The 55,779-nt window shown below is 65.7% G+C and carries 59 protein-coding genes, 1 tRNA gene, 1 rRNA gene and 1 pseudogene (1 of these 62 only partly in view); 43 read left to right on the top strand and 19 right to left on the bottom strand.

What is annotated here, in order from left to right; all coding sequences use genetic code 11:
• Both rrf and ACWEO2_RS32560 read left to right on the top strand, forming a co-directional pair.
• Positions 1-88: ribosomal RNA gene (gene rrf, locus ACWEO2_RS32555) — 5S ribosomal RNA — on the top strand; the annotation flags it as partial.
• Positions 89-254: 166 nt separating this feature from the next.
• Positions 255-782 carry a hypothetical protein gene (locus ACWEO2_RS32560; RefSeq protein WP_452408846.1) on the top strand — a complete coding sequence of 176 codons (528 nt, stop codon included), beginning with the start codon at positions 255-257 and terminating at the stop codon, positions 780-782.
• Here ACWEO2_RS32560 and ACWEO2_RS32565 read toward each other — a convergent pair.
• Positions 779-1,309, bottom strand: a complete 531-nt coding sequence (locus ACWEO2_RS32565) for a nuclear transport factor 2 family protein (RefSeq protein WP_452408847.1) — start codon at positions 1,307-1,309, stop codon at positions 779-781. The two genes, ACWEO2_RS32560 and ACWEO2_RS32565, sit on opposite strands and share 4 nt — an antisense overlap.
• Before the next feature lie 99 nt (positions 1,310-1,408).
• Between ACWEO2_RS32565 and ACWEO2_RS32570 the strand changes: the two genes are divergently transcribed.
• The 6 genes from ACWEO2_RS32570 to hisI all read left to right on the top strand — a co-directional run bounded on the left by ACWEO2_RS32570 (position 1,409) and on the right by hisI (position 5,506).
• A complete protein-coding gene (locus ACWEO2_RS32570; RefSeq protein WP_355189620.1) occupies positions 1,409-1,861 on the top strand; it encodes a MarR family winged helix-turn-helix transcriptional regulator in 453 nt (150 codons plus the stop codon).
• 62 nt (positions 1,862-1,923) lie between these two features.
• Positions 1,924-2,655: a bifunctional 1-(5-phosphoribosyl)-5-((5-phosphoribosylamino)methylideneamino)imidazole-4-carboxamide isomerase/phosphoribosylanthranilate isomerase PriA gene (gene priA, locus ACWEO2_RS32575; RefSeq protein ID WP_452408848.1), complete on the top strand. Its 732-nt coding sequence runs from the start codon at positions 1,924-1,926 to the stop codon at positions 2,653-2,655.
• An 8-nt stretch (positions 2,656-2,663) separates the two neighbouring features.
• A complete protein-coding gene (locus ACWEO2_RS32580) occupies positions 2,664-3,479 on the top strand; it encodes an inositol monophosphatase family protein (protein WP_354961459.1) in 816 nt (271 codons plus the stop codon).
• Between the two features lie 45 nt (positions 3,480-3,524).
• The gene (gene hisF, locus ACWEO2_RS32585) at positions 3,525-4,298 is read left to right on the top strand and encodes an imidazole glycerol phosphate synthase subunit HisF (protein ID WP_452408849.1); all 774 of its coding nucleotides are present in this window, start codon (positions 3,525-3,527) and stop codon (positions 4,296-4,298) included.
• Positions 4,299-4,402: 104 nt separating this feature from the next.
• Positions 4,403-4,564 (top strand): hypothetical protein, encoded by a 162-nt coding sequence (locus ACWEO2_RS32590; RefSeq protein ID WP_452408850.1) that lies wholly within the window; start codon positions 4,403-4,405, stop codon positions 4,562-4,564.
• 579 nt (positions 4,565-5,143) lie between these two features.
• Positions 5,144-5,506, top strand: coding sequence for a phosphoribosyl-AMP cyclohydrolase (hisI, locus tag ACWEO2_RS32595; RefSeq protein WP_355189625.1), 363 nt, complete (start codon positions 5,144-5,146; stop codon positions 5,504-5,506).
• 139 nt (positions 5,507-5,645) lie between these two features.
• Here hisI and ACWEO2_RS32600 read toward each other — a convergent pair whose 3' ends face one another.
• From ACWEO2_RS32600 to ACWEO2_RS32615, 4 genes are all read right to left on the bottom strand, one after another.
• Positions 5,646-6,095, bottom strand: coding sequence for a MarR family winged helix-turn-helix transcriptional regulator (locus ACWEO2_RS32600; protein WP_452408851.1), 450 nt, complete (start codon positions 6,093-6,095; stop codon positions 5,646-5,648).
• Positions 6,096-6,321: 226 nt separating this feature from the next.
• Positions 6,322-6,897: a permease gene (locus ACWEO2_RS32605; protein WP_452408852.1), complete on the bottom strand. Its 576-nt coding sequence runs from the start codon at positions 6,895-6,897 to the stop codon at positions 6,322-6,324.
• An 87-nt stretch (positions 6,898-6,984) separates the two neighbouring features.
• A complete protein-coding gene (locus ACWEO2_RS32610) occupies positions 6,985-7,449 on the bottom strand; it encodes a peroxiredoxin (RefSeq protein ID WP_452408853.1) in 465 nt (154 codons plus the stop codon).
• 91 nt (positions 7,450-7,540) lie between these two features.
• Positions 7,541-7,846: a hypothetical protein gene (locus tag ACWEO2_RS32615; protein WP_452408854.1), complete on the bottom strand. Its 306-nt coding sequence runs from the start codon at positions 7,844-7,846 to the stop codon at positions 7,541-7,543.
• A gap of 158 nt (positions 7,847-8,004) precedes the next feature.
• On the opposite strand from ACWEO2_RS32615, the gene ACWEO2_RS32620 reads away from it, so the two are divergent.
• From ACWEO2_RS32620 to ACWEO2_RS32670, 11 genes are all read left to right on the top strand, one after another.
• Positions 8,005-9,561, top strand: a complete 1,557-nt coding sequence (locus ACWEO2_RS32620; RefSeq protein ID WP_452408855.1) for an anthranilate synthase component I — start codon at positions 8,005-8,007, stop codon at positions 9,559-9,561.
• Positions 9,558-10,313 carry a TIGR02234 family membrane protein gene (locus ACWEO2_RS32625; protein ID WP_452408856.1) on the top strand — a complete coding sequence of 252 codons (756 nt, stop codon included), beginning with the start codon at positions 9,558-9,560 and terminating at the stop codon, positions 10,311-10,313. The genes ACWEO2_RS32620 and ACWEO2_RS32625 overlap by 4 nt, the downstream gene beginning before the upstream one ends.
• A 129-nt stretch (positions 10,314-10,442) precedes the next feature.
• On the top strand, positions 10,443-11,261 hold the full coding sequence (trpC, locus tag ACWEO2_RS32630) for an indole-3-glycerol phosphate synthase TrpC (protein WP_452408857.1): 819 nt from the start codon (positions 10,443-10,445) through the stop codon (positions 11,259-11,261).
• Positions 11,258-12,532 (top strand): tryptophan synthase subunit beta, encoded by a 1,275-nt coding sequence (gene trpB, locus ACWEO2_RS32635; RefSeq protein ID WP_452408858.1) that lies wholly within the window; start codon positions 11,258-11,260, stop codon positions 12,530-12,532. The genes trpC and trpB overlap by 4 nt, the downstream gene beginning before the upstream one ends.
• Before the next feature lie 64 nt (positions 12,533-12,596).
• A complete protein-coding gene (trpA, locus tag ACWEO2_RS32640) occupies positions 12,597-13,397 on the top strand; it encodes a tryptophan synthase subunit alpha (RefSeq protein WP_452408859.1) in 801 nt (266 codons plus the stop codon).
• 74 nt (positions 13,398-13,471) lie between these two features.
• Positions 13,472-14,755, top strand: a complete 1,284-nt coding sequence (lgt, locus tag ACWEO2_RS32645; protein WP_452408860.1) for a prolipoprotein diacylglyceryl transferase — start codon at positions 13,472-13,474, stop codon at positions 14,753-14,755.
• Positions 14,756-14,905: 150 nt separating this feature from the next.
• Entirely contained in the window at positions 14,906-15,451 is a 546-nt protein-coding gene (locus ACWEO2_RS32650; RefSeq protein WP_452408861.1) for a TM2 domain-containing protein, read from the top strand.
• Positions 15,452-15,611: 160 nt separating this feature from the next.
• Positions 15,612-16,409, top strand: coding sequence for an amino acid ABC transporter substrate-binding protein (locus ACWEO2_RS32655; RefSeq protein WP_452408862.1), 798 nt, complete (start codon positions 15,612-15,614; stop codon positions 16,407-16,409).
• 5 nt (positions 16,410-16,414) lie between these two features.
• Positions 16,415-17,083 carry an amino acid ABC transporter permease gene (locus ACWEO2_RS32660; protein WP_354961880.1) on the top strand — a complete coding sequence of 223 codons (669 nt, stop codon included), beginning with the start codon at positions 16,415-16,417 and terminating at the stop codon, positions 17,081-17,083.
• A 105-nt stretch (positions 17,084-17,188) separates the two neighbouring features.
• Positions 17,189-18,607: a pyruvate kinase gene (pyk, locus tag ACWEO2_RS32665; protein ID WP_355189637.1), complete on the top strand. Its 1,419-nt coding sequence runs from the start codon at positions 17,189-17,191 to the stop codon at positions 18,605-18,607.
• Positions 18,608-19,516: an acyl-CoA thioesterase gene (locus ACWEO2_RS32670; protein WP_452408863.1), complete on the top strand. Its 909-nt coding sequence runs from the start codon at positions 18,608-18,610 to the stop codon at positions 19,514-19,516. It abuts the gene before it with no gap.
• A gap of 140 nt (positions 19,517-19,656) precedes the next feature.
• Here the strand turns inward: ACWEO2_RS32670 and ACWEO2_RS32675 are convergent, their stop codons facing one another.
• From ACWEO2_RS32675 to ACWEO2_RS32690, 4 genes are all read right to left on the bottom strand, one after another.
• On the bottom strand, positions 19,657-20,082 hold the full coding sequence (locus tag ACWEO2_RS32675) for a hypothetical protein (RefSeq protein WP_355189639.1): 426 nt from the start codon (positions 20,080-20,082) through the stop codon (positions 19,657-19,659).
• Between the two features lie 118 nt (positions 20,083-20,200).
• The gene (locus ACWEO2_RS32680) at positions 20,201-20,821 is read right to left on the bottom strand and encodes an arsenate reductase/protein-tyrosine-phosphatase family protein (protein ID WP_452408864.1); all 621 of its coding nucleotides are present in this window, start codon (positions 20,819-20,821) and stop codon (positions 20,201-20,203) included.
• Positions 20,822-21,074: 253 nt separating this feature from the next.
• Positions 21,075-21,587, bottom strand: a complete 513-nt coding sequence (locus ACWEO2_RS32685) for a monooxygenase family protein (protein ID WP_452408865.1) — start codon at positions 21,585-21,587, stop codon at positions 21,075-21,077.
• Positions 21,588-21,743: 156 nt separating this feature from the next.
• Positions 21,744-21,830: transfer RNA gene (locus tag ACWEO2_RS32690), tRNA-Leu, on the bottom strand.
• 218 nt (positions 21,831-22,048) lie between these two features.
• On the opposite strand from ACWEO2_RS32690, the gene ACWEO2_RS32695 reads away from it, so the two are divergent.
• The 8 genes and pseudogenes from ACWEO2_RS32695 (at position 22,049) to ACWEO2_RS32730 (ending at position 31,294) form a co-directional block, all read left to right on the top strand.
• Positions 22,049-22,666 (top strand): ANTAR domain-containing response regulator, encoded by a 618-nt coding sequence (locus ACWEO2_RS32695; RefSeq protein ID WP_354957663.1) that lies wholly within the window; start codon positions 22,049-22,051, stop codon positions 22,664-22,666.
• A gap of 231 nt (positions 22,667-22,897) precedes the next feature.
• On the top strand, positions 22,898-24,112 hold the full coding sequence (locus ACWEO2_RS32700) for a branched-chain amino acid ABC transporter substrate-binding protein (RefSeq protein ID WP_354957664.1): 1,215 nt from the start codon (positions 22,898-22,900) through the stop codon (positions 24,110-24,112).
• A 93-nt stretch (positions 24,113-24,205) separates the two neighbouring features.
• A complete protein-coding gene (locus ACWEO2_RS32705) occupies positions 24,206-25,243 on the top strand; it encodes a branched-chain amino acid ABC transporter permease (RefSeq protein ID WP_452408940.1) in 1,038 nt (345 codons plus the stop codon).
• Positions 25,240-26,688 carry a branched-chain amino acid ABC transporter permease gene (locus ACWEO2_RS32710; protein WP_452408866.1) on the top strand — a complete coding sequence of 483 codons (1,449 nt, stop codon included), beginning with the start codon at positions 25,240-25,242 and terminating at the stop codon, positions 26,686-26,688. The genes ACWEO2_RS32705 and ACWEO2_RS32710 overlap by 4 nt, the downstream gene beginning before the upstream one ends.
• Positions 26,685-27,635: pseudogene (locus ACWEO2_RS32715) on the top strand (ABC transporter ATP-binding protein); the annotation flags it as partial. The gene ACWEO2_RS32710 and the pseudogene ACWEO2_RS32715, both read left to right, overlap by 4 nt.
• Before the next feature lie 135 nt (positions 27,636-27,770).
• A complete protein-coding gene (locus ACWEO2_RS32720) occupies positions 27,771-28,466 on the top strand; it encodes an ABC transporter ATP-binding protein (RefSeq protein ID WP_452408941.1) in 696 nt (231 codons plus the stop codon).
• Positions 28,467-28,520: 54 nt separating this feature from the next.
• On the top strand, positions 28,521-30,197 hold the full coding sequence (locus ACWEO2_RS32725; protein ID WP_452408867.1) for a DUF885 domain-containing protein: 1,677 nt from the start codon (positions 28,521-28,523) through the stop codon (positions 30,195-30,197).
• Between the two features lie 83 nt (positions 30,198-30,280).
• Positions 30,281-31,294 carry a neutral zinc metallopeptidase gene (locus ACWEO2_RS32730; protein WP_452408868.1) on the top strand — a complete coding sequence of 338 codons (1,014 nt, stop codon included), beginning with the start codon at positions 30,281-30,283 and terminating at the stop codon, positions 31,292-31,294.
• Positions 31,295-31,319: 25 nt separating this feature from the next.
• Here ACWEO2_RS32730 and ACWEO2_RS32735 read toward each other — a convergent pair whose 3' ends face one another.
• The gene (locus ACWEO2_RS32735; protein ID WP_354957668.1) at positions 31,320-31,745 is read right to left on the bottom strand and encodes a nuclear transport factor 2 family protein; all 426 of its coding nucleotides are present in this window, start codon (positions 31,743-31,745) and stop codon (positions 31,320-31,322) included.
• Between the two features lie 121 nt (positions 31,746-31,866).
• Here ACWEO2_RS32735 and polA point away from each other — a divergent pair, with 121 nt between their 5' ends.
• Complete coding sequence (gene polA, locus ACWEO2_RS32740; RefSeq protein WP_452408869.1) at positions 31,867-34,614, top strand: DNA polymerase I; 2,748 nt, start codon at positions 31,867-31,869, stop codon at positions 34,612-34,614.
• Between the two features lie 60 nt (positions 34,615-34,674).
• On the opposite strand, the gene ACWEO2_RS32745 is transcribed toward polA, so the two are convergent.
• Positions 34,675-34,986, bottom strand: a complete 312-nt coding sequence (locus tag ACWEO2_RS32745) for a DUF6191 domain-containing protein (protein WP_452408870.1) — start codon at positions 34,984-34,986, stop codon at positions 34,675-34,677.
• 375 nt (positions 34,987-35,361) lie between these two features.
• Between ACWEO2_RS32745 and ACWEO2_RS32750 the strand changes: the two genes are divergently transcribed.
• Positions 35,362-35,790: a 2-keto-3-deoxygluconate kinase gene (locus tag ACWEO2_RS32750; RefSeq protein ID WP_452408871.1), complete on the top strand. Its 429-nt coding sequence runs from the start codon at positions 35,362-35,364 to the stop codon at positions 35,788-35,790.
• A gap of 87 nt (positions 35,791-35,877) precedes the next feature.
• Here the strand turns inward: ACWEO2_RS32750 and trxA are convergent, their stop codons facing one another.
• Both trxA and ACWEO2_RS32760 read right to left on the bottom strand, forming a co-directional pair.
• Positions 35,878-36,246, bottom strand: a complete 369-nt coding sequence (gene trxA, locus ACWEO2_RS32755) for a thioredoxin (RefSeq protein WP_355188119.1) — start codon at positions 36,244-36,246, stop codon at positions 35,878-35,880.
• A gap of 49 nt (positions 36,247-36,295) precedes the next feature.
• Positions 36,296-36,817, bottom strand: a complete 522-nt coding sequence (locus ACWEO2_RS32760; protein WP_354957709.1) for a 2'-5' RNA ligase family protein — start codon at positions 36,815-36,817, stop codon at positions 36,296-36,298.
• A gap of 83 nt (positions 36,818-36,900) precedes the next feature.
• Here ACWEO2_RS32760 and ACWEO2_RS32765 point away from each other — a divergent pair, with 83 nt between their 5' ends.
• Positions 36,901-38,013, top strand: a complete 1,113-nt coding sequence (locus ACWEO2_RS32765) for an isocitrate/isopropylmalate dehydrogenase family protein (RefSeq protein WP_452408872.1) — start codon at positions 36,901-36,903, stop codon at positions 38,011-38,013.
• 206 nt (positions 38,014-38,219) lie between these two features.
• Here ACWEO2_RS32765 and ACWEO2_RS32770 read toward each other — a convergent pair whose 3' ends face one another.
• On the bottom strand, positions 38,220-38,822 hold the full coding sequence (locus ACWEO2_RS32770; RefSeq protein ID WP_452408873.1) for a TetR/AcrR family transcriptional regulator: 603 nt from the start codon (positions 38,820-38,822) through the stop codon (positions 38,220-38,222).
• Positions 38,823-38,893: 71 nt separating this feature from the next.
• Between ACWEO2_RS32770 and ACWEO2_RS32775 the strand changes: the two genes are divergently transcribed.
• Positions 38,894-39,721 carry a class I SAM-dependent methyltransferase gene (locus ACWEO2_RS32775; protein ID WP_452408874.1) on the top strand — a complete coding sequence of 276 codons (828 nt, stop codon included), beginning with the start codon at positions 38,894-38,896 and terminating at the stop codon, positions 39,719-39,721.
• Positions 39,722-39,932: 211 nt separating this feature from the next.
• Positions 39,933-40,097: a Tn3 family transposase gene (locus tag ACWEO2_RS32780; RefSeq protein WP_452408875.1), complete on the top strand. Its 165-nt coding sequence runs from the start codon at positions 39,933-39,935 to the stop codon at positions 40,095-40,097.
• Between the two features lie 208 nt (positions 40,098-40,305).
• On the opposite strand, the gene ACWEO2_RS32785 is transcribed toward ACWEO2_RS32780, so the two are convergent.
• Together ACWEO2_RS32785 and ACWEO2_RS32790 are read right to left on the bottom strand one after the other, a co-directional pair.
• Positions 40,306-41,040 (bottom strand): alpha/beta hydrolase, encoded by a 735-nt coding sequence (locus ACWEO2_RS32785; RefSeq protein ID WP_452408876.1) that lies wholly within the window; start codon positions 41,038-41,040, stop codon positions 40,306-40,308.
• A gap of 294 nt (positions 41,041-41,334) precedes the next feature.
• Positions 41,335-41,898 carry a MepB family protein gene (locus ACWEO2_RS32790; RefSeq protein WP_452408877.1) on the bottom strand — a complete coding sequence of 188 codons (564 nt, stop codon included), beginning with the start codon at positions 41,896-41,898 and terminating at the stop codon, positions 41,335-41,337.
• A 558-nt stretch (positions 41,899-42,456) separates the two neighbouring features.
• Here ACWEO2_RS32790 and ACWEO2_RS32795 point away from each other — a divergent pair.
• The 3 genes from ACWEO2_RS32795 to ACWEO2_RS32805 are packed head-to-tail and all read left to right on the top strand — an operon-like array spanning position 42,457 to position 45,071.
• Positions 42,457-43,320: an ABC transporter substrate-binding protein gene (locus ACWEO2_RS32795; RefSeq protein ID WP_452408942.1), complete on the top strand. Its 864-nt coding sequence runs from the start codon at positions 42,457-42,459 to the stop codon at positions 43,318-43,320.
• 3 nt (positions 43,321-43,323) lie between these two features.
• Entirely contained in the window at positions 43,324-44,286 is a 963-nt protein-coding gene (locus ACWEO2_RS32800) for an amino acid ABC transporter permease (RefSeq protein WP_452408878.1), read from the top strand.
• A gap of 32 nt (positions 44,287-44,318) precedes the next feature.
• Positions 44,319-45,071 (top strand): amino acid ABC transporter ATP-binding protein, encoded by a 753-nt coding sequence (locus tag ACWEO2_RS32805; RefSeq protein ID WP_452408943.1) that lies wholly within the window; start codon positions 44,319-44,321, stop codon positions 45,069-45,071.
• A 1-nt stretch (position 45,072) separates the two neighbouring features.
• Here the strand turns inward: ACWEO2_RS32805 and ACWEO2_RS32810 are convergent, their stop codons facing one another.
• Positions 45,073-45,978, bottom strand: a complete 906-nt coding sequence (locus ACWEO2_RS32810; protein WP_452408879.1) for a LysR family transcriptional regulator — start codon at positions 45,976-45,978, stop codon at positions 45,073-45,075.
• Positions 45,979-46,049: 71 nt separating this feature from the next.
• Here ACWEO2_RS32810 and ACWEO2_RS32815 point away from each other — a divergent pair, with 71 nt between their 5' ends.
• From ACWEO2_RS32815 to ACWEO2_RS32825, 3 genes are all read left to right on the top strand, one after another.
• Entirely contained in the window at positions 46,050-47,423 is a 1,374-nt protein-coding gene (locus tag ACWEO2_RS32815; protein ID WP_452408880.1) for an FAD-binding oxidoreductase, read from the top strand.
• A 155-nt stretch (positions 47,424-47,578) separates the two neighbouring features.
• The gene (locus tag ACWEO2_RS32820; RefSeq protein ID WP_452408881.1) at positions 47,579-48,463 is read left to right on the top strand and encodes an SPFH domain-containing protein; all 885 of its coding nucleotides are present in this window, start codon (positions 47,579-47,581) and stop codon (positions 48,461-48,463) included.
• A 7-nt stretch (positions 48,464-48,470) separates the two neighbouring features.
• A complete protein-coding gene (locus tag ACWEO2_RS32825; RefSeq protein ID WP_354957685.1) occupies positions 48,471-48,641 on the top strand; it encodes a toxin-antitoxin system HicB family antitoxin in 171 nt (56 codons plus the stop codon).
• 86 nt (positions 48,642-48,727) lie between these two features.
• Here the strand turns inward: ACWEO2_RS32825 and ACWEO2_RS32830 are convergent, their stop codons facing one another.
• A complete protein-coding gene (locus ACWEO2_RS32830) occupies positions 48,728-49,624 on the bottom strand; it encodes an SDR family NAD(P)-dependent oxidoreductase (protein WP_452408882.1) in 897 nt (298 codons plus the stop codon).
• Between the two features lie 43 nt (positions 49,625-49,667).
• Between ACWEO2_RS32830 and ACWEO2_RS32835 the strand changes: the two genes are divergently transcribed.
• Both ACWEO2_RS32835 and ACWEO2_RS32840 read left to right on the top strand, forming a co-directional pair.
• The gene (locus ACWEO2_RS32835; protein WP_452408883.1) at positions 49,668-50,255 is read left to right on the top strand and encodes a TetR family transcriptional regulator; all 588 of its coding nucleotides are present in this window, start codon (positions 49,668-49,670) and stop codon (positions 50,253-50,255) included.
• 181 nt (positions 50,256-50,436) lie between these two features.
• Positions 50,437-51,024, top strand: coding sequence for a hypothetical protein (locus tag ACWEO2_RS32840; protein WP_452408884.1), 588 nt, complete (start codon positions 50,437-50,439; stop codon positions 51,022-51,024).
• 3 nt (positions 51,025-51,027) lie between these two features.
• Here the strand turns inward: ACWEO2_RS32840 and ACWEO2_RS32845 are convergent, their stop codons facing one another.
• Entirely contained in the window at positions 51,028-51,882 is an 855-nt protein-coding gene (locus ACWEO2_RS32845; protein ID WP_452408885.1) for a class I SAM-dependent methyltransferase, read from the bottom strand.
• A 289-nt stretch (positions 51,883-52,171) separates the two neighbouring features.
• On the opposite strand from ACWEO2_RS32845, the gene rpsA reads away from it, so the two are divergent.
• The 3 genes from rpsA to ACWEO2_RS32860 all read left to right on the top strand — a co-directional run.
• Entirely contained in the window at positions 52,172-53,641 is a 1,470-nt protein-coding gene (gene rpsA, locus ACWEO2_RS32850; RefSeq protein ID WP_354957690.1) for a 30S ribosomal protein S1, read from the top strand.
• A 173-nt stretch (positions 53,642-53,814) separates the two neighbouring features.
• Positions 53,815-55,254, top strand: coding sequence for an SPFH domain-containing protein (locus ACWEO2_RS32855; RefSeq protein ID WP_452408886.1), 1,440 nt, complete (start codon positions 53,815-53,817; stop codon positions 55,252-55,254).
• Positions 55,255-55,505: 251 nt separating this feature from the next.
• Positions 55,506-55,779: the 5' end (the start) of a phospholipase C gene (locus ACWEO2_RS32860; protein ID WP_452408887.1), read on the top strand. 1,271 nt of this gene lie beyond the right edge of the window; the window shows 274 of its 1,545 coding nt (coding positions 1-274); the start codon lies at positions 55,506-55,508; its stop codon lies off the right edge, out of view.

A 55,779-nucleotide genomic window follows, 5' to 3' on the forward strand; every position in this document is an offset into this window, starting at 1 on the left:
CGGTCCCATTCCGAACCCGGAAGCTAAGGCCACCAGCGCCGATGGTACTGCACTCGACAGGGTGTGGGAGAGTAGGACACCGCCGGAACATCCTTGCGAAAGGCCCCCAACACAGTTGGGGGCCTTTTTGCGTTGCCCTGCAGATGGTGACGATCCTCCGGGTAGACCCTGATCCCGGGTGCCGTGTATATGGGGGCTGCTTCCGGATCCGCAACGCCGAGGCCCGGGCCTACGGTCGTGGCGAGGAGGTTGTTATGAGGTCCGTCACGGTTGCGCTGACCGTCACTGGGGTCTACGCCACGGTCGCGAGTTTCGCGTTCGCGGCCGCCCTCACCGAGACGATCATGCTGTACCCCAATATCTTTCGCGATGTACCCGATTCGCTGGCACAGACCCAGCAGTTCATGAGCGAGGTCGCGGTCGGCGATGTCATGCGTCCGCTCGGCGGGGTGTTGACGGTATGCGCACTGATCGCCTGTGTGGTGGCGGTTCGGTACCGCCTCGCCCGGGGATGGGTCGTCGCATCAATGATTTCGCTCATCAGCGGGCAATTCCTGCTGTCGATTCTCTATCTGTGGCCGCGCGCGACGATCCTGTTCGACGAACGTTCCCGGCACAGTCTCGCCGAAATCGAGAGAGCGGCAACCGAATTCCAGGTAGGCGAGTGGGTTCGGATAGCGACGGCCCTGGCGACCGCGGTATTCGCGGTCGCGGCCACGCTGAGTTGTTATCGCACACGGATTCTCGCCAAGGCCGACGAGCGGTTCGAGCATTTGGCCTAGGGCCGGGTGCCGGTGGACCACACGGGCGTCGTCTCCACTCGGGACAGGCGCCAGCCCGCGGCGGTGCGGACGGCGTCGAAGCGGTAGACCTCGCCGAGGGTGAACTGCGGTTCCGGAGCGGTCCGCGGTTCGGCGGTCGCGGTGGGGCTGAAGGTGGCGATGAGATTCGCCCGCACGTCGGCGGTATCGCCGTGCAGATCGATGATCACATTGCTGATGAAGTGCTGAACGCGCTTGTCATCGGTGTGATTCCGGCTGGCCTGCGCGATCAGTGCATCGATGCCATCGGCCCGGCCACCGGGGGTTTTGGCGGTCGCATCGGCGGTGTAGATCGCATGGAAGTCGTCGAAGCGTCCCTCGTCCAAGGTGCTGCCCAACCGGTCGACCAATGCGGTGATCTCATTGCGGTCCACCAGCTCTCGGAGTTGGCGCTGGGTTGGGTCGTCCTTGGCGGTGGCGGTCGCGCAGGCGGCGAGCAGTGCCAGCGGCAGGGCGGCGAGGGGGAGGATGCGGCGGATCTTGTTCATCGGTCGAACCTTTCATATCAAATGTTGGTCACTCCAATGTTGGTGGAGCCAACGTAACAGATTGTGGGTGTCACCAACAAGTGTTGCTACATTTGGCGCATGGAGATCGCGCACGAGGACACCTCGGGCAGGCTGCGCGCCCTGCCCACCCGACTGGTGAATCAGGTGGCAATCCTGGCCAACCGGGCGACCGAGCGCGCCTTCGACGCGACCGGATCACGCCGCTATCACTACGCCCTGCTCACCACGCTCGACGAATTCGGGCCCGCCAGCCAGGCGGATCTGGGCCGACGCACCCGCATTGATCGCAGCGATATCGTCGCGGCTCTGAATGATCTGGCCGAGCGGGGTCTCATCGAACGCAGTCCGGACCCGGGCGACCGCCGCCGCAATATCGTTACCATCACCAAGGCTGGCACTCGCCACCTGGCCGAACTGGATCACCGCATCGAAGGCGCCCAGGACGAGTTGCTGGCCGCCCTCTCGGCCGCCGAGCGCCGCGAACTCGTCCGGTTGCTCACCCGCATCCTCGATGATCATGCCCGCGACTGACGGCACCGGTATTTCCGCAGGCCGGGGATAGGGCGTGCGGAGCGAGCAACTAAACTGCATCCGTGAGTCTTGTGCTGCTACCTGCTGTCGATGTCGCCAATGGAGAGGCCGTGCGCCTGGTTCAGGGGGAGGCGGGCAGCGAAACCAACTACGGCTCCCCGCGCGACGCGGCGCTCGCCTGGCAGGAGGCCGGTGCGGAGTGGGTGCATCTGGTTGATCTCGACGCGGCATTCGGGCGCGGCTCCAACCGGGAACTGTTGGCCGACGTTGTCGGCGAACTCGATGTGCGGGTGGAGCTGTCCGGTGGCATTCGCGATGACGAATCCCTGGAGGCCGCGCTGGCCACCGGCTGTGCCCGGGTCAACCTCGGCACCGCCGCGCTGGAGGATCCGCAGTGGTGCGCACGCGCCATCGCCAAGCACGGTGAGCGCATCGCCGTCGGCCTCGACGTGCGGATCATCGACGGTGAGCACCGGCTGCGCGGTCGCGGCTGGGTCAGTGACGGCGGCGATCTGTGGGAGGTACTCGAGCGCCTCGAACGCGACGGCTGCTCGCGCTATGTGGTCACCGATGTGACCAAGGACGGCACCCTCACCGGCCCCAACCTGGACCTGCTGCGCGAAGTGTGCGCCGCGACCGATGCGCCGGTCGTCGCCTCCGGCGGCGTCTCCACCATCGAGGATCTGATCGCCATTGCCGAACTGGTCCCCGAGGGTGTCGAGGGTTCGATCGTCGGCAAGGCGCTGTACGCGGGCCGCTTCACGCTGCCCGAGGCGCTGGCTGCGGTGCGCTGACCGATTCGATGACCGCAAACCGCCTCGACACCGAACTACCGGCGCTGCTCGACGTCGCGAGCGATATTCTCGATGCGGCCAGTCCTCGTTTCGTCGAGGGGATCGGCGCGCCGAGTGCGGTCGCCAAGGGCCGCAACGACTTTGCGACCGAACTCGATCTCGAGCTGGAGCGCACCATTTCGGCCCAGCTCGAACAGCGCACCGGAATCGAGGTGCACGGTGAGGAATTCGGTGGACCGCAGCTCACCTCCGGCACCGCGTGGGTGCTGGATCCGATCGACGGCACCTTCAATTACTCATCGGGGCACCCGCTCTCCGGCATGCTGCTTGCGCTGGTGCACGACGGGGAGCCGCTGCTCGGGCTGACCTGGCTGCCCTTGCTCGGCCAGCGCTATGCGGCGGCCGCTACCGGCCCGGTGCTACTCAACGGCGAACCGCTGCCGCGGCTGCCGCGCAGCAAGCTGGGCGAGGCGATGATCGGCTTCGGCGCGTTCAATGTGGATTCCGCGGGGCGCATTCCCGGCCGGTTCCGTTTCGACCTGCTCGGTCCGCTGAGTCGGTTGTCCTCGCGGGTGCGCATGCACGGTTCCACCGGTATCGACCTCGCGTTCACCGCATCGGGTGTGCTCGGCGGCGCGATCGTCTTCGGACATCATCCGTGGGACAACGCCGCGGGCGTGGCGCTGGTGCGTGCGGCGGGTGGTGTGGTCACCGATCTGGCGGGTGCGCCATGGACCATTACCTCGGGGTCGGTGCTGGCCGCCGCGCCCGGGGTACACGAGGAACTGCTGGAAATGATTTGCACGGTCGCCGACGATGCGTGAGGCTGCGCGCGTCGGGACAGGCATGATTCGAGGAAGGGTGAGCCGATGACATTGGCGGTACGCGTGATTCCGTGCCTGGATGTCGATGCGGGCCGAGTGGTCAAGGGCATCAACTTCGAAAACCTGCGCGATGCGGGCGATCCCGTCGAACTCGCCGCCGCCTATGACCTGCAGGGTGCCGATGAGCTGACCTTCCTCGACGTCACCGCCTCCACCGGCGACCGCGGCACCATGATCGATGTCGTGACCCGAACGGCCGAACAGATTTTCATCCCGCTCACCGTCGGCGGCGGTGTGCGCACGGTGGATGATGTGGACCGGCTGCTGCGCGCGGGTGCGGACAAGGTGTCGGTGAACACCGCGGCCATCGCGCGTCCCGAGGTACTGCGCGAAATGTCCGAGCGCTTCGGTTCGCAGTGCATCGTGCTGTCTGTGGACGCGCGCACCGTGCCCGAGGGCCAGGCCGACACCCCCTCCGGCTGGGAAGTCACCACGCACGGCGGCAAGCGCGGCACCGGTATCGACGCCGTCGAATGGGCGATACGCGGTGCCGAACTCGGCGTCGGTGAGATCCTGCTCAACTCGATGGATGCGGATGGCACCAAGGCCGGTTTCGATCTGCCGATGATCAAGGCCGTGCGCGAGGCGGTGTCGGTACCGGTGATCGCCAGCGGTGGCGCGGGTGCGATCGAACACTTCGCGCCCGCCGTGCACGCCGGAGCGGATGCGGTCCTGGCCGCCAGCGTCTTTCACTTCGGCGACCTGACCATCCCCCAGGTCAAGGCTGCCATGCGCGCCGAACACATTGTGGTGCGTTAACATTTCGGCCGCCACGCCGCAGCGGTGATTGCTATCTGCTCGATACTTCCCCAGGCTTGGCGTCCATGTCCGCCATGTGTCCCTCATGCTCTTGGCCCTCGCCGATGCTGGTGTCGACGCATGGATCAGTTCGCTATCTGCGCTGTGTCTGCGGCAAATGGCTGGTCGCCCACCGCGGCGGGGTCAACCTGCTGACCGGCCGGAACACCTGCACCAAAAAGGCTGTGGCCGAACATCTCGAACTGATTCCGCTGCCCGAGGAATGATCCCGGGGCCAGCTGCGATCTTGGCGGATGTCGCGGATCTTCGGTTGTCGAGTCGGCGTGCAGTAGGACGAGCTGGTCGAGCTGGAGCGGAACCCGCTTCTGCGCAACCTGATTCGCGCCGCTCTCAGTCGGGCGGCGGCTGGTCTCGTTCTAGGTGAGCCGAATCCAGTTTGCGCAGTGCATCTTTGGCGGATCGGGCGCTGATCGTGGTAGGCGTTGTACACGGGTGCGTGCCTGGAGTCCGGAGTCTTGCGGTCTCGGTGCGATGGCCAGGTCCGGTGGGCAGCGGGGTGACTGTTGGGCTAAAGAACTGCTCGTGTGGGGGCTAGATCAATAGCCTGCGTGTTCGTGTCGGGGCCCCGGCGCCGGAGTCTGGGCCAGAGCAGCAACCCGGTTGGCCTGAACGACGGCAGGGGTCGACCAGGTGCCGAGTAGGGGAGTGGTACTACCGCGCCGTGTGGTATCTCAGCGACGCGCTGACGATAGCGGGCGGGGTACGGGCAGCCATCAGTATTGCCCGAATTCGCAGTGCGCCGGGTGCGTGTGGCGCAGCAGCCGCGGGCCTGTATAACAGGTCATATGACTCTCGACCCCGCCATCGCCGCCCGGCTAAAGCGCAATGACGCCGGACTCGTCGCCGCGGTCGCGCAGGAGCGCGGCACCGGCGATGTGCTGATGGTTGCCTGGATGGACGACGAGGCGCTGGCCCGTACGCTGGAAACCCGTAAGGCGACTTACTATTCGCGGTCTCGCCAACAGTACTGGGTCAAGGGTGAGACCTCCGGCCACACCCAGTACGTGCACGAGGTCCGCCTCGACTGCGACGGCGACACCATCCTGCTGGTCGTCGACCAGGAGGGCGCGGCCTGCCACACCGGCACCCACACCTGCTTCGATTCCGATCTGCTGCTCGCCGACAACCTGCTGCTCGCCGACGACTGAGTTCGAGTTCCCGAGCCGCCGGCAGACGACCGACCCCGCAGTGTTGAACTCGCGCACCGCGATTCGGTGGGCACCGCCACGGCCATCGCCGTCGTATTCTCGTGCCTGGTCCGCAAACTGCCCGAATCTCGTGCGGCTGCTAAGGATTCGGCTGATCGGGCTCCTCGACTGCCGTCGACGGTCCGCTGGACTGGTTCAGGGTGTCGGAGAGTTGGGTGGCAAGTAGTTCGCTGAGGTCGGCGAGTTGCGCAGTTTGTCCGGCTTCGAGACCGTCGAATACGAACTGGCGCACCGCATCCAGATAACCGGGTGCCGCCTCGACGACCTTCGAGTAGCCGTCGTCGGTGAGCACCGCGTGCACACCGCGGCGGCCGGTGGTTGCTGACCGTTGCGCCCAGCCCAATCGCTCCAGCTTCGAAATCACATGAGAGAGTCGCGATAGCGATGCATTTGCTTTGTGGGCCAGCTCACTCATCTGCAGCCGATGGCCCGGCTCTTCCGATAACAGGGTGAGCACCCAGTATTCGAAATGCGTCAACCCGGATTCGCGCTGCAGTTGGGTATCCAAAGCGCCTGGTAGACGTGTCATCAGCGCAACGATCGCGCGCCAAGCTCGTTGTTCGTCCGGGTCGAGCCACTTCGTCACTGGGTGCCTTCTTTCGAGCCAAGTGACGTGTTCTTATTAGTGAGCCTAGCGATTAATGAAAAGCATGTTCACAGCCACTCGCGTAAATGAGTTTGCCACGACTTCGCTCGACCGTCATGAACTTGGTGTTCGACGTGAGGTCACTCACAAAATTGGATTGGCAAGTCGGCTAGGTGTCCTGGGCGACTGGCGGCGTCTGCGGGGCGGCGGCGGGTGACACCGCCTGCTTGCCGGGGTGCTTGCGCCGCCACCGACGCCAGCAGATCAGGGACACCGAGGCGAGGAAGATGACCGCCGCCACGATCGCGCCGACCAGCGACGCGCCGCGGAAGGCGGGGGCGTCGACATCGAGGATCCGCTGACCGGCGTGTGCGGCGTTGTTGTTGCCGAGCACGATCGATAGGGTCATCAGATTCGGAATCGCGAGGATCACCGCGAGCAATGCGGCGGCGCCCGCAATGAACTTCCCGGCCCGGCGCTTCCAGATCATGGCGGCGAGCAGCATGAGGAACAACGGCAGCGCGGTGCAGAGCAGGCCGTAGACCAGACCCCAGCCGATGCCCTTGCTGAAGCTGCCGCTCACCAGATCGGCAACGCGCTGCGCCCACCAGCGTGGAATGAACGCCGCCAGAATGAAGTAGGTGCCGATCAGAACGGCGCCGACCACCACTGCGGCGATGATCCGAGTGCGCCACGTGGCCAGCGTGGATTTCTGACCGTCCGGCCGAACCTCGCTCGAAGTCATGAATCCAGCGTATGCCCGGCAATCGCGAGATCGATGGCGATGGACCTGGCGTTTTCGCGGCGGCAGCCGCGAAGCGTGGATTACCGGCTACTGCAGAGCGCGCTCACGCAGGAACTTCAGTGCCTCGTCTGCGTGCACATTGGCACGCAACTCGCCGGTGATCACCGTGGCGATCTTGCGATCTCGGTCGATCACGAACGTCTGCCGCTTGACCGGAGCGAGTTTGCCGAGCAATCCGCGCTTCACACCGAAGGCCGCGGCGACCTTGCCGTTGGCATCGGAAAGCAGGGGATATCCGAGGTTCTGCTTAGCGGCGAATCCGGCCTGGGTGTCGATACCGTCGGTGCTGATGCCGACACACGACGCGCCGAGTGCCGCGAATTCGGCGGACAGATCACGGAAATGGCACGCCTCCGCCGTGCAGACCGGCGTATTGGCGGCGGGGTAGAAGAACAGCACGAGCGGACCGTTCGCGAGCAGGGCATCGAGCGAACGCGGTGTGCCGGATTGATCGGGAAGCTCGAACTCGGGGGCGAGCTGACCTTTCTGCATACTGGGGACAGTACCGGGCGCGAGGTCTGTTTGCCGCCTTGGCGTCATGTCCCCGTCAAGCCGTTGGCCGGGATGACGGGGACGTTTTCAGCTAGCTGCCGATGATTGCGGCGACTTCCGGATTCTTGATCTCCATGACATCGAGAATTCCGTGCGCGCGCAGGAACGGCTCGAGTTGCTTGATCCGGTCGCTGTGGATGGCGTATTCGTCCGGAAAGTGGTTCCTGTCCAGGGCTTCCATCGCTTTCACGTAGGTGACGAAGGATGCTAGGGCGTTCTGGGGGGAGCTCGGTGATCCGCCCGTCGAATTCAGGCCGACCATTCGCGTGGGCTGACCGGGCAGGCCTGGTACGGCGGCGTGCCGACCCTCGGGCGCACCTGGTTGCGAGGGGTACATCTTGTCTCCTCTCGGAATGGAAACCGCATGTGGAATCGAACGGGGCGAGTGTAGTGACGCCGGTCACCGGCCCCTACAGTGCGTGTGAACCGGACAGTCGCTCAGCAAGGTTGGGACGCGCCGACAAGAGTGTCGGACCCGCCTGGGATGATGGACCCATGCCTGCCGCGTCCACTCCCACCACCACGACCCGCGAACAGTTCCACCTACTGGCCGCGGAGCACCGAGTGGTTCCGGTGACCCGAAAGGTGCTGGCAGACTCGGAAACTCCGCTGTCGGCCTACCGAAAATTGGCCGCGGACCGGGCCGGCACCTTCCTGTTCGAGTCGGCGGAGACCGGGCGGTCCTGGTCGCGCTGGTCGTTCATCGGCGCTGGCAGTCCGTCCGCGCTCACCGTCGTGGACGGCGAAGCGGCCTGGCTCGGCAACACCCCGGTGGACGCACCCTCCGGCGGCGATCCGCTGGTCGCGCTGCGCGAAACCCTGGAGCTGCTGCGGACCGAGCGGCTGCCCGGCCTGCCCCCGCTGACCGGCGGCATGGTCGGCTACCTCGGCTACGACGCGGTGCGCCGAATGGAACGGCTGCCCGCCCTCGCCGTCGACGATCTGCAGCTGCCGGAAATGGTGCTGCTGCTGGCCACCGATCTCGCGGCCTTCGACCACCATGAGGGCGCGATCACGCTCATCGCCAACGCGGTCAACTGGAACGGCACCGCCGAACGTGTCGACGAGGCGTATGACGACGCGGTGGCCCGGCTGGACCGGATGACCGCCGCGCTGGCGGCCCCCTCGGAGTCCACCGTATCGGTCTTCGATCAGCCCGACCCGGAGTACATCCGCCGCCGCACCACCGATGAATTTGGTGCCGGGGTGCGCCGCCTGGTCAAGGAGATCGAGGCGGGCGAGGCATTTCAGGTGGTGCTCTCCCAACGCTTCGAAATGGACTACGACGGCGCGCCTGTGGACCTCTACCGGATGCTGCGCGCGTCCAACCCGAGCCCGTACATGTACCTGATCCACATCCCCGACGGCGACGGCCGCACCGCCTTCTCCATCGTCGGCTCCAGCCCGGAATCACTGGTGACCGTGAAAGAGGGGGTGGCAACGACACATCCGATCGCGGGTACCAGGTGGCGCGGTGCCACCGAGGAGGACGATCTGCTGCTGGAGAAGGGGCTGCTGGCCGACGAGAAGGAGAACGCCGAGCATTTGATGCTCGTCGATCTCGGCCGCAACGATCTGGGGCGGGTCTGCCAGCCGGGCACGGTGCGGGTCACCGAATACCGGCATATCGAGCGCTACAGCCACGTCATGCATCTGGTCTCGACGGTCTCGGGCCGCCTTGCGCCGGGCAAGATCGCGCTGGACGCGGTCCGCGCCTGCTTCCCAGCGGGCACACTCTCGGGCGCGCCGAAGGTGCGCGCGATGGAGCTCATCGAGGAACTCGAGCCGACTCGCCGCGGTGTCTACGGCGGCGTCGTCGGCTACCTCGACTTTGCGGGCGATGCGGATACCGCGATCGCCATTCGCACCGCACTGCTGAAGGACGGCACGGCCTACGTGCAGGCGGGTGCGGGCATCGTCGCGGATTCGGATCCGGACTATGAGGACGTCGAATCGCGCAATAAGGCGATGGCGGTGCTGCGCGCGGTGGCGGCCGCGAAAACCGTTCGGGCCTACGGTGCGCCGACCCCCGCGGACGGTAGCGCGCTATGACCGGCTCGGAATCCGGCGATACCGATCCGGCGGCCTCGGCAGGTGTCGAATCCCCGAAGCGCAAGTATCCGGTCGGTGCGATCGTCCTGCTCGCCATCGCGGCGGCGGCGCTATGGGGCTCGTCCCGGATGACCTGGGTAACCGTCTCGTCCACCGATGGCCTCACCGAACCGCGCACCGACAGACTCAACGGCGGCGTCTGGTTCGGTGCGCTGACGCCACTGGCCCTGGTACTGCTCGCCGCCATTGCCGCGGTGCTGGCCACGCGCGGCTGGCTGCGGCGCATGGTCGGCGTTCTGATCGGTTTGGTCGCGGCGGTGACCGCCGTGCCCGCCTTCGCCCTCTTGACCAGATCCGGTGCGACTGCGGCGCGTGCGGCCACCCTGGCGGAGCTGCCTGGCCGCGCGACCGTCACTCAGGTGGTCACCTCGCAGTTCCCCGCCGTGCTTTCGCTGGTGGGCGCGCTGGCGGCCTTTACGGCCGGAGTCCTGCTCGCCCGCATGCCGCAGGACACCGCCCGGCTATCCGGCAAGTACGACAATCCGGTGTTCCGTCGCGCGGCTGCCACCGAACAGGTGACGCGCCAGCGCACCGATGACGCAGACGCGACACCGGGACAGCTCTCCGAGCGGGTGCTCTGGGACGCATTGGACGCGGGCACCGACCCGACCGAGGAATCGTCCGGGCGCACTCCGGCTCCCGCCGACACGCCCGATCATGATCAGGGTAAATCCGGGGGTCGCGGTGTCTGAGCAGGTGACTACAAACCCCGGCGCAGTTGCGCCACACGAAGCCATTTATTCTTTGTCAGCATCGGTGAGACAGCGCCTGGGGGGATTCTCAGGCAGCAAGTCCGTCTCCCCAGAAAGGATTCGAGCCAGATGACGGTACTCGACTCGATTCTCGACGGGGTCCGCGCGGATGTGGCCGCTCGGGAAGCCCTCTTGGACTTCCAGGCGATCAAGGCGGCCGCGTCCGCAGCGCCCGCGCCGCTGGACGCCCGCGCCGCGCTCCTCGAAGACGGCATCGGCGTCATCGCCGAGGTCAAGCGGGCCAGCCCGTCCAAGGGGGAACTCGCGGACATCCCGGACCCGGCGAGTCTGGCCAAGGCTTATGAGGACGGCGGCGCGCGCATCATCAGCGTGCTGACCGAGGGCCGCCGCTTCCACGGATCGCTCGACGACCTGGACGCGGTCCGCGCCTGCGTGAGCATCCCGATCCTGCGCAAGGATTTCGTCGTCGGTCCCTACCAGATCCACGAGGCCCGCGCACACGGCGCCGACGTCATCCTGCTCATCGTGGCCGCCCTGGAACAGGACGTGCTGAGCGCGCTGATCGATCGGACCGAATCGCTCGGCATGACCGCGCTGGTCGAGGTGCACACCGAGGAGGAGGCAGATCGCGCGCTCGAGGCGGGTGCCTCCGTGATCGGCGTGAATGCGCGCAACCTCAAGACCCTCGAGGTCGACCGCGACGTGTTCGCGCGCATCGCGCCTGGCCTGCCCACCGAGGTCATTCGCATCGCTGAATCCGGCATTCGCGGCACTGCCGATCTGCTGGCCTACGCCGGTGCGGGCGCCGACGCCGTACTCGTCGGCGAGGGCCTGGTCACCAGTGGTGACCCGCGCGCCGCCGTCTCCGAGCTGGTGACGGCGGGCACCCATCCGTCCTGCCCGAAGCCCGCGCGGCGGGGCCGGTGACGCGGGTGACGACACTTCCCAAGGCTTCGGACGGCGTCCACGAGCGCAGCGGCCATGAGCCGGACGCGGGCGGCCACTTCGGTGTCTACGGCGGCAGGCATGTTCCCGAGGCGCTGATGGCGGTGATCGAGGAGGTCACCGCCGAATACGAGAAGTGTCGCCTCGATCCGGCATTCCTCGACGAACTGGACCGGCTGCAGCGCGACTACACCGGCCGCCCGTCGCCGATCTTCGAATGCCGACGCCTCGCCGAGCACGCCGGTGGCGCGCGCATCATCCTCAAGCGCGAGGACCTGAACCACACCGGTTCGCACAAGATCAATAACGTGCTCGGCCAGGCACTGCTCGCCAAGCGCATGGGCAAGACCCGGGTGATCGCGGAGACCGGCGCCGGTCAGCACGGCGTCGCCACCGCGACCGCGTGCGCACTGCTCGGTCTCGACTGTGTCGTCTACATGGGCGCGGTCGACACCGCCCGCCAGGCGTTGAACGTGGCCCGCATGCGGCTGCTCGGCGCCGAGGTGATCTCGGTGACCACCGGTTCGCAGACCCTCAAGGACGCGATCAACGAGGCGCTGCGCGACTGGGTCACCAATGCCGAGGTCACCTACTACTGCTTCGGCACCGCGGCCGGGCCGCACCCGTTCCCGCTGATGGTGCGCGACCTCCAGCGCGTCGTCGGCCTGGAGGCCCGCGCCCAGGTGCAGGCGCTCACCGGTCGGCTGCCCGACGCGGTCACCGCCTGCGTCGGCGGCGGCTCCAATGCCATCGGCATCTTCCACCCCTTCCTCGACGATGCGGGTGTGCGGCTGATCGGCTACGAGGCGGCCGGTGACGGCGTCGAAACCGGAAGGCACGCGGCCACTTTCACCGGTGGCACGCCCGGTGCATTCCAGGGCGCCTACTCCTATCTGCTGCAGGACGAGGACGGCCAGACCATCGAATCGCATTCGATCTCGGCCGGTCTGGACTATCCGGGCGTCGGGCCCGAACACGCCTACCTCAAGGACATCGGCCGCGCCGAATACCACCCGATCACCGATACCGAGGCGATGGACGCGCTGCTGCTGCTGAGCCGCGCCGAGGGCATCATCCCCGCGATCGAGTCCGCGCATGCGGTGGCCGGTGCGCTGAAGCTCGGTAGGGAATTGGGCAAGGGCGCGATCATCTTGGTGAACCTGTCCGGGCGCGGCGATAAGGATATGGACACGGCGGCGCGATGGTTCGGGCTGTTCGATGACCACGCCGCTGATAAGGAGACCGCGCAGTGAGCGAGCGAACGAGCAGCACAGCGTCCATGACGACGACGAAGCCGAGCATCAGCGAGGCGCAGTCGTGAGTCAGCAGTCCCGCCTCGCCGATACCTTCGCCGCCTGTCGCGCGGAGGAACGGGCCGCGCTGATCGGCTACCTGCCCGCAGGCTATCCGGATCTGGCCGGTTCGATCGAGGTGTGTCGCACCATGGTCGAATCCGGCTGCGACATTATCGAAGTCGGTGTCGCCTACTCAGATCCGGTCATGGACGGACCGACCATCCAGGCCGCCGCCGAGCAGGCGCTGCGCGGGGGCGTCCGGGTGCACGATGTGTTCTCGGTGGTCGAGGCGATCACCGGAGCGGGCGGCCAGGCCGTCGTGATGAGTTACTGGAATCCGGTGCTGCAGTATGGCGTCGACCGGTTCGCGCGGGATCTGGCCGCCGCGGGCGGGTCCGGCATCATCACCCCGAACCTGATTCCGGAGGAGGCCGACGACTGGTTCGTCGCCTCGGCCGCGCATGATCTGGACCGTATCTTCCTGGTCGCGCCGTCCTCCACCGAGGAGCGTCTGGTCAAGACCATCGAGGCCAGCCGCGGCTTCGTCTACGCGGCCTCGACCATGGGCGTCACCGGCGCCCGCGATGTGGTTTCCTCCGCCGCGCCCGCGCTGTGCGCGCGCATCCGCGCCCACTCCGATATCCCGATCGGCGTCGGACTCGGCGTGCGCTCGGGGGCACAGGCAGCCGAAATCGCTTCCTACGCAGACGGGGTCATCGTGGGCTCGGCACTGGTGACCGCCGCCGCGCACGGACTCGATGCGGTCCGCACGCTGACGGCCGAACTGGCCGAGGGCGTCCGCTCCGCGACCGTCGCCTCCTAGCCGCATCCGCTCGCCGACCGGGCGCACCGACCGCGAATCTCGGTGTGCGGCTGTGCTCCGCTACGGTTGGGGCCGTGACCTTACGAGTCCTCGCAGACAGCGTCCTGAGCAACGGTGCCGTCACCGCTGATGTGTTGGCCTACATTCCCAGCCCGGCTCAGGGCGTCTGGCATATCGGCCCATTCCCGCTACGGGCCTATGCCCTGTGCATCATCCTCGGCATCATCGTCGCCATCTGGTGGGGTGAGCGGCGCTGGCAGCAGCGCGGCGGGCAGCAGGGCGCGGTCCTCGATGTCGCCATGTTCGCGGTGCCGTTCGGTCTGGTCGGTGGGCGGCTCTATCACGTGGCCACCGACTGGCAGAAGTACTTCGGCGCCGACGGCCACCCGATCGACGCGCTGAAGATCTATCAGGGCGGCCTCGGCATCTGGGGCGCGGTCTTCCTCGGCGGTGTCGGTGCCTGGATCGGCTGCCGGGTCTACCGAATCCCGTTGCCCGCGTTGGGCGATGCGATCGCACCGCCGATTCTGCTGGCCCAGGCCATCGGCCGCCTCGGCAACTACTTCAACCAGGAACTCTACGGCCGCAAGACCGATGTGCCGTGGGGTCTGGAGATCTACCTGCGCTTCGATGATCAGGGCAAGCTCGACATGATGAACGGCGTCTCCACCGGCGTCGTCGATAAGGTCGTGCAGCCGACGTTCCTGTACGAGATGATCTGGAACCTGCTGATCGTGGTGCTGCTGGTGCAGATCGATAAGCGCTACCGCATCGGCCACGGCCGCCTGTTCGCGCTCTACGTCGCCGGGTACTGCCTCGGCCGCTTCTTCGTGGAGCTGCTGCGCGACGACGAGGCAACCAAGATCGCGGGGATCCGGATCAACTCGTTCACCTCCGCGATCGTATTCCTCGCTGCCGTCGCCTATTTCATCTTCGCGACGAAGGGCAGGGAGACCGCGGATCAGTTGCAACCGTCGACGGTCTCGCGCCCGTGGCCGTGGCAGATCGGCGCGCTGCGCGCGGCGGGTGCGGAATCCGAGGCGGCGTCGAAGGCCGCAGCGGCGGCGGAGGCCGAGGCCCCGAAGCACAGCGCGGCGACGACGAAGGACGAGACATCGGCCGCGGCAGCCGAATCGGAGACGAGTGCGGCCGAGTCCGAGCAGGCCGAGCCCGAGCAGGATGACGACGGATCCGGGAAATCCGAGGTGGCCGAACCGAATACCGCTGCCGACGGACCGAATCTGACAAAATCCCAGAACTCTGGCAACGAACCGGACACCACCGGCGATAACTCAACGGAGTCCGAGACCTCGGGCACCGAGCAGGGTAAGGTCGCAACCTCGAAAAAGGACGACTGACCCCATAACCATTTGGGTAACTCATTGGGGGCACCGAGTAGACATGCAACCGCGTGTCCGCAACGATACCTTCGGGTGCCCAATTGCCCGGTTAGAACGCGGGGAGACGGGTGAGCACCCGTCGAAATGCACGAATGATGGAGGACATTAGTGACCGACCCCTACCAGAACCAGCCAGGCTTCGGCGGCCCGCAGTACGGTCCGCCCGGGACGGGGCCGGACCTGAACAAGCAGCCCGAGGTGCCGGGCCAGCCGCAGTACCCGTCGGATCCGTACAACCAGCAGCCGCAGTACGGCCAGCAGCCGCCGCAATACGGCCAGCAGCCGCCGCAGTACGGCCAGCAGCCGCCCCAGTACGGTCAGCCCGACCCCTACGGCCAGCAGCCGGGCGGCTACCCGTCCGCGCCCTACCCGGGCGGCGGCTACAACCCGAACGATCCGGAAGCGCCCTACGGTCGCGACCCGTTAGGTGTCCCATTCTCGGATAAGCAGAAGCTGACCGCGGGTCTGCTGCAGATCTTCCTCGGTGGCTTCGGTATCGGCCGTTTCTACACCGGCCACACCGGCATCGCCATCGCACAGATCGCGGTCACCTGGCTGACCTGCGGTATCGGCGGTATCTGGCCGCTGATCGACGGCATCATGATGCTGACCGGAAAGGTGCCCGACAGCCTCGGGCGGCCACTGCGCGACTGATCGCCGCGAACAGCTAACCGACGGGCCCCGTTGCATCGGAAGACGATGTGACGGGGCCGTCGCAATTTCGGCCCGCGGTAGGCGGATTCGGCGCACGATGATCGCAATACTGTCGATCGGCAGCCACCTGGCGTACCCTGAGCCGGGTTTTGTGTCGTGTGTGGATGCAGTATTGGTCCGCACACCGAAGAGAGGGACTTTCGTGCGCCGCAAGCTGTTCGCCGCCGCCATGCTCGCCATCATCGCCGCCACCGGGCTCACCGCCTGCGGCAGCAGCAGCGATCCGAATGTGCTGAAGGTCGGTACCGAAGGGACCTACTCGCCGTTCAGCTATCAGGGCTCGGACGGCAAGCTCACCGGGTACGACATCGAGGTGATCCAGGCGGTCGGCGACAAGATCGGCAAGAAGATCGAATTCGTGCAGACGCCGTGGGACGCGATCTTCGCCGGCCTCGAGTCCAAGCGCTTCGATCTGGTCGCCAACCAGGTCTCGATCACCGACGAGCGCAAGGCCAAGTACGCCCTTTCGCAGTCCTACACCACCTCCGAGGGCGTGATCCTCACCCGCGGGGACAGCACCGGCATCAACGCGCTCTCCGACCTCAACGGCAAGACCACCGCGCAGTCGGCGACCAGCAACTGGGCCAAGGTCGCCCAGGGCGCGGGCGCCAAGGTCGAGGCGGTGGAGGGCTTCGTGCAGGCCGTCCAGTTGCTCAAGACCGGCCGGGTGGATGCGACCGTCAACGACAGCCTCGTCGCGCTCGACTACATCAAGAAGAACGGCGACACCAGCGTCAAGATCGCCGCCAAGGCCGGTGAGGTCAGCCATCAGGCCTTCGCCGCCCGCAAGGACGACGCGCTGATCGGCCAGGTGAATACCGCGCTGGATCAATTGCGCGCCGACGGCACCCTGACCAAGATCGCCGAGAAGTACTTCGGCACCGACGTCAGCAAATAGCGTCCGTGGATCCCGCGACCAGGGAACTGATCTGGCACAACCTGTGGCCGATGCTGCAGGCCACGATCAATAAGACCATTCCGCTGACCGCGATCAGCTTCGTCATCGGTCTGGTCATCGCATTGTTCGTGGCCTTGGCACGGATGTCGCCGCTGTGGTTCGTCTCGGCGCCCGCACGGTTCTACATCTCGCTCATTCGCGGTACGCCGCTGCTGGTGCAGCTGTTCATCGTGTTCTACGCGCTGCCGCAGTTCAATATCGTTATCGATCCGTTTCCGGCGGCGGTGATCGCGTTCAGTCTGAATGTCGGCGGCTACGCCGCCGAGGTCGTGCGGGCCGCCATTCTCAGCGTTGCGGAGGGCCAGTGGGAAGCGGCCAAGGCGCTCGGTATGTCGTATGCCCAGGAGTTGCGACTGATCATCCTGCCGCAGGCCGCGCGGATCGCGGTGCCACCGCTTTCGAATACGCTCATTTCACTGGTGAAGGACACCTCGCTGGCCTCGACCATCTTGGTGACCGAACTGTTGCGTACCGCACAGCTCGCGGCGGCCCCGACCTTCGACTTTTTCGCCCTGTACGGCGTCGCGGCGCTCTACTACTGGGTGATCTGCCTGGTGCTCGGCTTCGGGCAGACCCGCCTGGAAACCCGGCTTTCCCGCCATGTCGCACGCTGACCAGACCCGTTTGTAGTTTCCACTAATGCTTCGTACATATTTTTCACCTACCTTTCACCGAGGCCACAGCGGGCTCGGGGTACCGCACGGGACTAGGCTCTACCCGTGATGCGACGGACGAAGATTGTGTGCACTCTCGGCCCAGCGACCGCTACCGAGGAACGTATTCGGGAACTCGTCGAGAGTGGCATGGATGTGGCGCGGCTGAATTTCAGCCATGGCGAACACTCCGACCATGCCGAGAACTACAAGAAGGTGCGGCAGGCCTCGGACCATATCGGCCGGGCGGTCGGCATTCTCGCCGACCTGCAGGGACCGAAGATCCGGCTGGGGCGCTTCATCGAGGGCAAGACCGTATGGGCCAGCGGTGAAGAGGTCCGCATAACTGTCGACGAGATCGATGGCACCCACGATCGCGTCTCCACTACCTACAAAGAGCTGGCCAAGGATGCCAAGCCGGGCGACCGCCTGCTCATCGACGACGGCAAGGTCGGCGTCACGGTCATCCGGGTCGAGGGCAACGACGTCGTCTGCCGGGTGACCGAGGGCGGTCCGGTCAGCAATAACAAGGGCGTCTCGCTGCCCGGCATGGACGTCTCGGTGCCCGCGCTCTCCGAGAAAGACATCGAGGATCTCGAATTCGCGCTCAAGCTCGGCGTCGACTTCATCGCGCTGTCCTTCGTGCGCTCGCCCTCGGACGTCGAGCTGGTACACGACGTGATGGATCGCGTCGGGCGCCGCGTCCCGGTGATCGGCAAGTTGGAGAAGCCCGAGGCCATCGACAACCTCGAGGCCATCGTGCTCGCCTTCGACGCGGTCATGGTGGCCCGCGGTGACCTCGGTGTCGAACTGCCGCTCGAACAGGTGCCGCTCGTGCAGAAGCGCGCCATCCAAATGGCTCGGGAGAATGCCAAGCCGGTTATCGTCGCCACCCAGATGCTGGAGTCGATGATCGAGAACTCCCGCCCGACCCGCGCCGAGGCCTCCGATGTGGCCAATGCGGTGCTCGACGGTGCGGATGCGGTGATGCTCTCCGGTGAGACCTCGGTCGGCGCGTACCCGATCGAAACGGTGCGCACCATGGCCCGGATCGTGCACGCCGTGGAGACCGAATCCACCCGGGTACCACCGCTGACCCATGTGCCGCGCACCAAGCGCGGTGTCATCTCCTATGCCGCCCGCGATATCGGCGAGCGGCTCAATGCCAAGGCGCTGGTCGCCTTCACCCAGTCCGGCGATACGGTTCGCCGCCTGGCCCGTTTGCACACCCCGCTGCCGTTGCTGGCGTTTACCCCCCTCCCCGAGGTGCGCAGCCAGCTGTCGCTCACTTGGGGCACCGAAACCTTCATCGTCCCGACGGTGGACAGCACCGATGCGATGATCCACCAGGTGGATGTAGCACTGCTGTCCATGGAGCGATACCAAAAAGGTGATCTGGTGGTAATCGTGGCAGGCTCCCCGCCCGGTACTGTCGGCTCCACCAATCTGATCCATGTGCACCGTATCGGTGAGGAGGACCATTAGGTGAGTGCTTCGCTAGGTGGTGCCGTCGGCCTTGGTGCCGCAACGGCGGGTTCCGACCTGGATGTGCTGCTCGAATTGCTGGATCTGGAACAGGTCGACGAGGACGTCTTCGTCGGCCAGCATCCGGAGAAGGTCTGGAGCCGCACATTCGGCGGTCAGCTCGTATCGCAGGCGATCATGGCGGCCGGACGTACGGTCGACGGCGACCGGCCACTGCACGTGGTCAACGCGCATTTCGTGCGCGGCGGCGATGTGAAGAAGCCGATCGAATACCGGGTCGACCGCCACCGTGACGGGCGTTCCCTGGCCAACCGCACCGTCACCGCGACCCAGGACGATCAGGAGCTGTTCGTCATGCTCGCCGCGTTCCAGGATTGGGGCAAGGGGCTCGAGCACGCGCACGCCCAGCCGGAGGTGCCGGATCCGGAGTCGTTGCCGCGCGTCGAGGAGAGCTTCGAAGGCTTGGAGGACAAGCTGGAGATGTTCATCAAGGCGCCGCGTCCGATCGATATGCGCTACACCAATGACCCCGCCTGGATCCTGAAGGGCACGGGGGAGCGGCTCAACCACAACCGCGTATGGATGCGCACCGATGGCAGGCTGCCCGATGATCCGCTGATCCACGTTGCGGCGCTTGGCTATTCGTCCGACACCACAGTGCTGGATTCGATCATCACCACCCATGGCCTGTCCTGGGGTCTGGACCGCATCGTGGCCGCGACGATCAACCATTCGATCTGGTTCCACCGCCCGTTCCGCTTCGATGACTGGGCGCTCTACGCCACCGAATCCCCGGTGGCCGCCGGTTCACGTGGCCTGGCAACCGGCCGATTCTTCTCGCGCAGTGGCGAATTGCTCGCCACCACCGTGCAGGAAGGTGTCATCCGGCATTTCCCATCCCGCGGATGAGGCTGGTGCCCATGTGTTTCGCGGACAGTGCCAACTGATTTCGCGAGCACATGGGTAACAATCGGGTACGCCGAAACGTATGGCTCCAAACGTATGACGCAGAGCCCGAATGGGACTGCGTGTCGTCCGACGTCTACGTCCTAAGGCCCGGGTAGGCGGAATCGTTCGCGCTCGGTTTCGAAGTCGAAGCTGTCGCGGCGCTGCACCCGGATGGTTCGTGGTATCTCCAGATCCGTTGGGCAGCTTGCGGTTTCCAACATCAGTCGCTTTTCCAGCGCGGCCAGGCTCGGCGCGGTCAGATCGCGCGGGGCACCGACCAGGCTGAGTGCGATCTCATAGGTGCGCCGAGTACTGGGCTCCTGGCCGGGATGGTCTACCCGCCACTGGGTTTCGAGCAGGATGTGCTCGGGCGCATCGGGCTCGACGGGGAGGGTGAAGCGCCAGGCGAAGACATCGCGGTCCTGGAGGTGGTCGTCCACCACCTCGCGTACCGAATCGACGACGCGATCGAGGGTTTCCGGTGTGACATAAACATGGAGCGAAACATCCGAAATTCGTTTCGGCATGTCTGATTCCTGTCGTGTGTCGAACCATCAACGGCGGAAGCTATCCGTGGAAGCGGGCGCATGCGCGCAGAGGGAGTGTAATCCCTCTCGGTATCACTTGGACACTGCGCCCTGCGTGTCACCTGATCCGCTGGGCGGCAAGAAAGGCTGCCAGCGGCGCGGGCGCCGACCCGGGTTGTACGACGAGGCCGCCGCGCTCGTCTTCGACCGGCCTGGCCTGCTCGTGCGGAGCCAACGCCAGCAGCAGTGGCACCAGCGCCTCGGCGATCTGGTCACCTGCTTGGCAGAACGCGGATTCCGACAGGCCGACCGGATCGGCGATGTTCTCCCGGCCGACCAGCGCGAGATCGTGGCGGGCCCGGTGCAGATCCGCGATCGTCTCCGCCCCGGTCACCTTGGCGATGCGGTGCGCCTCCAGCAGTGTGAAAGTCCGTGACCCCGCGCCGAAGCCCATCCCCGCCGCCTGATCCCGGATCTGTTCGGTCATGGCCAGTACCAGGTCCGCACGGTCGATCAGCTCCGGCTTGAGCTTGCGCGCCCGGAAATTGTCGGCATTGGCCCCGAGTCCCTCGATGGCGCGTGCCGCGAGCGGTTCCACCGGAAATCCCACCAGCGCACGGGTTCCCGCGCTCTCGGCGGTGAGTCCGGGCAGATTATATTCGACCGCTACGGCGCGGGTGAGCCGCTCGGCGATCACCGAACGACAGACATTGCCGTTGCAGACGAACAGGACGTGCATGCCGATACGGTAAGCCGCGCGAGCGCCGACCAGAAGGCCGTCGACGTGGAATCACACCCCGACGAGCACTTATTCATCTGCTGGTCAATTGCCGTACACGAAGTACGCCCCGGTATTCAGAGAGACGCTCGATGCGCGTTGCCGGCAGTCGGCCGATCGGTAATCGAGGTCTGGGCGTGTGCTGAAGTTACCCCGGCACAACCGATTTCAACCATCACGGTATCGCCACGTTTGGGAACCGATTCGGCCCGACTCAGTCGGACTCCGCCGAGTAGTAGGTGGATTCGGCAACCACCGGCGCCACCTTGGCGTCTTCGTTGTTCACCCGCCCCCGGGTCGAGAACCTCCGGCCACGCGAGGCGACGACGGGCGCGAATCGCGGCAGCCCCGAGGTTCCCGTCATATCGTCGTACATCGCATCGATCCCGCCGCGCATGAAATAGGCCTCGTGCCAGAACCCGGTACCACCGGAGTCGCGCAGGAACTTCTGCCACCAATCCCGGTGCGGCGCTGAGCGTGTCCAGCGTTCCAACGAATCCAGGTCCCGCCAATACTGGCGCGCCCCCCAATGCGGCGGGAACAGCGACCAGATCACGTCCTCGTGCGATAACAGCCCATCCGGGCGATCCTGGTGCGACCGATAGAGTTTCGGGCCGAGGCCGAGCAATCGCAGCATCCCGCGTGGCTTGCGCACCCGCATCCCGAGATAGATGACGACCAGATCCGGATACTCGGACAGGTCGACGGTGGTCCTGTTCACCCGCATGTCGCAACCTCCGCAACCAGGGCGCCCACTTGCAACCCTATGCAGGAACAACGGCCCAGGCGAAGCTTCAGTTCGACGACCGCACCCGGGTAGTGACCATGACCACCGCCAAAGAGAACGGCCCATGCTCCCTATGGGCATGGGCAGTTCTCGAGTTGGTGCCGATTGTGGGACTCGAACCCACACGTCCTTTCGGACAACGGTTTTTGAGACCGTCGCGTCTGCCAGTTCCGCCAAATCGGCGCACGGTGAGAAAGCATAGCGGGTGACTGTCGAAAATCGCGAATGGGCTGGCCCGAGAGTGATCGTCGCCCGGTTTGCGCAGGGTATATGGGTTGTATGCGGAACTGAAAGGTAGTCTTTACAGCACTCGATAGCGACGGTGGGTCGATGGACCGGTACGACCACGGCCACCTTTTCGCGTGTCGGGGACACGGCATCGGAACCAGAGGGGTCTACCTATGAGCAACACAGCAGGGGGCGCCGGCACGAAGCGGGACGCCGGGGCGAAGCGGGTCGTCGTCGCGGAGGACGAGGCGCTCATCCGTATGGATCTGGTGGAGATGCTGACCGAAGAGGGCTATCAGGTTGTCGGTGAGGCGGGCGACGGCCAGCAGGCGGTCGATCTGGCGGTGGAGCACCGGCCGGATCTGGTCATCATGGATGTGAAGATGCCGCGCCGCGACGGTATCGACGCCGCGGCCGAGATCGCCTCGAAACGCGTTGCGCCGGTGGTGATTCTGACCGCGTTCAGTCAGCGCGACCTGGTCGAGCGGGCGCGCGACGCCGGTGCGATGGCCTATCTGGTCAAGCCGTTCACGAAGTCGGATCTGGTGCCCGCCATCGAACTGGCGGCGAGTCGCTTCCACGAGATCACCGCTCTCGAGAGCGAGGTCGCCAATCTGGCCGAACGTCTGGAGACGCGCAAGCTCGTCGAGCGGGCCAAGGGCGTGCTCATGCAGACCCAGGGATTGTCAGAACCGCAGGCATTCAAGTGGATTCAGCGCACGGCGATGGACCGCCGCACTACCATGAAGGCGGTAGCCGAGGTGGTGCTGGAAAATCTGGCTCCGAAGTAGTACGGTCCGTGCGCTCCGGCCGATGAAGGTCGGAAATTTTACTTCCCGGAAACCGGATCGCGATGAAAAATTCGAAACGATGTCGATCGGATGACCCGAATGTGATGCGGAGCTAACGTACCAACGCTATGTTCTGACCGGGCTGACGTGGTCGGCCTCCTCGGAGAGAGCCCGGGGGAGCACAGGACGTAGAGGTGAAACGTGCTTAGTTCGACATGGCGCAGTCGTTCGATGCGAGGTGCATTGGCCATAGGAGCCGCCGCCGCGCTCGTGCTGACGGGGTGCAGCGATAAATCGACCGACAGCGGCTCGGGCGGCACCTCCGGCGCTGGTGGCGCCGGTGGTTTGAAGATTCAGCCGGTCATGCAGATCGACGCCAACGGCAAGCAGGTGCCGAAGTCGGACAGCTCCGCTGCCGCCGACCCGGCCGGTGATGGCAAGGCCACCTGCCCGGCGGGCACATCGATCGCCATGGCAGGCGCGCTGACCGGTCCGGACGCGGCCCTCGGCATCAACATTGTCGATGGTGTCAAGCTCGCGCTGGACAAGCACAACAAGGCCAACCCGGGCTGCAAGATCGAACTCAAGCAGTTCGACACCGAGGGCGACCCGCAGAAGGCCACCCAGGTCATCCCGCAGATCGTCAACGACAAGTCGGTCATCGGTCTGGTCGGTCCGGCGTTCTCCGGTGAGACCAAGGCGACCGGCAAGATCCTCAGCGACGCAGGCCTGGTCTCCACGACCTCATCGGCCACCAACGAGACGCTGACCCAGAACGGCTGGACCAGCTTCTTCCGCGGTCTGGCCAATGACGGCGTGCAGGGTCCGTCCGTCGGTAAGTACCTGGTCAACACCGCGGGCTACAAGAAGGTCTGCGTCATCCAGGACAACACCGACTACGGCACCGGTCTGGCCAAGTCGATCGTCGAGGGCCTCGGCTCCGCGAACGACGCGTCCTGCAATGCCAGCATCAAGAAGGGCGATAAGGACTTCTCCGCCACGGTCACCAAGATCGCGAGCGCCGCGCCCGACGCGGTCTTCTACTCCGGCTACTACTCCGAGGGTGCGCCCCTGGCCCAGCAGCTGAAGTCCGGTGGCGTCAAGGCGGTCTTCGTCTCCGCCGACGGCACCAACGACCCGCAGTTCGTCGCGCAGGCCGGTAGCTCGTCCAAGGGCGCGGTGCTGTCGTGCCCGTGTGGTCCGGCGCCGGACAAGTTCGCCGCGGACTACCAGGCCCTCAACGGTCAGGAGCCGGGTGTCTACTCGGTCGAGGGCTACGACCTGACCACGATCCTTGCCAAGGGCATCGACGGCGGTAAGCTGACCCGTCCCGACCTGCTGGAATACGTGCGGTCCTATGACGGCAACGGTCTGGCGCGTCAGTACAAGTGGAATCCGACCGGCGAATTGTCCAACGCGCTGATCTGGATCTACGAGGTCAAGTAGCCCCACAACCTGGACAGCGGCACGTACAGGGGTCGTGCACCCCCGTGTGTGCCGCTGTCCGGTGGGCGAATGAAGTATGAGGGCACAAGACGAATGAAATCAACGGCATTGGCTGGCGCTGTACAACTCGCCAGCGGATCGATCGACTTCAATTACCACGGGGTGATCGATAACTTCTGGCGACTGACCGTCGACGGGGTTACCTACGGCTCAATTTATGCCTTGGTCGCCGTGGGCTATACCTTGGTCTACGGCGTATTGCGGCTGATCAATTTCGCCCATTCGGAAATATTCATGCTCGGCATGTTCGGTCAATTGATCGGGCTCATGCTGTTCGGCTTCGTGGCGAATCCCGACGTGTACACCCAGGGCATAGTCCTGACCGTCGTCTATCTCGCGCTCGCGATGATCATCGGCATGTTGGTATCCGGTGGCGCCGCAGTCGGATTGGAGCGCGTGGCCTATCGGCCGTTGCGTAAACGCGGGGCCAAACCGCTCAGCTTCCTGATCACCGCGATCGGCATGTCGTTCGTGATCCAGGAATTCGTGCACTTCATCCTGCCGAAGATCAATCCCAAACTCGGCGGCACCAACGCACAGCAGCCGGTCAAATTGGTCGAGCCGAGCGTGCAGTTCAGCTTCTTCGGTGCCGACATCGACAACATCAAGGTGCTCATCGTGCTGGCCGCGATCGCGCTGGCGATCGTGACCGAGGTGTTGATCAACCGGACCAAATTCGGGCGCGGCATTCGCGCCGTCGCGCAGGACCCCGATACCGCAACGTTGATGGGCGTTTCGCGGGAGCGGGTCATCATGCTGACGTTCTTCATCGGCGGCGTGCTCGCGGGTGCGGCCGCGCTGCTCTACGCGATCAAGATTCCGCAGGGCATCATCTACTCCGGCGGATTCATCCTCGGCATCAAGGCATTCAGCGCCGCGGTGCTCGGCGGCATCGGCAATCTGCGCGGTGCGCTGCTCGGCGGCATCCTGCTCGGTGTGGTGGAACAGTACGGCCAATCGCTGCTCGGCTCGGAATGGCGAGATGTCGTCGCCTTCGCTGTGCTGGTGCTGGTGCTGATGGTGCGCCCGACCGGCATCCTCGGTGAGAGCCTCGGGAGGGCCCGCGCATGACCGACCTGACCAAGACACCCGATGCTCCGTCGCCGGAGACGCCGGAGCAGCCGAAGGCGGCAGCGCCGAAACATGGTGTCGGCGATGCGATTCGGACCTGGTGGGACGGCCTGAGCCGCCCCGCGCAATGGGGCGTCGGCGTGCCGATCCTCATTCTGCTCGCATTGCTTCCGCTGTTTCCGCCGCCGCTGCTCGATACGCCCGGCTATAACTTCGGCCTGGTCATGGCGCAGGTCGCGATGTACGCGCTGATCGCCATCGGCCTGAATGTCGTCGTCGGACAGGCGGGTCTGCTCGACCTCGGCTACGTCGGCTTCTACGCCATCGGCGCCTATACCGTCGGTCTGCTCACCAGTCCCAACAGTCCGTGGAATCAGACCGATGGCGGCTGGCTGAATCCGACCTGGGCCTGGATGGCCTGTCTGCCGATCGCGGTCGCGGTGACGGCCATCTCCGGCATCATCCTCGGCACCCCGACGCTGCGGCTGCGCGGTGACTATCTGGCGATCGTCACGCTGGGCTTCGGTGAGATCGTCCGGTTGCTCGCCGACAACCTGTCCGACATCACCAACGGCAGCCTTGGTCTGTCCGGTGTCGCCTTCCCGCACGTCGGCGAATCCGACAGCAAGCCGGAGGGCGTCTTCTCCGGCGGTAACAGCGGCAATGCCGATAGTGCGAATCTGCTGGACCGGGCCAGCTATGGCACCTGGTGGTACTGGTTCGCGATGGTGCTGGTGATCATCGTGCTGCTGATCGTCGGCAATCTGGAACGCAGCCGGGTCGGCCGCGCCTGGGTGGCCATCCGCGAGGACGAGGATGCCGCCGAGATCATGGGCGTGCCGACCTTCAAGTTCAAGCTGTGGGCCTTTTTGATCGGTGCCGCGGTCGGCGGCATGTCCGGTGCGATCTATGCCGGACAGGTTCAGTTCATCAACCCGACCGGGTTCAACATCATCAACTCGATGCTGTTCCTGTGCGCGGTCGTCATCGGTGGTCAGGGCAATAAGCTCGGCGTCATCTTCGGCGCGTTCATCATCGCCTATCTGCCGGCGCGGCTGCAGTCGGTGAAATTGGTGAGCAATGAGTCCACCGGATACATCCTGTTGGCGATCGATGTGCTGGTCTTTGTAGGGTTGGTCGTCGTCTGGAAATACAAGAGCGACGATCTGAGCCCATGGCCGCGGCGCGGCTGTATCACGGGCATGGTGGTCACCGGCATCATGGGCGCGCTGCTGCTCGGCAGCGTATTGCTGTTCCGCGTCGGCGGTGCGCAGACCCTCGGTGACCTCAAGTACATGTACTTCGGAATTACCTTGGTGGTCATGATGATTCTGCGGCCACAGGGTCTGTTCCCGGTGCGGCAGAAGTTGCTCACCTTCGGTAGGCAGGTGTATCAGGCCGTGCGCAAACCGGCCGAGCGTGAATTGATCGGAGCGCAACAATGACCGGGCCAGGCGCGGGTGACGCGCTGTTCGACAATGAGGATATGGCGGCCGGATATGCGGCTCCGCCGGAGGTCGCGAGCGCGGGTGAAGTCGATGTCACCGCCGTGATCCCGGTGCTCGCCGATGCCGAGGTCGTCGCGGATGTGGTTGCGCCACACCGCGAAATCGAAACCGCGGTGGGTGCGCCGCTGCTGCGCACCGATGAGCTCACGGTGCAGTTCGGCGGTCTGACCGCATTGGACAAGGTCAGCTTCGAGATCCGCCGCGGCGAAATCCTCGGACTGATCGGACCCAATGGCGCGGGCAAGACGACCTGCTTCAACGCCATTACCGGTGTCTACAAACCGGCCTCGGGGCTGGTGTATTTCGACGGCAAACCGCTGACGAAGACCAAGCGCAATGAGATCACCCGGCTCGGAATCGCGCGCACCTTCCAGAATGTGCGGCTCTTCGGTGAGATGACCGCGCTGGAAAATGTGGTGGTCGGCACCGACGCCAGGCATAAGACCTCGGTGCCCGGTGCCATCTTCCGCACCCCGCGGCATCGCAGCGAGGAGAAGGACGCGATCGAGCGCGGCATGGCCCTGCTCGAATTCGTCGGTATCGCACCGCGTGCGGTGGAGAAGGCGCGCAATCTCTCCTATGGCGATCAGCGCCGACTGGAGATCGCCCGCGCGCTGGCCACCGAGCCGAAACTGCTCTGCCTGGACGAGCCCGCCGCCGGGTTCAATCCGAGCGAGAAATCGGCGCTGATGGATCTGATCCGCAAGATCCGTGACGACGGGTTCACCGTGCTGCTGATCGAGCACGATATGCGCCTGGTCATGGGTGTCACGGATCGAATTGTGGTGCTGGAGTTCGGTCGCAAGATCGCCGATGGGCTGCCCGCGGAGATCCGCGACAACCCGGATGTGATCGCGGCATATCTCGGCGTCCCCGATACCGAGGGTGCCGCGGCCGAAAAGGTCACCGCCACAACCGAAGTGGTCGAACCGGAACCGCCCGCCGCCGAACCGGCCGCACCCGTCGAGCCCGCGGCCCGTGACTTCAGCCAAGCGCCGCCGCTGCTCGAGGTCGACGATATGGTGGTCAACTACGGCAGAATTCAAGCGCTGCACGGGGTTTCGCTGCGTGTGGCGGAGGGTGAGCTGGTCACGCTGCTCGGCGCGAATGGTGCGGGCAAGACCACCACCATGCGTGCGCTATCGGGTCTGCTGCCGCTGACTCGCGGCAAGATCAAGTTCGAGGGCCGCGATATCACCCAGATGAAGGCGCACGAGCGGGTCACGCAGGGGTTGATCCAGGCACCGGAGGGCCGGGGTGTCTTCCCCGGTATGACGGTCCAGGAGAACCTCGATATGGGTTGCTACGGAAGGGCTTTCAAGCAGAAGGCGGAATACGGTCAAACGCTGGAATGGGTCTTCGAACTGTTCCCGCGGCTGTCGGAGCGGCGCAAGCAGGTCGGCGGCACGCTCTCCGGCGGTGAGCAGCAGATGCTGGCCATCGGCCGCTCGCTCATGGCCCGCCCGCGCCTGCTGCTGCTCGATGAGCCGTCGATGGGCTTGGCGCCCATGGTGATTCAGCAGATCTTCCGGATCATCAGCGAGATCAACCAGCAGGGCACCACCGTACTGCTGGTGGAGCAGAACGCCCAGCAGGCGCTGACCCGTAGCGATCGCGCCTACATTCTGGAGACCGGTGAGGTCACCAAGAGTGGTATCGGCGGGGATCTGCTCACCGATCCCGCGGTGAAATCGGCCTACCTGGGCGTGGGATAAGAGTCGGCGACAAGTCGGGCCCGTCCATGGGCGCCTCGAGGCATGATGGCGATCATGGACGGGCACGACGAACTCACGAATCTGGCCGACCGCTACTGGGACAGCGTGCTGGCCGCCGCGCCGAGCACGGCTACCCTGCTCGGCGACCACCGCTTCGATGACCGCATCGAGGACTTGTCGCCCGAGGCCCAGCAGCGGCTGCTGGCGACCCTGCGCGAGCTGCGCGATCAGGTCGTCGGCCTCGATGGCGAAAGGCTGACCGGTGACGACCGGGTCACCCGCAGTCTGCTGCATACCGAATTGGATACGGCCATCGATAATTTGGCGTGGCGGCCGACCGAACTGGCCTCGGACCAGATGGACGGCGTGCACGCCGGAATGCTCATGATGGCCCCCCAGACCAACGCGCCGCAGCCGGAAAACGCGCTCGCCCTGGTGCAGCGGTATCGCCGATTCGGCACGATGTTCGACCAGGCGGTCCAGCAGTTCCGCAACGGCCTGGCCGCGGGCCGCGCACCCGCGCGCATCACCATCGAGCGCTCACTCAATCAGCTCGACGGCTACCTCGCCTCCGATCTCGCCACCGACCCGTTCACCACCTTTGCCGGACCGGCGGATTGGCCTTGGGAGGCGGCTTGGCGCGCCGAACTCACCGAGGTCGCCCGCGATGTGATTCGCCCTGCCTTCCAACGTTATCGGGACGTACTGGCCGGCGAACTGCGTCCGGCCGCCCGCCCCGATGACAAATGCGGTCTGTGCTGGCTCGGTGCCGACGGCGAGGATATCTACCGGCGGCAGTTGCGCCGCCACACCACCCTGCCCGACCTGGGCGCGGAGGAGATCCACGAACTCGGCTTATCCGAATTGGCGATGCTGCGCGAGGAATACGCCGCCGTGGGCACCCGGTTGTTCGGCACCACCGATACCACTGAGATCTTCACCCGGCTGCGGCGGGATCCGGAGCTGCGTTACGGCAGCGGCGAGGAGATCATGGCCGATGCGCGACGCGCGCTCGGTGCCGCGGTCGCGGAGATGGGCAACTGGTTCGGCCGCCTGCCCAAGGAAACCTGCGATATCGTCGCGGTGCCGGACTTCCTGGCCGCGGATGCGCCCGCGGCGTACTACTTTCCGCCTGCCGCGGACGGCTCCCGGCCCGGCACCTACTTCGTCAACCAGCACGAACCCACCGGCCGCAGCCGCTACGAGACGGCGGGGGTGGCCTACCACGAGGCGATTCCGGGACATCACCTGCAGCTCACCATCGCCAATGAGCTCGAGCACCTGCCGCGCTTCCAACGGCAGTCCTTCGCCAATACCGCCTTCGTCGAAGGCTGGGCGCTCTACACCGAACGCCTGGCCGACGAAATGGGCTTGTACGCAGACGATTTGGATCGCGTCGGAATGCTCGCAGCCGACTCATGGCGCTCGTGCCGACTCGTCGTCGACACCGGCATCCATGCCAAGGGCTGGAGCCGTCAGCGGGCCATCGACTTCATGGTCGCCAACGCGCCGGTGGGACTGGCCGAGATCGAGGTCGAGGTCGACCGGTATATCGCCATGCCCGGGCAGGCCGTCGCGTACAAGGTCGGCCAGCTCGAGATTCGCGGTCAGCGCCGCGCGGCCGCCGAGCGGCTCGGTGCTGCCTTCGATATCAAGGCATTCCACGATCTGGTGCTCGGCTCCGGGTCGGTCAGCCTGCCGGTGCTGCGTGAACTTGTGGCCACACTGTGACCCGTTGACCCCGTTCCCGAGTTGCGTGCGCGGTGGGGCGGGGTTCCAATGAAGGTGCGGTGATCGAGCTCCACAGGGGAATCATGAACAGCACGTTCAGCTCTCGGCTCGGTCCGTTGCGCGGCAGGCGGCTGGTGCTCGCCTGGGTGGTATTCGGTGTGGTCGGTGCGCTGGCGGCCGTGACACTGCTCGTGGTGCACGGACGGGCCGCCGACGCCGGTGAAATGCGTACGGCGCGTGTTATTTCCGACAACTCGATGACGCCGGGATTCGCCGGTGCACTGCCCGGGTCGGCGAATCCGGTGGGCGACGGCGCGCCGCCGGTCGCTGCGGCACCGCTGGCCGGAGCGGCCCCGGCCGGGATGCCGGTGGCGTCGAGTCGCCCGGTGCAGGCGCTTGCCGACCATCCGCTCTTCGCCCAGCATGCGGGCCTCGGCAGGGTCGATTGCAAATTGCCCGCCTGGCGCGACGATCCGGAGGCGGCGCGGGCGTTCTATCGGGCCGCGATCGCCTGCCTCGACGCATCCTGGGAACCGACACTGCGCGGCGCCGGACTGCCGTTCCATCCGCCGCGGCTACTCGCCCCCACGCAATCCCGTGACGTCACCAGTCAGTGTGTGCAGCGGCTGCGCAACGGCCCGACGACCTTCTACTGCGCCCTCGACGAAACATTGGTTCTGCCGTACGACGCGATGCGCCCGCTGGCCAGCGGCTCGCGCCGCGGTGCCCAATTGGCCGTGCTCACCACCGAATACGGACACCATGTGCAGAACTTGATCGGCGTCATGCAGGCCTACACCGAAAAACGTTCGACCCTCGGCAAGGACAGCTCTGCGGGCCAGGAACAGAGCCGTCGCATGGAACTGCAGGCCCGCTGCTTCTCCGGAATGTTCCTCGGCACCAACTTCGGTCGCGCCGATATCGACGAACAAACCTGGAACGAGGCCTCCCATACCGTCCGCAGCACCGGCGAGACCGCCAATCCGCGCATGCAGGGCACCGAGGAAAACGTGTGGGGCTGGTGGAAATGGGGCTCCGACAAGGGCGACACCTGGGAGTGCAACACCTGGTACAGCTCCCCGGCCCACGTCGAATAGCCGCGCTGCTGAGCGGCGGATTCGGCTACTGCGCTGCGGGTCGATCCTCGGTCAGCACCTCGAGCACGGCCGCGGTATCCAGATAGAACGGCCGGATCTCGGTGATCAGACCGTCGCGGAAGGTCATCAGCTGCATTACCGAGGTCTCCAGCATCCGGCCGGTGGCGCGGGCCAGCAGTCGGCCGCGGTTGTAGATGACCACCGTCTCGCCGTCGACCACGAACCGCTGCTCGATGAATTCCAACGACCCCCAGGTTCGGCTCATTGCCGCCATGAACTTCTCGATGCCATCGGGGCCGTGCCATTCGCCGCCATAGGGGAGATGGTCGGCCTGGTACATGACGACATCGGGGGCCAAGCAGGCGGCCATCGCATCGAAGTTCGCGCCCTCGGTGATGTAGGCGGCTTCGGCGGCGAAGAAGTTCTGCAGTGCTGCGCGGGTTGTGGTCACCGGGAAATCATGGCCGCCGAGCCGAACCGCTTCTGGCGGAAATCAGACGGCTCGCTGGACTCGCATCACTAAGGGGTGCCGCAGCTGTGGATTGTCGGTGGGGCTCCCTAGACTCTTGCACGTGACCCCAGCGACTACTGATCAGCGTTCCAGTGCCCCAAAGGCGACGGGTACAGCCGTGGCAGCCGGTGAGCAGCCGACGTTGTTGCTGTTGGATGGGCATTCGATTGCCTATCGCGCATTCTTCGCATTGCCCGCGGAGAACTTCAAGACGGTCACCGGGCAGACCACGAATGCGGTGTACGGATTCACCGCGATGCTGATCAACCTGTTGCGGGACGAGAAGCCGACGCATATCGCGGCGGCGTTCGATGTCAGTCGCAAGACTTTCCGTACCGAGGCATATCCGGAGTACAAGGCGGGGCGCAGTGCCACGCCCGATGAGTTCCGCGGTCAGGTCGAACTCACCAAGGATGTGCTCGGCGCCATGGGCATCCCGGTGATGGCGATCGACGGCTTCGAGGCCGACGATCTGATCGCCACCATCGCCACCCAGGCGGTGTCCGAGGGGTTCCGCGTCCTCATCGTCTCCGGTGACCGCGACGCCATCCAACTCGTCAGCGATGACGTCACCCTGCTGTACCCACGCAAGGGCGTCTCCGATCTCACTCGCTTCACCCCCGATGAGGTGATGGCCAAGTATCAGCTCACCCCGGCCCAGTACCCGGACTACGCGGCGCTGCGCGGCGACCCGAGCGATAACCTGCCCGGCATTCCCGGGGTCGGGGAGAAGACGGCCGCCAAGTGGATTCGCGAATACGGCGACCTCGCCACCCTTGTCGACAAGGTGGACGAGGTGAAGGGCAAGGTCGGCGACGCGCTGCGCGCCAATCTCAGCAGTGTGGTGCTCAACCGCCAGCTCACCGAGATGGTCCGCGATGTCCCGCTGCCCTACACCCCCGAACAACTGGCCCAGCAGCCGTGGGATCGCAATAAGATCCACCAGCTCTTCGACGATCTGGAGTTCCGGGTACTGCGCGACCGGCTCTTCGAAACCCTCGCCCCGCCGGAGCCCGAGGCCGAATCCGGCTTCGAGATCAGCGGCGGCGCACTCGAAGTCGGCGCGGTCGCCGCCTGGCTAGCAGAGCATGCGAAAGCCGGTGTCCGCCATGGTATTTCGGTCGTCGGCACCAGCGCGCCGGGCAACGGTGACGTCCGCGCGCTCGCCATTGCGGGCGCGGACGGTGAAAGCGGCTATATCGATGTCGCCGTGCTGACCCCGGAAGACGAAGCCGCCCTTGGCGCCTGGCTCGCCGATGTCGCCGTGCCGAAGGCACTGCACGAGGCCAAAGCCGCGATGCACGCGCTGCGCGGGCGCGGCTGGACCCTGGCCGGTCTCACCAGCGACACCGCCCTGGCCGCCTACCTGGTCCGCCCGGGCCAGCGCAGCTTCAACCTCGACGATCTGTCACTGCGCTATCTGCACCGCGAACTGCGCGCCGAGACCGACGAAACCCCGCAGCTGTCGCTGCTCGACGATGCGGACACCGTCGACGTCGAGACTGCGCGGACCGAAATGCTGCGTGCCAGGGCGGTGCTCGACCTCGCCGATGCGCTCGACGGCGAACTGCGCCAGATCGAATCCAGCGCGCTGCTCGACGATATGGAGCTGCCCCTGCTCGGTGTGCTCGCCGAACTGGAGAATGCGGGCATCGCGGTCGATATCGACCAGCTCGAGACCCTGCAGCGGCAATTTGCCGACAAGGTCAGCGATGCGGCCAATGCCGCCTATGGGGTGATCGGCAAGCAGATCAACCTCGGCTCGCCCAAGCAGCTGCAGGTGGTGCTGTTCGACGAACTCGATATGCCGAAGACCAAGCGCACCAAGACCGGCTACACCACCGACGCCGATGCACTGGAATCGCTGTTCGAGAAGACCGAGCATCCATTCCTACAGCATTTGCTCGAACACCGTGATGCCACCCGGCTCAAGGTCACCGTCGATGGTCTGCTCAAATCCGTCGCCGACGACGGTCGCATCCACACCACCTTCAACCAGACCATCGCCGCGACAGGACGACTGTCCTCGACCGAACCGAATCTGCAGAACATCCCGATCCGCACCGACACCGGCCGCCAGATCCGCGACACCTTCGTCGTCGGCTCCGGCTACCAGTCGCTGATGACCGCGGACTACAGCCAGATCGAAATGCGCATCATGGCCCACCTCTCCGGCGACGAGGGTCTGATCGAGGCCTTCAACTCCGGTGAGGATCTGCACACCTTCGTCGCGTCCAAGGCGTTCGATATTCCGCTGTCCGAGGTCAGTCCGGAGATGCGCCGCCGTATCAAGGCGATGTCCTACGGTCTCGCCTACGGTCTGAGCTCCTACGGCCTGTCCACCCAGCTGAAGATCAGCACGCAGGAGGCCAAGGAGCAGATGGACGTCTACTTCGATCGCTTCGGCGGCATCCGCGACTACCTCTACGAGGTCGTCGAACAGGCCCGCAAGGTCGGCTACACCGAAACCCTCTTCGGCCGCCGCCGCTACCTGCCCGATCTGGACTCCAGTAACCGCCAGCGCCGCGAGGCCGCCGAACGCATGGCCCTCAATGCACCCATCCAGGGCACCGCCGCCGATATCATCAAGGTAGCGATGATCAACGTGCACAAGGCGATTCGGGAGGCGGGCTTGCGCTCGCGGATGCTGCTGCAGATCCACGACGAGTTGGTCTTCGAGGTCGCCGAGGGGGAGAAGGACACCCTGGAGACATTGGCCCGCGAACAGATGTCCTCGGCGATCACCCTGTCGGTCCCATTGGATGTGTCCGTCGGTACCGGCCGCAGCTGGGACGCCGCCGCCCACTGAGTGCGGTTGTGCGGCACACCGGATATTCGGTGTGCCGCACCGCGTTTCACGATCGAATGGTCACCGCTCGCGCCGCACCAGCTTCGCCGAGCCCGCACCGAGGTCGATCTCGTCGCGCGGCGGCGCGCCATCGGATTTGTCCTCTTTGTGCATCAATGCCGTCTGCCGCTGCTCGAACTCGTAGTGCTTGGAGCCCTGGAAGACCGCTGTCACTTGTTCGAAGCCGGTCGTAGCGACCGGCGTGTGCTTACGGTGGCGGAACCACGGCAGGATCCGGCTTCCGGTGAGCCGATTCCACAGCACCTCGACGAACGCGAGGCCGATCAGGAGAATTGACAACCCGGGGATGGTCATGGCGACAAGGGCACCCATGTGACCGAAGGTACCTTCGCCGCTGCCGCCCGCCATCCTCGCTGTAGATGACACCTCTGAGCTGCGAAAACGATACTCGCGAGTAGGCAATACGGGTGCCAAATGTGGTTGCTATTGCGTCAAGATGGACATATTCTGGTCCGCGTGCCGAATCCCGCCGACCGCCACAGCGCAGCGCTGAATGTCGCAGACCGCGACAGCGTTGTGCTAATTCCGCTTACCGCGATGGTGGCAGCCCGGCGACTTCTCGTAGTAACCCGCCGTAGCGGGGTCTGATTCGGACCGGCCCCCTCGCTGCGGGCTACTGATTACTTACTGCTGGTCCCCTCTGTCAATTGAGAAGACAATCCTCGGGAAGACCTACGCGCAATGACCATGCTGACTCTTGACACCAAGACGTTCATCGCCGCCGCGCCCAAGGCGCTGCGCGCCGAATGCGCCGATCTGACACCTGCACAGTTCCACGACCGGTATTGCGAGCTCACCGGCCCGATCCGGGTCGGTGACTGGTCGCCCGCGGGCAAGCGGAGCGCGGAGTTCACCGCGACCCTCGAGTTCGCCGACCACCTGCGCACGGTGATCGCCACCGGCAGTCCGGTCGCGGCGATGACCTCGGCGCTCTACGACGAGGGCTATCCGGTCGAAATCCTGCAATTCCACCAGCGCCGCACCGAGGCGGGTACCGCCACCTTCGTGCAATGCGAATGCGACGGCAGGCGGGGCTGGGGCGCGGCGCTGGCCGACGACAGCGCCGAATCCACCGTCCGCGCCATGATCGCGGGCGTGAACCAGCTGGGCGCCTGAATCGAATACTGAGACCAAAACACAACGGGCCGTTCACATTTCGAAAGAATGTGAACGGCCCGTCGGTTCAGTTGTCCGAGCGGGGAGCTACTTCTCGGCCTGCTGCTCGGCGAGCTGCTTGCGCACCTCGTCCATATCCAGCGCCTTCACCTGGGTGACCAGATCCTCCAGCGCGGCGGGCGGCAATGCGCCCGGCTGCGCGAAGACCAGCACGCCCTCACGGAACGCCATGATGGTCGGGATGGAGCGGATATTGGCGGCGGCGGCCAGGCCCTGCTCGGCCTCGGTGTCGACCTTGCCGTGCACGACATCGGGATGCTTGGCCGAGGAGGCCTCGAATGTGGGCGCGAAGCTCTTGCACGGACCGCACCAGTCGGCCCAGAAATCGACGAGTACCACGTCGTTTCCGGTGACTACCTCATCGAAATTCTGCTGGTTCAGCGTCTGGGTGGCCATGACGTCCTCTCGTGTCGTATGTCGCCAGCTGTAACGCCCGGCGCTGCGCTTATCTTCCCCGGGCGACCGGCCACTCGCGCCGCTGATCGCCATCCCAACGCCGGATACCCACCACGGTCGCCGGGAAATCACGGTCCCTGGCGACCGCGTGGATCGCTTCGCCGAGATGGTGCGTCGGCACCCGCCTGGCCAGTGTGACATGGGGCGTCCACTCGTCGGGCTGCAGATTCGCCGGAACCCCGGGACACGGCGATACCGCGTTGAAGATGCGCCGTTGTAGCGCGAGCAGCTGCTCCGAGGGCACTACCAGCCGGACCAGGATCGGATGGCGCGCACCGAAGACCAGCAGCCCGCCCAGCCGTACCGGAATCGGCCGGAAGGTCAGCTGCTCGAGCGCGTGATCGATACGCGGCCAGATCTGCCTGGCCACCGCGACGGTGATATGCGGCCGGTTGGTCTCGGTTTGCTTCCCGGCCAAACTCGGGATGCCCGCATCCGCGAGCAATTGCCACTGCCGCCGGATCTCCGCATCGGCCGCGTCGTCCAACAACAATTCGACCGACTGCACCATGTTCACGAGAGGTTAGCCGTCCTTGCCGCGCCGTGCGCGGCGAAACGCGCATGGCCTCGGCCCCAGATGACGGCCTATGAACCATGTCGCGGGAAGATGACCCGGTGACTGCTGCGAGGGAACGTGACACGTCGTCCGTGCGACTCGGCCTTATCGAGGGCGATGGCATCGGCCCCGAGGTGGTCGAGGCCACTCGGGTCGTGGTCGACGAAGCGCTCGCTGCGGCGGGCGCGGGCGCCGTCGAATGGGTTTGCCTGCCGATGGGACACCGTGCCATCGAGGAATTCGGTGCTCCGCTTCCCGAGCAAACTCTCGCGGCTCTCGACGAACTCGACGCCTGGATCCTCGGCCCGCACGACAACGCCTCCTACCCGGCCGAGCACCGCATCGCTCCCGGCGGAGCCATCCGCAAACGCTTCGGTCTCTACGCCAATATCCGCCCGGCCCGTGCCTTCGGCGGAATCAAGGCGAGCGCCCCAGATATCGACCTGGTGATCGTCCGCGAGAACAGCGAGGGCTTCTACGCCGACCGGAATATGTTCGCCGGATCCGGTGAGTTCCGGCCGACCTCCGATATCGCGATGGCGGTCGGCGTGATCACCCGGCAGGCCTGCGAGCGGATCGCGCACGAGGCCTTCCGGCTCGCGGCCGGGCGACGCAGGCGGGTGACGATCGTGCACAAGGCCAATGTGCTGCCCATGACCATGGGTCTGTTCCGCGACGTCTGCTATGACGTCGCACGGGCCTATCCGGGCGTCGAGGTCGATGACGAGCACGTCGACGCGACGGCAGCCCATTTGGTCCGCGCCGCCCACGACTACGACGTGCTGGTGACCGAGAACCTCTTCGGCGATATCCTCTCCGATCTCGCGGGGGAGCTGAGCGGATCGCTCGGCATGGCCGCATCGCTGAACTGCTCGGCGACCAAGGCGATGGCCCAGGCGGTACACGGCGCCGCACCCGCCCTGGCCGGACACAACCGCGCAAATCCGGCGGCGCTACAGCTCTCGGCCGCAATGTTGTTGCACTGGTTGGGAATTCGCCACAACAACCACGCCCTGGTGAGCGCAGGCGAACGCATCGAACGCGCCATCGCGGCCACCTTCGCCGCCGGAATCGCCACCGCCGACCTAGGCGGTCTCGCCTCGACGAGCGAATTCACCGAACAGGTCCGCGCGCGCGTGCATCGCCGCTGAGATCGGTGTCGTAGGTTGCGCAAGGTGGCGGCGCACCAACCGCAGTGAGGCATCTCGCGCGAGGAGCTGAGGTGTCGCGCCGACGGAGATCTGCCATCAACGGCACCGTAACGGTGCGGTTCTTACTGGTGGTGCCGAAGCCCCTGTCGGCGAAGATCCGCTCGCGCGGCACCGTGAGCGTGAGCTGTTCTCGACGCTGGTAGGGCTCAGGCCGGTCGACGTTGCACGGCGTCGGAGATGACCGCTGCCACGAACTTTTCGACTGCTGATGTAGTCGGTGGGCCGGCGTCGCGGTCTGTGAACAACAGGTGCCCGCCACCGACAAGGGAGAGGGTGAGCGAGTCGATGTCTGCGTCGGCTGCGATACGGCCCAGTTCACGCTCGTCGGTCAGGTAAGTGGAGATCGCGGTTGTCGCCTCGGCGAGGATCGCCATGCCGCCGCCGGGCCTGGCCTGCCGCAGTCGTGCGCGCAGCTCGTCACGGAAGGTGATGAGCGGGATGATCGCCACCGGAACCGGCCCGAACAGAATGGTCAGCGCGCTGGTCAGATTGGCGGCGACCGTGTCGGCGCCAGCGGAGGCGCGCAGCGCACTCGCCTGCGCTTCGAGCTGCGCGGCCCGGTCGAGCACAAGGTCGGTGAGGAAGGTGTCGAAATCGGTGAAGTGCCGATGCAGAACGCCTTTGGCGCAGCCCGCCTCGTCGGTGACGGCCCGGCTGGTCAGCCCGTTCGGTCCGTCGCGCAGCAGCACACGGTCGGCAGCGTCGAACAGTTGCTGCCGCGCGTCGCGAAGGTGCACCCCAGTCGGCACTCACAGATCCTTTCGTGCGTCGATCCAACGGCATTATTGCGCAGTGGGCACGTGCCCACTAAAGTGGGCGCATGACCATTATGCCGCGAGAGCAACCAGCACCCTCCCCAGCGCAGCCGGGGCAGTTCCAGCGGATGGCTGTGTCGTTCGGCGTGGACACACAGCGCTACGACCAGGCCCGGCCCGGTTACCCCGACGCACTGGTGACGCGGATCCTCGCCGAGACTCCCGGGGCGGACGTGCTCGACGTGGGCTGCGGTACCGGCATTGCGGCCCGCCAGTTCCAGGCCGCAGGGTGCACGGTGCTCGGCGTCGAACCCGATGTGCGGATGGCCGACTTCGCGCGAGCCCGCGGCCTGCGGGTCGAGGTGGCAACCTTCGAGGCGTGGCAGCCGGGTGACCAGACGTTCGATACGGTCATCGCCGCTCAGTCGTGGCATTGGGTGGACCCGGCGGTCGGCACCGCGAAGGCAGCCGGCGTGCTGCGTCCAGGAGGGCGGCTGGCGATCTTCGGTCACGTGTACGAGCCACCCGCCGAGGTGGCAGAACCATTCGCCGCCGCCTACCAGCGGGTGGCGCCGGACTCCCCGCTCAGCGGCCAACCGGCTCGACGTCCCCTCGAGCTCTACCAAGCGGGATACGCGAAAATCGCCGACCAGATCCGCGAGACCGAGCAATTCGCAGATCCCGAACAGTGGCGATTCGACTGGCAGCAGTCCTATACGCGCGACCAATGGCTCGAGTTGCTCCCCACCACAGGTGGTCTTACTCGACTCCGTCCTGATCAGCTGGCCGAGATACTCGACGCGGTCGGCAACGCCATCGACTCTCTGGGCGGATCCTTCACGATGGACTACACCACCCTGGCCGCGACCGCCGCACGCGCAGGCAATTCCTGACGGCCGCGCCCGGCACCAAAGCCGGCAGCGCGACCGATGTCGCAGTCCGTATCGCCGGTGCATATGCGATGGCTGGTGTCGCCGACGAATTCCAGGCGCCGATGGCGGTGACGGCCGACACCGCTGCGAGCGCAGCACCGACGATAACCCACGCCCACCGGCGCGCCGGTCAGGTGCGCGCGGGCACTGATCCGCTGGCGACATCCGATCAATGCGCCCCTGTGGCTCGATCCGCTCACCACGGCACCGGGTGATCATCACCGACACCGGATCGTATTCCGACATTGTTTTCGGACTGCTGCATTTGTTGGGTCGTCAGTACCGTCCGCGACCCCGATGCCGGCGCGGGGAACAGCGGTACAGCCATTGGCGCTGAGCAGATCACGGCGTTGGCCCAGCTGATGGAGGCGCTGGTGGCCGAGCGCCGCCCCGACCGGCCTGTACCGCCGATGGCCGGTACAGCCGCGGTCGGGGCGGTTGTGCATCTGCAGGCCACCGCCATCGAGGAGGGCGCGGACCTATCCTCGATGAGCGGCATCCTGGCCGACGGCTCTATTGTCTGCAGTCGGCCCGACGGCCCGGTCTCACTTCAGGTGCCGGGCGAAGAACCGGTTCGCCTCCTCCCCGGCGTACTGCGGGACGCCGGTGTGCCCGCCCATATTGGCGTGCAACGTCTTCTCCTTGGAGCCGAAGGCGTCGAACAGGTCCAGGGCCATCTGCCGGTCGTTTCCTTCGTCGTCCCACTGCAGCAGGACATGCAGCGGAATGGTGACCTGCCGGGCCTCCTCGAGTATGGCGCGGGGCACGAAACTCCCGGCGAACAGAACGGCGACCGCGATGCGCGGCTCGACCACCGCCAGCCGGACGCCGATGGAGATCACCCCGCCCGAGTAGCCGACCGGGCCGCCGATCTCGGGCAGCCCGAGGAGGGCGTCCAGGGTGGCCCGCCATTCCGGGGCGGCCTTGTCGACCAGCGGGAGGATGAGCCGGTCGACGATCTCGTTGTCGACCGGCCCGCCAGCCGCCAGCGCCCGGTGCAGGTCAGTGAGGGCCTGATCGGCGGCGGCCGAACGGGGCCGGTCACCGCTCCAGGGGAGCTCGATGGTGGCCACGGCGTAGCCCTCCGCCACGGCCTGGCGGGCCCTGGCCAGCAGTCGCGGGTACGCCTTGCGCAGCCCGAGGGGAGGGGGGCTGACCAGGATCAGCGGCACCGGTGTGGATGCGGATCCGGGCGTCCACAGGATGCCGGGGATCTCGCCGAGGGTGAATTCGCGTTCGAGGACGCCGTCGTCGAGGCGCTGTTCGGTAATGAATTGCACAGTCGTGCCTTTCGGGAGTGCTCTTGAATGGCGCTCCCGGACGACCTATCGCCCGACCGTGACCCCGGAGGGGAGCACCCATGTCGATACTGCGTTCACGGGTACCACCTCCTCGTTCTCTTGCACGGCGTCCGGAAAAGTAGCAGTGGTCGCCGTGGTCCGGCAACGGGTTTTTGCGGAGGCTCCGGGGCCGGACGCCGCGGAGCCACTCGCCTAAAGGCCAAGGCCGCCGGTTCTTCTCGTGCGCCTGGTCGCGGCGATACAGCGCGGTCAGCACTGCGCGGTCACGCTCGGTCAGCGACTATCGCAGGTATGTGGCCGACGCCGCTGTGGTGCCGACGCCGGGTGCACTATGTCGTAGAGCTCGCGAGCCTTCTGTAGATCAACTTTTCGGGCGTCGTCGAGATCGAGGAAGTAGTCGCACTGCCACTTCTGGGACCGCATCGCTTGACTGTTCTGGGTCGCGGACCACGGCGGATACACGCGGAACCCGCGCTTCCCGCCCCGACCTGCCACGGAAACGATGCCGTGCTCGATCAACGCGGCCTTGGGGAATACGAATTGGCCGAAGCGCTGTCCCTCTCGGGCGGTGATCACCAGCAGATCGATGTCGTCCTCGGCGGCGTACGGCTCGCCCGCCCCATCTGCCGCACGTTTCCACACTGTCACGAACAGCCCCACCTTCGTCGGCGTCAGCTTGCCCACCCGGAACCTGACCAATCCGCGACCAACACGGGAGATGAACGCCCCGTACTCAGCGTTGTCCGTCTCGGGAACCGCAGCCGAAATCTCCAAACCAAGACCGCCGAGAAGATGCCTCGCCTCGGCCACATCGGGATGCACACCAACGGAAACCAAACCAACTCCTCACCGAACAAGACCGAAGTGTCTCTCTCCCACCGCATCCGACCAGTGCAGCGTCACCGGAAACAAGCGGGCCGACCACGACGTACAGTGCCATCGCCGCGGCAACCAAGAAGGGTGGGACGACGGCAACATAGCCGACGGTCTTCTTTTGACACCGGCGGCGCCGACCCGATACGGAGGACGCGTTCGCCGGAGGTTCGCCTTCCCGGGCCGATCGCGGCGCTGCCGCAGGCGGCGGTTCATGCGGAGGACCTGTCTGGAATGCTCGGCGGGGTCGGCGCGCGCGCTGTGTCGCAAGACACGGCTGTCACCACCCCGCCGAGCAATTGGCTAGCGAACGAGAGGGTAGGGTATTCCGGCGGCGAAACGGCACCTGGGCGGCAGTGAGCTCGCAACGACTTCGTGTCGCACTTTCACTACTGTCCAGCACGAAACGGCTCGATCGCTTAGATTGCCAAACGGGTGGTGACACCCGGGTTTCTCGTATCCGAAATGTGGAGGGCTGCTGTGTCTGTTCGATCGGTTCTTGGCAGGCGCGCCCTGCAAGCAATGTGTGTGCTCGCAGGTGGTGCCCTGGTGCTGACGGGCTGTAGTAACTCCGAGGACAACTCGCCCGCGGTCGCGAAGGTTTCCGGTATCGAGAAGGTCGATACCGCCGCCGCGCTGCTCCCGGACAAGATCAAGCAGGAGGGCAAGCTCGTCGTCGGGGTCAATACCCCCTATCAGCCCAATGAGTACAAGGACCCGAGCGGCAAAATCGTCGGCTTCGATGTCGATCTGATGGACGCCGTCGCCGCCACCCTCGGCCTCAAGGCCGACTACCAGGAATCGTCCTTCGAGAAGATCATTCCGGCGATCCAGGCGGGCACCTACGACGTCGGCATGTCCTCCATTACCGACTCCAAGGAACGCGAACAGAGCGTCGACTTCACCACCTACTTCAACGCAGGCAGCCAGTGGGCGCAGCAGTCGGGTAAGCCGGTCGACCCGGATAACGCCTGCGGTAAGCGCGTCGCCGTGCAGGCCACCACGGTTCAGGACACCGATGAGATCCCGGCCCGCAGCAAGAAGTGCGAGGCGGAGGGCAAGCCCGCCATCGATAAGAAGTCGTTCGACGAGCAGAGCGCGGCGACCAATGCCCTGGTGCTCGGCCAGGTCGACGCGATGTCGGCGGATTCGCCGGTGACCGCGTACGCCATCAAGAAGAGCGACGGCAAGATCGAGGCGTCCGGTAAGGTCTTCGACTCCGCGCCCTACGGCTGGGCCATCCCCAAGGGTTCGGCGCTCGGCAAGGCGCTGCAGGCCGCCGTCCAGCACCTGATCGACAACGGCAAGTACCTGGAGATCACCAAGAACTGGGGTGTACAGGAAGGCGCGATCACCAAGTCGGTCATCAACGGCGCTGCGAGCTGATCGATGTCCACACCTGAGACCACGTCGGCGCCCGGCGACAACACCGGGCCCGGCGGGCCGATCGGCTCGGCAGAACCGGAGCCGATCAAGGCCGTTCCACTGCGCAGGCCGGGCCGATGGATCACCGCGGCGATCATCCTCGCCCTGCTCGGGCTCTTCATCTACGGCGCGGCCACCAACCCCGCGTATGGGTGGGGGACCTATCGGAAGTACTTGTTCGACAGCCGGATCGCCTCCGGCGCGGTCGTCACCCTGGAGCTGACGGTGCTGGCGATGGCGATCGCCGTCGTACTGGGGACACTGCTCGCGGTGATGCGCCTATCGCCGAATCCGGTGCTGCGCTCGGTGGCCTGGGTATATCTCTGGATCTTCCGTGGCACGCCGGTTTTCGTGCAGTTGGTGTTCTGGGGTCTGTTCCCGTCGCTGTACAAATCAATTCAGCTCGGTGTGCCGTTCGGGCCCGAGTTCGTGCGGGTCGACGTGCAGGGGTTGCAGGCCGCGTTCACCTTCGCGGTGATCGGCCTCGGTCTGAACGAGGCCGCGTATATGGCCGAAATCGTCCGTGCCGGAATTAATTCCGTCGGTGAGGGGCAGCGCGAGGCCTCGACGGCGCTGGGCATGTCGTGGTCGCAGACCATGCGCAGGACCGTCTTGCCGCAGGCGATGCGGGTGATCATCCCGCCGACCGGCAATGAACTCATCGGCATGCTGAAGACCACCTCGCTGGTGACCGCGATTCCACTGAGCACCGACCTGTACGGCCGTGCCCGCGATATCTACGGTGTGAACTTCCAGCCGATTCCGCTACTCCTGGTCACCGCCACTTGGTATCTCGCGGTCACCAGTGTGCTGATGATCGGGCAGTACTACCTGGAGCGCTACTACTCGCGGGGCGCCTCGCGGCAGCTGACCGCCAAGCAGCTGCAGGAATTGGCCGATGCGCAGACGATTGTGAAGGCGAAATGAGCGCGAGTCCGGATAAGAACGATGCGACTCCGATGATCGTCGCGGATCGGGTATGCAAGAACTTCGGCGCGCTACAGGTGCTCAAGGGCATTTCGCTCGAGGTGGGGCGCGGCGAGGTGCTGTGCCTGATCGGACCGTCGGGGTCGGGTAAATCGACCTTCCTGCGCTGCATCAACCACCTCGAGCAGGTCAACGCGGGGCGGCTCTACGTCGACGGTGACCTCATCGGCTATCGCGAAAAGGGCGGCAAGCTCTACGAACTGCATCCGCGCGACGCCGCCAAACAGCGCCGCGATATCGGCATGGTGTTCCAGCACTTCAATCTGTTCCCGCACCGGACGGCGTTGGAGAACATCGTCGAGGCGCCCATGCAGGTGAAGGGCATTCGCAAGGCGGATGCGGTGGCCCGCGCACACGAACTGCTGGACCGAGTCGGCATGGCGGACAAGGCGAATGCCTATCCGGCCCAGCTGTCGGGCGGCCAGCAGCAGCGCGTCGCCATCGCCCGTGCGCTGGCCATGGATCCCAAGCTGATGCTCTTCGACGAGCCGACCTCGGCGCTGGATCCGGAGCTGGTCGGTGAGGTGCTCGGGGTCATGCGCGAACTCGCCGCCGACGGTATGACGATGGTGGTTGTCACGCACGAAATGGGCTTTGCCCGTGAGGTCGCCGACCAGTTGGTGTTCATGGACGGTGGTGTCGTTGTGGAGGCGGGCATTCCGCGTGAGGTCCTTGCCGAGCCGAAACATGAACGCACCAAAGCGTTCCTGTCGCGGCTGCTCTGATTCAGCGGCTATCCAACCCGATACGGAGCTGCCCCAGTAGAACTTTCGCGGCCGGGCTGCCGGGGCGATCCCGGCGCCAGGCCAGTGCGAGCCGACCATGTAGCTCCGGCTCGATGATCGGTCGCACGCGCACACCGAATGCCGCGGCCTCCGCTGCCGTCAGCGCGGGTACCACCGCGATGCCGAGGCCGCGGGCGGCCAGCCGCAGCAGCAGCGGGGGAGCGGCGGCCTCGAATGCGATATCGGGCTCGAATCCCGCTGCGGCACAGGCGCGATCGAGTACACCCCGGATTCCGGTGCCGCGCGGCAGACAGATCAGCGGGTGCTCGCGGAGTTCGGTGAGTGCGATCGCGGCGTGGCCGTTGTCGTCCGCCGTGTTGCTCGACCCGTCCGCCGCGACCACCGGTGTATCGAGCACCACATCGATACCGATATCGGCGCCGATCTCCGCCCCGGTCAACCCGATCAGCGCGATATCGAGTTCACCGTTGCGCACCGCCGCCAGCATGCGTTCGGAGGTGTCCTCGGTCAGGCTGATGCCGACCTGTGGGTGGTCGTCGTGAAAATCCGCCAGCACCGCGGCGATATCGAAATCCTCGGTCGCGGTGCCGGAGATACTGCCGACGCGGACGTGTCCACGCAGCAGTCCGGTGAATTCGTCGACCGTCGCGGTGATCCGTTCGGTCGCCGCAAGGGCGGCCTTGGCATGCGACAGCACCGCCGCGCCCACTTCGGTCGGTGTCACCGCGCGGCTGCCGCGATCGAGAAGCTGTTGTCCCAGTTCACGTTCCAGCTGGCGGATCTGTGCGCTCAGCCCGGGCTGGGCCAAGTGCAGCCGGGCAGCGGCGCGGGTGAAATTGGCCTCCTCGACCACGGTCACGAAGTAGCGGAGCTGGCGCAATTCCATAACTATCGATTATAGCTGCGAGCAGAACTATCTGTTGTACTTCTGATTCGAGTGCGGGCATCGTCTAAGGCATGGCAAACACGGCAGAGCAGACCATCGACATCGACACCTTTACCGGCCCCGTTTTCCGCCCTGGCGACACCGGATACGACGCGGAGGTCGCTGGCTTCCAGGCGGCGTACACTCATCGTCCCGCGCTGGTCGTCGGCGCGGTGCACGCCGAGGATGTGCGCAGCGCGGTGGAATACGCGGCGCGCAATGGGCTTTCGGTGGCGGTTCAGGCGACCGGGCACGGGCTCTCGGTTGCGGCCGACGGTGGTGTGCTGATCAGCACCCGCAGAATGACCGATATCCGGATCGACCCGCAGACCCGGACCGCCCGGGTCGGTGCGGGAGTGCGTGCGGGCGCGTTGGTCGAGGCCGCTGCGCAGTATGGGCTCGCACCGCTGAACGGGTCCTCGCCATCGGTCGGCGTGGTCGGCTACAGCCTGGGTGGCGGATTGGGTCTGCTGGCAAGGCAATTCGGCTATGCGGCCGAACACGTGCGCGTCATTGAAATCGTCACCGCCGATGGTCGGATGCGCACCGTGACACCCGGTGACGAACTCTTCGGTGCGGTGCTGGGCAGCGGCGGCAACTTCGGCGTGGTGACCGCGCTGGAACTGGAGCTCGTGCCGGTTGCCAGCGTTTACGGCGGCCAGCTGGTCTTCGACACTCCGCTGGTCGAGCACGCCCTCGAGGTGTGGAAGGACTGGACCGCAACGCTTCCCGAGGAGCTGACCTCGACGGTCACCGTCATGACCTTCCCGCCCATCCCGCAGATTCCGGAACCGCTGCGCGGGCGCTACGTCGCCTCGATCCGAATTGCCTACAACGGATCCGGCGAGGACGGGGAGCGGCTGGTGGCCCCGCTGCGTGCGGTCGGGGATCGGCTGAAGGACGACCTGCGGGTCATGCCGTACACCGAATCGCACACCATCCACAGCGATCCGGATCATCCGCATGCCTACGCCGCCACCAATGCGCTGCTGGGTGAGTTGACCGGAGAAACGTTGTCGGCCTTGCTCGCTGCCACCGGACCCGAATCGCCGATCGAGGCGGTTGTCGACATCCGGCATCTCGGCGGAGCGCTGCGCCGCGGCGGCCCCGCGGGCATCGCAGTGGACAATCGTGACGCCGAGTACATCGTCCGCGTCATCACCATGCCCGGACCGGATGCGGGCGACGCGGCCCCCGAGGATCATGCGGTGGTGCGCGCGGCGCTCGCGCCGTGGACCGTCGGCCACAGTCTGAACTTCCTCTACGGCGCGGGTGCCGCCGCCGACGAAGCGCAGACCCGGGGTGGCTATGCGCCGGATACCTATGCGCGACTGACCGCGCTGAAGGCGAAGTACGATCCGCGCAACATGTTCCGCTTCAACCGCAATATCAAGCCAGCGAATTGACACGTGGGCCGTTCCGGCGGCTGCACCAACCGAAGCCCCGCACGGGTCGAATCCGTGCGGGGCTTCGTCATTGCCGTGAACGCACGAAAGCGGGAGTGCGCGGCACCCGCTTCGATGCTATCTTCGTGATATCACTTTGATACTCGGAGGATGTCATGGAGCTTCGGTCGGCCTTCCACATCAACGGCTTTATCGTGCTGGTGTCCTGGTTTGTGCTCACGCTGCTGATCGGTGGCGGAGCCATCGCTGGCTATGCCGCGGCGGCGAACCACGACAATGTGCCTGCTCTGGTCGGCGCGATCGTCGCAACCGTTGTGGTGGTGGTGCTCCTGCTGTCGGCGACCGGGCTCACGGTGGTAAATCCCAATGAGGCCAAGGTCGTTCAGTTCTTCGGCCGCTATGTCGGTTCGCTCAGCGAACCCGGCTTCTTCTCCGTGGTGCCGCTGACGGACCGCCGCAGCATCTCGCTGAAGGTGCGCAACTTCGAGACCCAGAAGCTCAAGGTCAACGATGCCGACGGCAACCCGGTGGAGATCGCCGCCGTCGTGGTCTACCGGGTGGTCGACAGCTTCAAGGCCGCGTTCTCGGTCGACGACTACACGGAATACGTGGAGACCCAGTCCGAGGCGGCGGTGCGGCATCTGGCGACCACCCACCCGTACGACGCGCACGACAAGGACACCACCAGCCTGCGTGACGGTACCGAAGTGGCCGAGGAATTGACCATCGAACTGCGTGAGCGCACCGATTTGGCGGGCATCGAGGTCATCGAGGCCAGGATCACCCACCTCGCCTACGCGCCGGAGATCGCCCAGGCCATGCTCGTGCGGCAGCAGGCGGCGCAGGTGGTCGCCGCGCGCACCCGCATTGTCGAGGGTGCGGTGGGCATGGTCGGTCTGGCACTGGACCGGCTCGCCGAACAGGGCGTTGTCGAACTCGACGAGGAACGCAAGGCCGCCATGGTCTCGAACCTGCTGGTCGTCCTCTGCGGTGACCGAGCCACCCAGCCCGTCGTCAATACCGGCTCGCTCTACGCCTGAGTCGCACATGGCCGAGCGCAAGAAGATCCTGCTACGCCTCGACCCGTCGATACACGAGGCCATCGCCCAGTGGGCTGCCGACGACCTGCGCAGCATCAACGCCCAAATCGAATACGCATTGCGTCTGGCGTTGAAACAGGCGGGTCGCGGTCCGAAGACGAAGCCGGTCGAGGAGTAGCCGGGGGTAGCGAAATGTGCTCTGCCGCAACGATGCCGAACACCGACCGGTGTTCGGCATCGTCGGTATTCGCATCCGGTGATGCGTCAGCGCGTGAGCTCGCCGAGCAGTTCCAGGCTGTCGGTGTATAGCGCATGTTGCGCGGCGCGGTCATAGGAAGCCTTCGATGACGGCTTCGCGGTGTGGCCGACGAAATACTGACCGGTCACCTCGGCGAGTGCCGGATCGGTGACGAGTCGGGCCAGATCGGCGCCCGAGCGGCGCGGCGTATTCACGCCGGGCAGTAGCACCAGACCCCGGGCGACCGTGCGCCACAACAGTTGTGCGGCCGCCCCGGCATCCCTGGCGAGACCGGTGCCCGGCATCAGTCCCGGATCGAACGCATTCACCGTGATACCGCGTGTCCTGAGCTGCCGGGCCAATTCGTAGGTGGTCTGCACGTTGGCCAATTTCGAGGTGGTGTAGCGGCGGCGGCCGTCGCGCTGCGCGGATTCGGTCGGTTCGGGCGGATAGGCGAGTCGGTGAACGCTGGTTTCCAGCGGATGCGGCATGCCGGTGAACTGATCCGGATCATGCGTGCCCGAGCTGACGAAAACGATGCGGGCGGGGGCGACCAGGTCGTCCAGCAGTGCTTGGACCAGTGCGAGGTGTCCGAGATGGTTGACGCCGAAGGTTGCCTCGACGCCGTCCTCGGTGTAGCTGCGCTGGGTGAACTGGAGTCCGGCATTGCACACCAGCGCGCGCAACGGCGGCAGCCCGCCGCGGCCCAATTCGTCGGCGAAATGCGCCACCGAGGTGAGTGCGCCGAGGTCGAGCGCCATTCCGCGCGCGCCGATGGTGGCGGCTTCGGCTCGTGCCCGGTCGGCGTCGCGCCCGGTGACGACGACTGTCCATCGCGGATCGGCGGCGAGCGTCCTGGCGCATTCGCGGCCGAGCCCGCTGGTACCACCGGTGATCACAACAGTTCTGTCACTTGTTGCCATATGGCATAGTCTGCCATACGGCAGCCTGTGCGACAATATTTGAATGTCATTGCGGGATCGGAAGAAAGAGCGGACCAGGCGGGCGATCGCCGATGCCGCGCTGCGGCTATTCGTCGAACACGGCTACGACGCCGTGACCGTTGCGGATATCGCCGCCGAGGCCGACGTCGGGACGCGCACCCTGCACCGCTACTACCCGAGCAAGGACGAACTGCTCTTCGCTGAGGACGACGAGCATCGCGCGGAACTGGCGCGGCTGCTGGCCGCCCGCCCCGCCGAGGAATCTCCAGAGGAGACCATGGCCGCGGTCATCGGTCCGCTGGTCGAACACTTCAGCGACCGCCTCGCCGACATGCGGGCGCGCGACGCGCTGATCGCGGCCACCCCGGCCCTGCAGGCGCGTGAACTCGCCAAGCGGAACGCGGTGGAATCCCTACTCGCCGAACACCTTGCGCGCCGGATGGGCGTGGAGGTCGGCACCGATGTGCGGCCGCTGCTGTGGGCCAAGGTCGGCATGGCCAGTTTCTTCGCTGGCTACGAAATCTGGCTGAACACCGGCGGTGACCTGGGCTCGCACATCAGCGACGCGCGTGCCGCACTGCTCACCGAAGTTCGTTCGGCCGCTATCTGATCCGGGCGCTCCCGAACCGTAGAAAACACCGGATGCGAGGTATTCGGCGTCGTCGCATTGCGTGCGCTAGGCGATGCAGAGCACGAGCGACAGCAGTGTCGGCGCACCGCATTTGGCCGGGATCACCTACACGTGATCGTTGCCGCGGACTCCGGCAGGTGGACCCGGGTAGCGTGATCGGGTGCCAATATCGTTCGACACCAGCGGATTACAGCAGCTCGATACCAGTGTCTGGCGCGATCCCGCGACCGGGGACATCGTTCAACTGTCCTACTTCGATCTGGTGCCCGACCTGCCCGCACCACTGACCGATCTGGATACGTTGCGCCGCAGACTCGCCGAGATCCACGCCGAAAGCGGCTGTCTCATCGAGGCTTTCATTGTCGGAGTCGATTCGCAGCCCGCCCTGCTGCGGCTGCAGAAGATGCGGCTGCCCGATCAGCCGACGGGGCTCGTCTTCGCCGCATCGCTCACCGTGCCGAAGACGAACTGCAGTGCGGTCCTGCAGATCCTGTGCCCGGAGACCGGCACCACCGGAATCCGTGAGGCGGTGCTGGCGCTGGAGATCGGCTTCGACAATATGTACCCGCCGCATCCGTACGCACCCGGTCTCCAAGGTGCACTGCCCTTTAACGCGGCCGATGACCACCGCTGGGACGACCGGTTCCCCGAGCACCCGCTCTCCCGCGCCCGCCGGTGGGTGGCGCGGACCTGCCCTGCCGCCCGCATCGATCCGAATTTCGCGGCCCTGCCCGCGTTCCCGGGGTGAGCCTCAGTCGCGAGCCGGTTTGTGGGTGACGAAAATGGCGGTTCCGGGGAACAGTTCGCCGCGCAGTGGACTCCACTGCCCCCACTCGCGGTCGAGCCATTCCGGCCAATCCGGTTCCACGATGTCATCCAGCACCAGCCCGGCGGCCACGATCTCGCGCACCCGGTCACCGATCGTGCGGTGGTGTTCGACGTAGGTCGGCGTGCCATCGTCGTCGACCTCTACATAGGGCGTGCGGTCGAAATACGGAATCGAGGCGGTCAGCCCCGCGGGGCCGGGATCGTCCGGAAAAATCCACCGCATCGGATGGTTCACCGAGAACACCCACCGGCCACCGGGCCGCAACACCCGCGCGACCTCACGCATCACCAATTCGGAATCCGCGACGAACGGCACCGCGCCGAAGGCCGAACAGGCGATATCGAACGATGCGTCGGCAAAGGGCAATGCCTCCGCCCCCGCCTGTACCAGCGGCACCTGCGGCCCGCCGCATGCCATTGCCGCCAGCCCCCGCTCGAGCATCCCCATCGAGAGGTCCAGCCCGATCGCCTGCGCGCCCTGCCCGGCCAACCAGCGCGAACACGGCGCGGATCCGCACCCGATCTCCAGGATCCGTTTGCCCGCGATCTCGCCGAGGAAGTGGTGATCGCCCTCGTGCAGGCCCTCCGGGCACCAGATGAATTCGCCGCTCGGAGAGTCCACGCCGAGAAAATCGGCGTGTGTTTCGTGATACTGGGTGGCATCGGCGTCCCACCAGCGGCGGCTGGCCTGCTGGCTGGCAACCGAGCCGATCCGGGTCCGCGCGGTTCCGGTGGTTCCGAGCAGTGCGTTTGCTTGCGCATGGCGATCTTCCGACACGCCGATAGCCTAGTGCGGCGTGGCGTGTGGACCGGTTTGCCCGGCTGGACCAAGGTCGCGTACGCTGAACCAGCGAGTGTCCAGGGTACTGGCGTACCGGTGTCGTTGCAGTAACAGTCTGCGACGGCGACTGTACTGAAGTAACAGAGCGCTCGTGCTGAGTTTCACAAGCGTTTGCGTGCGGTACGTTCATTATGTCCGTCACGTCGCGTCATCGCGGTGAGTTCGCAGCGTACCGAAAGTTCCAATGTCCGCAACCGACCACAATCCGTCCGGAGCAAACCGACATATGCCCACCACCGTCACCTCGCCGCAGGTAGCCGTCAACGACATCGGCTCCGCCGAGGACTTCCTCGCCGCCATCGACGCCACGATCAAGTACTTCAACGACGGCGACATCGTCGAAGGAACCATCGTCAAGGTCGATCGTGACGAGGTCCTGCTCGACATCGGTTACAAGACCGAAGGCGTCATCCCCTCTCGCGAACTCTCCATCAAGCACGATGTCGACCCCAACGAGGTCGTTTCCGTGGGCGATGAGGTCGAGGCTCTTGTTCTCACCAAGGAGGACAAGGAAGGCCGCCTGATCCTGTCGAAGAAGCGGGCGCAGTACGAGCGTGCGTGGGGCACCATCGAGGAGCTCAAGGAGAAGGACGAGGCCGTCAAGGGCACCGTCATCGAGGTCGTCAAGGGCGGCCTGATCCTCGACATCGGTCTGCGCGGCTTCCTGCCCGCCTCGCTGGTCGAGATGCGTCGCGTCCGCGACCTCCAGCCGTACGTCGGCAAGGAGATCGAGGCCAAGATCATCGAGCTCGACAAGAACCGCAACAATGTGGTCCTGTCCCGCCGCGCCTGGCTCGAGCAGACCCAGTCCGAGGTCCGCAGCGAGTTCCTGCACCAGCTGCAGAAGGGCCAGGTCCGCAAGGGTGTGGTCTCCTCGATCGTCAACTTCGGTGCCTTCGTGGACCTGGGCGGCGTCGACGGTCTGGTGCACGTCTCCGAGCTGTCCTGGAAGCACATCGACCACCCGTCCGAGGTTGTCGAGGTCGGCAACGAGGTCACCGTCGAGGTGCTCGACGTCGACCTGGACCGCGAGCGGGTTTCGCTGTCGCTCAAGGCCACCCAGGAAGACCCGTGGCGTCAGTTCGCCCGCACCCACGCGATCGGCCAGATCGTGCCGGGCAAGGTCACCAAGCTGGTTCCGTTCGGTGCGTTCGTGCGTGTCGAAGAGGGCATCGAGGGCCTGGTGCACATCTCCGAGCTGGCCGAGCGCCACGTGGAGGTGCCGGACCAGGTTGTCGCGGTCGGCGACGACGCGATGGTCAAGGTCATCGACATCGACCTGGAGCGTCGCCGGATCTCGCTGTCGCTGAAGCAGGCGAACGAGGACTACCACGCCGAGTTCGACCCGTCGAAGTACGGCATGGCCGACAGCTACGACGACCAGGGCAACTACATCTTCCCCGAAGGCTTCGACCCCGACACCAACGAGTGGCTCGAGGGCTTCGACAAGCAGCGCGAAGAGTGGGAAGGCCGCTACGCCGAGGCGGAGCGTCGCCACAAGATGCACACCGCGCAGATGGAGAAGATGGCGGCCGACGCCGCGGCCGAGGCCGCGAACGGCGGCGGCGCGTCGAACTACTCCTCCGAGAGCGGTGCGCAGTCCTCCTCGTCCAGCCAGGCCGAGCCCGCCGGCGGTTCGCTGGCCAGCGACGCCCAGCTCGCGGCCCTGCGGGAGAAGCTCTCCGGCAACGCCTGATTCGGGTAGAGCACTAACAAAGGCCCCGGTCCGATCGGACCGGGGCCTTTGTTATTCGGTGCGCGACGGCTTTCAGCGATGGCTGGTGCGGTCGTTCCCGGCCCTGCACGTTGGTTGTGCGTCAACTGAATTCGCCAGGTAGTTCACCGGATTCGCCGGTAATGTGCCCGGTCATGGGGAGCAATCCGGGCAAGAATGACTATCTCGACCAAGTGGTGGCGCAGCAGGCGGCGCTGGCGGGGGATCTGCGTACGCGCAAGCCCGCGGCCGCACCGGCACCGCGGGTGGCCGCCGGGGCACCGGCCGCGCCGGGTGGTCCGGTGCGACGCGGTGCGATGGCGAAACGGGCCGATCGGGTCGGGCCCACACCGGAGGGCAGCGGTCCCGGTCCGGTGGAGGTCCGGGTCGCCGGATTCTGGCGCTGGCAAACGGTTTTGGTGCCGCCCAATGCCTTTGTCGTGCACACCCGCCGCGGTCGCGCCGAACCGCTGCATATCGGACTCGGCGTATCATTTCGCTTCAACCCCGCGACGGACTCGTATCTCGTTGTGCCGGGTGCGATGCAGACGATTCTCATCAATGCCTACTGCATCTGCAGCGAATTGCAGGGTGTGCTGGTGCAGGGTTATGTGCAGTGGATCATCGAGGATTTCGGCACGGCCTACCGCAAGCTCGACTTCTCCGATGACGAAGATCCCATGCGGCTGGTCAATATTCAGCTACGCGAGCAGGCAGAGGCGGCGATCAAGGACAAGGTCTCCACGATGGGCGTGCGCGATGTGCTCAGTGATAAGCAGCCCATCATCGAGGAGCTGACCGCACGCCTGCGCGCGGTCGCCGAAGGCAGCGCCGATCGAAATGCCAAGGCGGACAGTGATCGTGGACTCGGCTTGCGCATTGTTACGGTGCAGATCAAGGAGGCGGTGGTCAGCTCCTCGACGCTGTGGGAGAACCTGCAGAAGCCCTACCGCAGTGCTCAGAACCAGATCGCCCGGCTCGCGGAACTCGCTGCGCAAGAGGTGCTTTCGGCTCGCGAAACCGAAGCGAATCGGGCTGCCGAAGAGCGCGGGATCGAGAACGAACGCGAACTGGCCGAACTGCGCGCTCGCAACGAGGCCACGCGATTCGACCGGGAGACCGCGGAACGGTTGCGGCGCACGACCCGTGAGCACGATGACGAACGCGCGGTCGCCGATCTCGCACAGGAGACCGCGCTGCACGCCTTGCGGTTGGAGCGCGAACAGCATGCGGAGCGGGCCGAAAACCTGCGCAGGACACTGGAATTGCGACAGCTCGAGCTCGACGGTGAAATCGCCGTCGCGGCCAGGCGTTCGCGGGCGGCCCATGATGACGCGCTGCTCGATCTGGAACGCGATCGGATTCGGATCGAGAATACCAATCAGCGCTCGGCCTCGGCGACTCGAGCGCAGCTGGTCGATTCGCTGCCGCAGATCGTCGCACAGTTGCCGACGCCCGCCGAACTCAAGACCTATCAGCTGGGCGGCGACTTGTCCGGGCTGTCCGCGCTCATCGGTCAGTGGACGGGGGTAATCGAAGCGTGGTCGTCGGGACGATCCGTCCCCGAGTCCAGCAAGCCCCGGCTCGGCGAATAGGTTGTGCCGCAGATCGTCTCGACTGCCCGGTCCGGCCGTCGGCTGCGTGCGCCACGCCGACTGGAATCGCGTCGTGCGACATCGGCTCGCGTTGGCTCCGGCGCACGTAAGCGGCGTTATAGCGATATGTCGGACGATTGACCAACTTCACCGGGAAGCGTGATCTACTTCGCGGTAGGGTGCAGGCGAATAGGCGGCGCCCGGCTCGATCGAGCCCGTCGGACCTGGTCACGAGGGAAGGAACAGCACGTATGTGCGCAGCGAGTCCGTTCAGCGGTCTCAACCGGAGGCAGTTCCTGGCGAAGGCTGCCGCGGCCGGAGCGGTCGGCGCATTGGCGTCCTGGGCGAATCCGATCATCGAGCGCGCCTATGCCGCCGATCCGGCGGGCACCGGCGGGCTCGGCGATATCGAACACTTCGTCCTGCTCATGCAGGAAAACCGTTCCTTCGATCACTATTTCGGCACCATATCCGGTGTCCGCGGCTTCGGCGAGGCGTCGAAGGCCTGGCAGCAGTACGGCTGGG

Source organism: Nocardia sp. NPDC004278, assembly GCF_053602975.1.

Coding starts and splice junctions, on each gene's coding strand:
- ACWEO2_RS32775 (WP_452408874.1), top strand. CDS start 38,894: ATGACCATTATGCCGCGAGAGCAACCAGCACCCTCCCCAGCGCAGCCG.
- ACWEO2_RS32780 (WP_452408875.1), top strand. CDS start 39,933: ATGCGCCCCTGTGGCTCGATCCGCTCACCACGGCACCGGGTGATCATC.
- ACWEO2_RS32685 (WP_452408865.1), bottom strand. CDS start 21,587: ATGCGGGTGAACAGGACCACCGTCGACCTGTCCGAGTATCCGGATCTG.
- ACWEO2_RS32570 (WP_355189620.1), top strand. CDS start 1,409: ATGGAGATCGCGCACGAGGACACCTCGGGCAGGCTGCGCGCCCTGCCC.
- ACWEO2_RS32620 (WP_452408855.1), top strand. CDS start 8,005: ATGCCTGCCGCGTCCACTCCCACCACCACGACCCGCGAACAGTTCCAC.
- rpsA (WP_354957690.1), top strand. CDS start 52,172: ATGCCCACCACCGTCACCTCGCCGCAGGTAGCCGTCAACGACATCGGC.
- ACWEO2_RS32700 (WP_354957664.1), top strand. CDS start 22,898: ATGCGAGGTGCATTGGCCATAGGAGCCGCCGCCGCGCTCGTGCTGACG.
- ACWEO2_RS32565 (WP_452408847.1), bottom strand. CDS start 1,309: ATGAACAAGATCCGCCGCATCCTCCCCCTCGCCGCCCTGCCGCTGGCA.
- ACWEO2_RS32705 (WP_452408940.1), top strand. CDS start 24,206: ATGAAATCAACGGCATTGGCTGGCGCTGTACAACTCGCCAGCGGATCG.
- hisF (WP_452408849.1), top strand. CDS start 3,525: ATGACATTGGCGGTACGCGTGATTCCGTGCCTGGATGTCGATGCGGGC.
- ACWEO2_RS32760 (WP_354957709.1), bottom strand. CDS start 36,817: ATGGTGCAGTCGGTCGAATTGTTGTTGGACGACGCGGCCGATGCGGAG.
- ACWEO2_RS32820 (WP_452408881.1), top strand. CDS start 47,579: ATGGAGCTTCGGTCGGCCTTCCACATCAACGGCTTTATCGTGCTGGTG.
- ACWEO2_RS32750 (WP_452408871.1), top strand. CDS start 35,362: ATGCTGACTCTTGACACCAAGACGTTCATCGCCGCCGCGCCCAAGGCG.
- ACWEO2_RS32805 (WP_452408943.1), top strand. CDS start 44,319: ATGATCGTCGCGGATCGGGTATGCAAGAACTTCGGCGCGCTACAGGTG.
- ACWEO2_RS32625 (WP_452408856.1), top strand. CDS start 9,558: ATGACCGGCTCGGAATCCGGCGATACCGATCCGGCGGCCTCGGCAGGT.
- ACWEO2_RS32680 (WP_452408864.1), bottom strand. CDS start 20,821: ATGCACGTCCTGTTCGTCTGCAACGGCAATGTCTGTCGTTCGGTGATC.
- ACWEO2_RS32720 (WP_452408941.1), top strand. CDS start 27,771: ATGGTGGTCAACTACGGCAGAATTCAAGCGCTGCACGGGGTTTCGCTG.
- ACWEO2_RS32615 (WP_452408854.1), bottom strand. CDS start 7,846: ATGTACCCCTCGCAACCAGGTGCGCCCGAGGGTCGGCACGCCGCCGTA.
- ACWEO2_RS32610 (WP_452408853.1), bottom strand. CDS start 7,449: ATGCAGAAAGGTCAGCTCGCCCCCGAGTTCGAGCTTCCCGATCAATCC.
- ACWEO2_RS32830 (WP_452408882.1), bottom strand. CDS start 49,624: ATGGCAACAAGTGACAGAACTGTTGTGATCACCGGTGGTACCAGCGGG.
- ACWEO2_RS32725 (WP_452408867.1), top strand. CDS start 28,521: ATGGACGGGCACGACGAACTCACGAATCTGGCCGACCGCTACTGGGAC.
- ACWEO2_RS32675 (WP_355189639.1), bottom strand. CDS start 20,082: ATGCCGAAACGAATTTCGGATGTTTCGCTCCATGTTTATGTCACACCG.
- ACWEO2_RS32800 (WP_452408878.1), top strand. CDS start 43,324: ATGTCCACACCTGAGACCACGTCGGCGCCCGGCGACAACACCGGGCCC.
- ACWEO2_RS32590 (WP_452408850.1), top strand. CDS start 4,403: ATGCTGGTGTCGACGCATGGATCAGTTCGCTATCTGCGCTGTGTCTGC.
- ACWEO2_RS32765 (WP_452408872.1), top strand. CDS start 36,901: ATGTCGCGGGAAGATGACCCGGTGACTGCTGCGAGGGAACGTGACACG.
- ACWEO2_RS32695 (WP_354957663.1), top strand. CDS start 22,049: ATGAGCAACACAGCAGGGGGCGCCGGCACGAAGCGGGACGCCGGGGCG.
- ACWEO2_RS32795 (WP_452408942.1), top strand. CDS start 42,457: ATGTGTGTGCTCGCAGGTGGTGCCCTGGTGCTGACGGGCTGTAGTAAC.
- ACWEO2_RS32560 (WP_452408846.1), top strand. CDS start 255: ATGAGGTCCGTCACGGTTGCGCTGACCGTCACTGGGGTCTACGCCACG.
- trxA (WP_355188119.1), bottom strand. CDS start 36,246: ATGGCCACCCAGACGCTGAACCAGCAGAATTTCGATGAGGTAGTCACC.
- ACWEO2_RS32600 (WP_452408851.1), bottom strand. CDS start 6,095: ATGACACGTCTACCAGGCGCTTTGGATACCCAACTGCAGCGCGAATCC.
- ACWEO2_RS32730 (WP_452408868.1), top strand. CDS start 30,281: ATGAACAGCACGTTCAGCTCTCGGCTCGGTCCGTTGCGCGGCAGGCGG.
- ACWEO2_RS32710 (WP_452408866.1), top strand. CDS start 25,240: ATGACCGACCTGACCAAGACACCCGATGCTCCGTCGCCGGAGACGCCG.
- ACWEO2_RS32835 (WP_452408883.1), top strand. CDS start 49,668: ATGTCATTGCGGGATCGGAAGAAAGAGCGGACCAGGCGGGCGATCGCC.
- ACWEO2_RS32605 (WP_452408852.1), bottom strand. CDS start 6,897: ATGACTTCGAGCGAGGTTCGGCCGGACGGTCAGAAATCCACGCTGGCC.
- trpC (WP_452408857.1), top strand. CDS start 10,443: ATGACGGTACTCGACTCGATTCTCGACGGGGTCCGCGCGGATGTGGCC.
- ACWEO2_RS32745 (WP_452408870.1), bottom strand. CDS start 34,986: ATGGGTGCCCTTGTCGCCATGACCATCCCCGGGTTGTCAATTCTCCTG.
- ACWEO2_RS32855 (WP_452408886.1), top strand. CDS start 53,815: ATGGGGAGCAATCCGGGCAAGAATGACTATCTCGACCAAGTGGTGGCG.
- ACWEO2_RS32825 (WP_354957685.1), top strand. CDS start 48,471: ATGGCCGAGCGCAAGAAGATCCTGCTACGCCTCGACCCGTCGATACAC.
- ACWEO2_RS32580 (WP_354961459.1), top strand. CDS start 2,664: ATGACCGCAAACCGCCTCGACACCGAACTACCGGCGCTGCTCGACGTC.
- hisI (WP_355189625.1), top strand. CDS start 5,144: ATGACTCTCGACCCCGCCATCGCCGCCCGGCTAAAGCGCAATGACGCC.
- ACWEO2_RS32810 (WP_452408879.1), bottom strand. CDS start 45,978: ATGGAATTGCGCCAGCTCCGCTACTTCGTGACCGTGGTCGAGGAGGCC.
- ACWEO2_RS32815 (WP_452408880.1), top strand. CDS start 46,050: ATGGCAAACACGGCAGAGCAGACCATCGACATCGACACCTTTACCGGC.